Consider the following 50,774-nt stretch of genomic DNA (forward strand, 5'->3'; position numbering starts at 1 on the left):
TTAGCGGCCTTAAAACACAGAGGTTCACCACTTTTAAAATTTGCAATTAATAGCTAAATTTTACTAGTCGTCCACCTCAGGGCGTGTTGTTATGTACGACCTACTGACACTTTAGGAGGATTGTAACTTAAAGCATTAATACAGCCATTAGTTGTTACTATTAACCACTCTTGTAAATCCAACTGCTTGCTGATAGTTAAGACTCCTGTTTCGATTGCCTCTCCAGTAAGCCAACCACCTTCGATAATTTTAAATACGTTATAATACCTAAAACTAGCGTTATCCCAATAATACATGAGGTCACCTTCATCTAGATATCTAAAGCCATTGAGTTCATCAAACTCAATAATTAGATCAACTCTTTCACCATTTTCATTTGTTGTGTCTAAGGTAAAAAAATAACCACTGCCATCACAGTTAACTTTGTAAATATCACTTTCGTGATACTTGGAATCAGTTTTAGGCCCAAACGGTTCAATTATCATAAGTATCGAGGAGTACATAACAGCTTTATCAGAGGACACTTTCCTCTTTTTATGAGCAACGCATGTCCTTTTAATTACTTTTAATATTAATAGCAAATCCTGTAACACATTGCGAGTATTAAACTTTAAGTCGGGCTGTTCTTTTAATAATATGCAAAAAAGAGGAAAACGTCCTCATTTTCTGACTTATGAGGAAAAACGCCAGCGCTGTATGTAAATGCAGCAATTACAGATTTAAAATGAAGGCCAAAAGCCTTTTTAAATCATTTAACAGCCACTAAAAAACGACAGCGATAACGTAAGTAACCGCTTTAAGCACACTTGTTTGTGTAAGCATATTATAAAAGGTGGTTTACGGATGGTGGGAGCTGTAAAGCGAGGTCATGAATTACTAAACGCATCTACCTACTTTTAAAGCAGAGCTGACACGTTTAATACGAACTTACTTGGCTTTTTTAGCCTCTAGAATTTCTATTTCACTCCAGATTTTTTCGGCTTCTGCACTTAACATTGCAAAGCTTTTAATGTCGCCTTTTCTTTGTGCCTGCATTCCTTGCTCTAATTTTACGTCGTATTCTTTACGCAGTTTTTTTATTGGGTCAGGCTTTAAAAATGAAAACATTAGTATTCTCTTAATTTATTAAATTATATGTAGTTAGTGTACGCATTAATGGGCTTAATAGTTCTTTGTTTGGTAAAAATGTTTACTTTGTGCCTTTAAGGCGCAAAGTAAACACGGTGTAATTATTAACGTACTGTGTGCTAGTTTTAGTGCTAGTGCTAATGTTTAGGTTCTGGCTCTAGGCGTTTAATACCTTGTCCATCAATACCTAAATAAATAAAACCATCGCTGCCTTGGGCAAGGCTACGTACTCTGCCAATGCCATCGAGTATTTTATATTGCTTAACAACTTTGCCTTTTGAGAGTTCCAGTGCGCTAATAAAAGCAAACTTCATGGAGGCTAGTAATAGTTTACCTTTTAACTGTGGGTATTTATCACTCGTTACATACAACATATCGGAAGGAGCAATAGAAGGGGTCCAGTGTAATACGGGCGATTGCATGCCGTCTTTTTCTTTAAGGTCTGTAAACGTGGTACCGCTGTAGTTAATACCATAACTTACTAAAGGCCATCCGTAGTTAGCGCCTTTATTTATTATATTAAGTTCATCACCGCCGCGTGGACCATGCTCATGGGACCATAAAATATTATTTTGATTGTTAAACCACATACCTTGTGGATTACGGTGCCCATAAGACCATACCGCATGTTTTGCATCTTTTTGTTTAACAAACGGATTGTCGCTTGGGATATTACCATTTTCATGTAAGCGATAAATTTTACCGCCGTCCCGCGTGAGATCTTGCGGGTTTATGTCGCGCGAGCCGCGATCGCCAATTGAAAAATAAACATAACCTTTATCATCAAACACAATACGGCTGCCGTAGTGCTGGCCTTTGGTACTATTATGCTCGCCTTTGTATAGCAATTGCTGATCAGATAACTGCGTATGATCGTCACTTAGCTTGGCGCGCATTAGGGCGGTGTTACTTCCGCTTCCTTTGCCTTCACTACTTGAGTAACTAAAGTACAGCCATTGGTTTTGCTTACTATCGGTGTGTAGTGCTAAATCAAGCAATCCACCTTGGCCATTAGCATCAATGTTGGGTAGCCCTGAAACCTTAGCTAACGTAGTTGTATTTTTAGGTAATAAAAATAACGTTCCACTGCGCTCAGATATTAACAAATCACCATTAGCTAAAGGCTCAATAGCCCAAGGTATAACCACACCTTCTGCTGCTGTTACTGCGTTAACGTTAAGCGGTAAAGTATCGAGTTCTTTATAGTTTTTTATGTAATCGCTTTGTGCATTTGCGGGTGCATTAATAGCAAACATAGCAACGGTTAAGCCCGTAAGTATTAGTTTAGGGAGTGTGTTATGTGACATTAAATTTATCATTATGGCTTCCAAAATTAATCCAATCTTACATAACCTTAACATGGCATAAATAAATAAATTTGTTAAGTGTTGAGTTGAATGAAAAACACACACTTATATTTTTATAAGATGAACTTTTAACAGAAAATTGTTTTAGCAATTAGCACTAATAAAAAATTGAATAATTACTCTACTGGGGTTGAAAACTAAAAATTTCAGCGTACACTTGTGCGCTGAAGTTTGAGCGTACACGTGTAAGTTCAAAAATTAAGTATTTTACGACCCAAGAGATTAATAGTGATGATAATTAAAGTATTAAACCAATTTTCAAAATGGTTTTTACACCATCAAAGTTTTGCAGGCTATATAGAGCCAATAATGCAGGTGTTTAAACCTGCGTGGCGTGCAGGGCAGTTTAGAGCGCAAGTTGTTAATACGACGGTGCTTAATGGTGGCTTTTTAAGTGTGCAACTTAAGCCAAGTAAACAATGGCCAGCACATACGCCAGGGCAGCACATTAGCTTAACGCTTGAAATTAATGGGCGATTATTAACACGCGTGTTTACCGTGGCTTCAAGCGCTCAGCAATTTAAAAATACAGGTTTAGTGCGCTTACTAATTAAAACGAATACGCAAGGGCGCTTTACTGGCTTGCTCAGCAGTGCATTAAAAGCGGGTTTGTGGTGCAATATTTCTGCGCCAAATGGCGATTTTGTATTTAAAAACACACACACGCCAGCCACTTTTATTGCAGGCGGCTCGGGTATAACACCTATGCTAGCTATGCTTGATGATTACTTAAACCAAACAACGCAAAAAGTGTCGTTGGTGTATTACGCAAAAGCCACTGAGCATCAATGTGTTGATGAACTGAGTGAGTTAGCAGCGCGTTTTGAGCATTTTTCGTTTTTATTATTAACGCGTGAGCAATCAAGCGATATAACCAGCAATATTAAGCCGTGGGAAAATCCAGACATTTACTGCTGTGGTCCGGCAGCATTTATGCAAATGGTGAGTGATTTTGCTAAAACGCATAAGCTAAATTATTACCAAGAAGCATTTGGTTTGGCGCTACCAAGCTTAAACGACGATAGCCAATTTAACGTAAAAATTAACGCCAGTGCCCATGTTGTATCGGGCAACGATGTTTTATTGACTCAGTTTGAAGAAAAAAAGCTACCCGTTAAACGCGGTTGCGGTATTGGTATTTGTCATCAATGCCAATGTATTAAAAAGTCTGGCGTGGTACGTAATTTAAAAACAGGTGAATTGAGTGACAACGGCGAGCAGTTAATACAACTTTGCGTAAGCCAACCTGTTAGTGATTTGGAGTTACAATTATGAAAAACATTAACTATGACATGCTCGCAAGCGAGTTAGATGCCATTAAAATGGACACCCTTGGCAAAGTAGGTCAACAAGATGCTGACTACATTCGCTCTGTTGTGCGCAAACAGCGAATGTGTGAATGGAGCGGGCGAATTTTGCTTATGCTTGGTTTTATTCAGCCACTATTGTGGGTTGCAGGTGTGCTGTTATTAGCGCTTGCTAAAATTTTAGACAATATGGAAATTGGCCACAATGTAATGCACGGTCAATACGACTGGATGAACGACAAGCAACTTAATTCACAGCATTATGAATGGGATATAGCGTGCGATGGACAAAGTTGGCACCGTATTCATAATTTTGAGCACCATACTTATACTAATATTATTGGTAAAGACCGTGATTTTGGCTATGGATTATTACGCCTGAGCGACGATTTTAATTGGCGTTTAAAAAATGTATGGCAGTTTATTACATACATTAATTTAAGTGTGCTATTTCAGTGGGGCGTGTCGTATCACGAATTGGCTGCAGAGCGTGTTTTTATTGGTAAAAAGAAAGAAAACCGCGAAGGGCTTGTATCGCACTCAACACTAAAACATCGTTTTTTTAGTAAAGGCGCTCGCCAGTTAATTAAAGATTATGCGATATTTCCGTTACTTGCAGGCCCATTATTTTTATGGGTATTAGCGGGTAATTTAGTGGCAAACTTAATCCGTAATTTATGGACATCTACCATAATATTTTGTGGTCACTTTACCGAAGAAACGCAAACATTTAAACAAGAAGACTGCGTAAACGAAACCCAAGGGCAGTGGTATTACCGCCAAGTATTAGGCTCGTCTAATATTAAAGGACCGCATTGGTTTCATGTTTTGACAGGGCATTTGAGCTGCCAAATAGAGCATCATTTATTTCCTGATATGCCGTCTTCGCGCTATCAAGAAGTAGCGCCTCAAGTACAAGCTGTTTTGAAAAAACACGGTGTTGATTATCATACGGGTGGTTTTTTTAGACAGTATACGTCGGTGTTAAAACGTATTATTAAATATTCGTTTAAATAAATATGTTTTAATTAACGAATGAAAAAATCGGTCTGTGTAGCTGCACAGACCGATTTTTTTGTTTATAGCACCCAATGCGGTTGATTTGTAAACAGCACTTGCAAAAAATTCTCTTAGTTAATTAAAAAAGCCTTACTTTAGCTATGGTTAAATGGCGGGTGATTGTCATACAATGGAAGAAAATAGACCACACAAGAGAGATTAAAATGGCCGCATTTGGTACCGTGTTTATGCCGCAGATGATTCAAGCTCGTTTTTCTGATAATAAATGGAGCGAAAGCTCGATTGTCCCTTCCGATAAACTTGAACTTCATGCTGGTGCACACGTTCTTCATTATTCAAGTACATGTTTTGAAGGCTTAAAAGCCTTTCGCCATGAAGATGGTTCTGTTTATCTTTTTAGAATGGATGCAAACATTGCACGCATGCAACAAAGCTCAGCGCTATTAAGCTTACCGAGTTTTGATGGCGATATGCTAAAAACGATGATTATCGATATTATGCGTGAATACGCAGATGAAACGCCACTACCACCGGGCTCTATGTATATTCGCCCAACTCATATTGGTACTGAGGCGGCAATAGGTAAAGCAGCTGCGCCATCAATGAGCTCGCTTTTATATACGTTACTATCGCCAGTGGGTGATTACTTTGCAGGTGGTGCAACTGCACTACGCGTACTACTTGAAGAAGATGGTATGCGCTGCGCTCCGCACATGGGTATGGTAAAAAGTGGTGGTAACTACGCCAGTGCTTTAGCGCCTATTAGTGCTGCACGTATAAAGTACCAAGCAGATCAAATTTTGTTTTGCCCAGGTGGCGACGTACAAGAAACCGGTGCTGCTAACTTTATACTCATTGACGGCAACGAAATTATTACTAAAGCACTCGATAGCACCTTTTTACACGGTGTTACACGCAGTAGTGTTTTAACCATAGCCAAAGATTTAGGTATGACGGTAAGCGAGCGTAACTTTAGCGTTACTGAGCTACTAGAACGTGCAGCAAAACCAGGTACTGAAGCGGCGCTTTCGGGTACTGCTGCGGTACTTACTGCGGTAGGTACGTTTATTCATAACGATAAAGAATATAAAGTAGGTACTGGTGAACCTGGTCCTACTACAGCACGTTTACGCCAAGCATTGAACGATATTCAATGGGGTAAAAGTGAAGACAAACACGGTTGGTTAACTAAAATTTAATCGACTTAATAATCCGATATTGGTTTTCTAATATCGGATTTTTTATAGCGCATTAGAGTTTAGAACGTCTGTTTAGTTTTTAAATTAAGGCAGAGGTATGTTATTGGTTTTCGTCATGCTGATCATTTGCTCTGTATTCAACACCTAATAAATATGAATCCACGTGCGAAATCTCAGTTTTACTTTTGGTTCGGAAAATAGGGAAGCTGCAGGTTTATTTACTCCAATATGTATTTTAAATAGGCGTTTATTTTATTGTTACTACCTACTTTATTGTTATCGATAATAAATATAAAAGGCCGCTACAAAAGCAAAAGTGAATTAACTTTTAGCGATAGCGGGTGGTGGTATTGGCAATGAAATTTGTTTAGGTATTGGCGGTGACTATTTTGGGAAAGTTTTTTTAGAATAAAGACGGTGAAGCATGCTTTGAAGGTGAGGTGGATTTGAATAACGTTGAGTTATTTACAAGCTCATTTGATCTGTTTTTATTATCTTTGGCCCAGCCTGTAATATGTAAACCAAATAGTCTATAAATTCTCATTAATTAATCGGTTTCAAAACTAAATAGTTGCTTATGATTACTTTGCTCTGGTTTTAGTTATAGAGCTTATCAAAGCCGGTTTTTCTAACTTTGAATATATTTACACTGTTTTGGAATATCTGCATGGTTGTTAGTCATGCAGATATTTTAATCAATGATTAAAACTTCATTTCTATTTTGCCGTACACGTAGCGTCCGTTAAATCCGTATGGCGAGAAGCTAGAATAAGCAAATAAGCGTGAGAACGTTGTTACATCGTCTACATTTTCACGGGTTGCATCTGGATAAACATCAAAAATGTTATTAGCACCTAAGCTCAGCGATACGTTTTCACTAAGCGAGTAGGCGACATCTAAGTCAGTGATCCATTTAGGCTTGAGTACTTCGTTAAGCTCTGGTGTTTCTGAAGGGTCTTGTGTTTCACCGTAGCGCGTTGTTCTGAGTGTTGTGCGCCACTGGTCCATATTCCATGTTGCACTTAGGTTGTACTTGTTGCGTGGGGTGCTTACTTCAAAACGACGAAGTTCGTTACCAGAGAATAAGTTGTCTTGATCAAACCCAGCACCTTGCAACTCTGCAGGGGCATCAATTATATCGGTAACTTCATTTTTACCGTAGTTGTAACCTAAATTAAAGGCAACATCGCCATAACCGTCGGTTGCTAGGTTGTACGATGCTACAACATCAACACCGCGCGTTTTACTGTCAATTGCGTTTAAGAAAAAACGCCCTTGATTAGCACCTGTACCTTCAAGTAATTGCTCAATTGCAGCACCTGATAAGTTGTTTGAAAGCACGATTCGGTCATCAATTAATATTTGGTAATAATCAACGGATAAGCTGAAGTTAAAGTCGGTAGACCATGTAAACCCAACGCCGTAGTTTGTTGCTTCCTCAGCATCAAGGCCCGGTGAGCCAAGCGCTTTTGCTACATCACTACCTGGCGCAAAAGTACCAGTTTCGGTTGGTTCGCCATCAACAAATACAGTGGCTACTGAGGTGAAAAATTGCTGTTGTAACGACGGCGCTCTAAAGCCCGTTGAGGCCGATGCACGAATTGCTAGGTCTTCAGTTAACGCGTAACGAGTGGCAATTTTACCATTAAGCGTATCGCCAAAGTCTGAGTAATCCTCATAACGAGCGGCAACGGTTAGGTTCCAATCATCGGTTAGGTAAGTTTCAAGATCGATGTAAAAGCTTACGTTGTGGCGGCTGTTATCACCTTCGGATTCTGGCGTAAACCCAGGGAATACTTGTGATCCGGCTGCACCAAATGGACCATCAACAGGGTCGGTTACTGCACCACCTGGACCAAACGTACCTTGTGCGTATGAGGCTTCTTCGCCTGCATCTATTTGGTAACCTTCGCGGCGGTACTCAGCACCTACCGCTACGTTTACAGAGCTTTCTAAAAAGCTTACGTCTACTTCACGGCTCAAATCAACGTTTAAAGTAAGTTGGTCGTACGTCAGTGTGCCTGCATCAAATGTAGTTTGGCTAGTAGGTCCGAATGAAGTATTTAAGCTATTAGTAACACCAAACTCAAATGCATCTTGTCCGTACACTGCCGATACATCGTAATTCCATTCGCTTACAAAGCCTTTAACACCAAGGGCGAGTGAAAAATCGTTTATGTCTGAAGTAATAACAGGTAAAAATCCGTCTGGGTAAATTTCTTCTATATTACGGCTATCACTTGCACGGCGATAAAACCCGCCGCCTTCGCCTTCACGTTTGCTGTAAGAACCAAATGAATATAAGTCAGCATTGTTTGTTAACTGGTATCCGGCGTTATAAAAAACAGAAAGGTCTTCAACATCGCCATTACCAAAATTATGGTTATAACGATTTACGGTAAGTTCGCGTGGGTCTAGGGAGCCGTCATCTAAGCGCGCGTAGTTTTCGCGTTGGTCGTAGTCTGAGCGATTAGTTGAATGGCGGTCGCGGTATTCTGTTGAGATATTTAAAAAGCCATTTTCGCCAAGTTCAAACCCCATATTACCTTGTAGCGTTAATGTTTGACCGTCGGTTAGTGAGCGATCGCTGCCCTCGGTAAATGCCAAATTGCCATCGCTGCCTTCAGATACAGATTTTAGCTCAGGTACTCCATCCATTTCAGTAACGTTAGCGCCGTAGTTTGCTGAAAAAGAGCCACCACTACTGGCACTTTTAAGCACAATATTAATAACGCCAGCTATAGCATCAGAGCCATATTGCGCTGCTGCGCCATCGCGTAATACTTCAATACGAGCAATTGCATTTGCCGGAATCGCGTTTAAATCAACTGATGAAGAACCACGACCCGTTGAGCCATTTAAATTAAGTAATGCATTACTGTGACGGCGTTTACCATTAACAAGTACTAATGTGTGATCGGGGGCTAAACCACGAAGTTGAGCAGGGCGTACGTGGTCACTACCATCTGTAAGGGATGCCTGCGGGAAATTAAAGCTTGGTAATAAGCTACTCAGTAGCGCGTTTGTTTCTGTTTGGCCTGAATTATTAAGTGCGTCTGCACCTATAATATCTATTGGTACTGCGCTGTCTTCTACTGTGCGACCTAATCGGCGAGAGCCTATTACGCTTATTTGTTCTATGTTTTCTTCTGCTTTAGTGTCTTGTGTTGCAGCGCTTACAGAAAGCGAACCTAGTAGCGCGGCAGATGCGCTCATTGCGAGTAATATTTGTGGCACCGATTGTTGTAATTGAAATAATGGCTTTTTATTCATGTTTTATTTCCCCATACCCGTTGAATTATTTTAGTTTTTGTACAAAAAGGTTAATAATACCAACCCGCAATAATACCTAATCATTTTTAGGGGCTAAACGTGTCGCTACCTGCGTTAAAAAATTCTCATTTACGACTGCATGGATGCAGAAGGTAGAGCAATGCAGGAGCAATTGCCGAGAACAACTAAATAGCGAATTTTTTGCCTAGCTATCAACACGTTTTTCCATCCTCAAAATAGATCATTTAATTAAGCGAATTGGTATAAACTTTTTTGTTACCTTGAACATATACTTAATTAACAAAGTCAGTCAATTGAATAACATTCAATTAATCTAGCTGCTTTTATAATTACATTTGGTCATTTTTTATAATGATCATCGTTTTAGTTATATGAGAGTGATGAATGCTAAGTAATTGATGAATAATGAATTATAGAAGTACTTTAAAATTAACGTTTAATTAACGACTATTAGTGTGATGGAGGGTTGAGTTAATTATCAATGGTGTTCTGTTTTTAGTGGGCTAACAATAAGTAGCTGTTAAGTTATAAATAAAATTAGCGAGAAGGAAATATAAAACCAACCACCAAATGTTAATTTAATTAACATTTGGTGGTTGTTCTACAAATATAATACTGTTTATGAGAATCTATACTTTAAACAACGAAGCAACTTTGTTTTTATAAGTAATTGGTATAAAAAAATATCGTTAAAATTTAATTTTTCCTATGAGCATATCTTTAAACATAACCCAATCTCCCCACAAACTATAAAAAGGATACTTAAAAGTAGCTGGGCGATTTTTTTCAAAAAAGAAGTGCCCGACCCACGCAAATCCGTATCCAATAACAGGTAAAAGCCATAATAAACTGTATTGTTGTGCTAATAACGTAATTGCAATTACTACAATGACTAACGTGCTGCCTATAAAATGCAAACGACGGCAAGTAACGTTACGGTGCTCTTTTAAATAATAAGGGTAAAAGGCTTTAAAGCTTTTAAATGTAGAGTGTGTGCTTTGCATTGTTTGCTCTTTTATCTTTTTAATGAAAATCATGAACTATTAAAGCGTAAGTTTACATTTGTTTACAGCGATAAATGCCGATGAGCTCATCTTAATAGACAAAAGGACTAAAAGTTAATAACTTAGGTGCACTATTAATAACAATTAAGAACGGAACTCATAATGTTTAAGCAAACTTTAGCATGTGCTGTACTACTAGCACTTAGCGGCTGTTCAGAGCCAACTAATATGGCAATTAAAGAAGAAGTAAAAGCACCTATGAAGCAAGTAAATTCAGTTGTATATCCAGAAACTAAAAAAGGTGATGTGGTTGACACTTACTTTGAAGAGGCAGTTAGCGATCCGTATCGTTGGTTAGAAGATGATATGAGTGAAGAAACTGCACAGTGGGTTAAAACTCAAAACGATTTAACGTTTTCTTATTTAGAGCAAATACCTTATCGCGATAAGTTAAAGCAGCGCCTTGAAAAATTAATGAATTACGAAAAAATAGGTCCTCCTTTTACTGAAGGCGATTACACCTATTTTTACAAAAATGATGGTTTGCAAAATCAATATGTTTTATACCGTAGTAAAGATGGCGGCGACGTTGAAGTATTTTTAGATCCAAACAAGTTTAGTGAAGATGGTACGACGTCTATGTCGGGTTTATCGTTTTCAAAAGATGGCTCTTTATTGGCGTATCAAATATCGGAAGGCGGCAGTGATTGGCGTAAAATTATAGTTATTGATACAAAAACTAAAGAGCAAGTTGAAGAAGCACTTGTTGATGTTAAATTTAGTGGCATAGATTGGTTAGGTAACGAAGGTTTTTATTATTCAAGCTACGAAAAACCTAAAGGTAGTGAGCTTTCGGCTAAAACAGATCAACATAAAGTGTATTACCATAAGTTAAGCACTGCTCAATCTGCTGACCAAGTTGTATTTGGTGAAACTGATGCGCAAAAACATCGCTATGTTGGCGCTGACGTAACTGATGACGGACATTACTTACTTATTTCAGCAAGTACGTCTACTTCAGGCAATAAGCTGTTTATAAAAGATTTAACAAAAGAAAATAGTGAATTTGTAACGGTTGTTGGAAATACTGATTCAGATACATCGGTTATTGATAACGAAGGCAGTAAACTGTTTTTAGTAACTAATTTAAATGCGCCAAACAAAAAAGTAGTCACGGTTGATGCAAACAACCCAACCCCGGAAAATTGGGTAGATTTAATTGCTGAAACCAAAAACGTACTAAACCTGACTAAAGGTGGCGATACCTTTTTTGCCAACTACATGGTTGATGCGATTTCGCAGGTAAAACAATACAACAAAAAAGGCGAGCTAATTCGCGAAATTAGCTTACCAGGTGTAGGTACTGCAAGCGGTTTTGGTGGTAAAAAAGAGCAAACTACGCTTTATTACTCATTCACTAATTATAAAACACCAGGCACTACGTATACGTTTGATGTAACTACTGGTGAGTCGGGTGTTTTTCGTAAGTCGGCTATTGATTTTAATAGTGATGATTACACGTCTGAGCAAGTGTTTTACACATCAAAAGACGGTACAAAAATACCAATGGTAATTACCTATAAAACAGGTATTAAGCTTGATGGTTCAAACCCTACTATTTTATACGGTTACGGTGGTTTTAATATTAGTTTAACGCCAAGCTTTAGTCCGGTTAATGCAGTATGGCTTGAGCAGGGCGGGGTATATGCCGTTGCTAATATTCGTGGTGGTGGTGAGTACGGTAAAGACTGGCACAATGCAGGCACTAAATTGCAAAAGCAAAATGTGTTTGATGATTTTATTGCAGCTGCTGAGTATTTAAAAGATAAAAAGTATACATCTAAAAAGCGTTTAGCACTGCGTGGTGGATCTAATGGTGGTTTATTAGTTGGCGCGGTAATGACTCAGCGTCCTGACTTATTTCAGGTGGCTCTTCCTGCTGTAGGCGTACTTGATATGCTACGTTACCATACATTTACTGCGGGCGCTGGCTGGGCATACGACTACGGTACGAGCGAGCAAAGCAAAGAAATGTTTGAATACATTAAAGGCTATTCACCTCTTCATAATGTAAAAGCCGGTGTTGAATATCCAGCCACTATGATCACGACAGGCGATCATGATGACCGTGTTGTCCCTTCGCATTCGTTTAAGTTTGCGGCTGAGCTTCAATCAAAACAAGCGGGTAGTAACCCAACACTTATTCGTATAGAAACAAATGCGGGTCATGGTGCAGGTACACCAACCAGTAAAATTATTGATCAGTACGCTGATATGTTTGGTTTTACACTATATAACATGGGCGTAAAATCTTTATAAAACGTTCCAACTAAATATAAAAGCTAAAAAGGCCGAGTAGATTAAATTTACTCGGCCTTTTTAGTAATGCTCAGTTTTATATTACTTACGTCTATTGGTATTACTACTGCATAGGTGAAAACAATCGTTGATACGTTTTATAAGCGTATTCGTCGGTCATTCCGCTTAAGTAATCGCAAATTATACGCATGCCTTGGTTTTGCTTTTCGGCTTCTATGTATTGTGCTTGTGTAGTTTCGGGCAATAAACGCAGCGGATCGCTAGCAAACGCGGTAAATAACTCTATTAGTAAGTTTTGACCTTTAAATTCTATTTGCTGCATTTCGGGGTCGCGTATTAAACGCTGAAACACAAAATGCTTAAGTATTTGCAATACACTGTCGTATTGGGCATCTAATTTAGCGGTGTACTTTAAAATAGGGCATTCAAAGGCATCGTTTTGAATATCTAAATGTATGTGAATAATAAAGGTATTAACCAGCTCACCTATGGCGTCTTTTCGCTCGTAGTCATTTTTTGAAAACAAACGCTGGGTGAGCGACTCAAGCATGGTGTTTAACCAGTCAAAATTAAGTGCTTTTAAATGAGGCAGAGCATGCGTTTGCCAATCGTCTAACGTAAGTACATGGGTAGCAATCGCATCTTCTAAGTCATGTACGGCATATGCTATGTCATCGGCATGTTCCATAATGGCGCTATCGAGGGATTTATATGTTGTTTTAGCACGGTATTTATCAATAGTGGCATGGTTACCAAGCAACGTTTTATCGTTTTGACTCAGTGGTTCTACTATCCAATTGAATATGGCTGCATCGTCATTGTATAAGCCTTTGGCTGGTCGCCAATCATCTGCTTTTATAAATGCACGACCTGTTGTTGTATCGGGAATGGTATGCCAAAGCGTGTTTATAAATGCAGGGTATTTTATAAAGCCTAATAAAGTACGACGAGTAAGGTTCATCCCATGACCGTTGCTGTAGGGCTCAAGCTTTGCAACTATACGCAGTGTTTGCGCGTTGCCTTCAAAGCCACCATGATCGCGCATCATGTAATTTAGCGCTATTTCACCACCATGACCAAAGGGCGGATGACCAATATCGTGTGCTAAACACAGTGTTTCTAGCAGTCCGGTTGATGGAAAGTGCGTAAAATCGCTATGTTGTGCTTTTAAATGGCGCAGTATGCCGGTGCCAATTTGCGATACTTCTAAAGAGTGAGTAAGGCGAGTTCGGTAAAAGTCGTTTAAACCAATGCCCATAATTTGGGTTTTGGCTTGTAATCGCCTAAATGCAGCTGCGTGAATAATACGAGAGCGATCAACCTGCCACGGTGAGCGGTTGTCGTTAGGTCTATGTTTGTGCTGTTCTATTATTCGGCTTTGCCATTGCTTATCCATACTGCTCACTCAGAAATAATTAGTTACGCTAGCAGTATACCCATGCACTTATAAATTGCGAATTTAGGTTATTCGCGTTTACAAAGTGGCTTAGGTATAATGGGACTTCGTATGCTTGTGTATTGACCATGCATAACTAGGGCGTGTTGATCTTTGCGGATTAAATTTGTTCAATCTAGAGGCGATTTAATCGCCCCTAAGAAGAGCCCTTTGGCATTTATGCTGCGTTATCGCCTATTTATGGGAATAACCACACTACATAGGCTCTGCCTTACCTAAATGCTAAACATACTACTGCAAACTTAATCACAAAAGGTCAACACGCCCTAATATTTAAAGAGAGAATACATGCTAAAAACCATTTTTAAGTTTTTGTTAACCATATTTTTTATATGGGCACTTGCGTACCCATTTATGCAAAGTGATGACGTAGATACAGATGGACAAACTACCTCTGAATCTAAAAAAATAAAGAAAATAGAAAAACCATTACATAACGTTAAGCTACCTAAGTTTTCAGAATTTACTGATGTAAAAGAAAAAAAACATGCCTTTTTTAATTTTATTCGTCCGCATGTTGAAGCCGAAAATAAAAAAATATTACAGCAACGCGCAAAACTAGAAATTGCACGTATGATGCTACAAAACGATTTGTCGCTTGAGAATAAACAAAGCAAAGACATTGTTAAAATTTTAAAATCGTACGACTTACCAACCACGCTTGATACGCTAACACTTACGCAAGCACTGCGTCGTGTTGATATTATTCCTAAAGAATTAGCACTTATGCAAGCTGCGAACGAATCGGCTTGGGGTACATCGCGTTTCGCACGCATTGGTCTTAACTTTTTTGGTCAGTGGTGTTATTCAAAAGGCTGTGGCATGGTTCCAAAGCGCCGTAATACTGGTGCTGCGCACGAAGTTGCTGCGTTTAAATCGGTAAGAGCTGCTATAAACGCTTATTTTAAAAATATAAACACGCACCCAGCATATAAAGATCTACGTGCTATTCGTGAAAACTTACGCTTAGAACAAAAACCAATTGTAGCCACTGAGCTTACGCATGGGTTATTGTCATACTCTGAGCGCGGCGAAGCGTATATAGAAGAGCTAAATACAATGATTAACCAAAATAGAGCTTACTTTGATGAATAAACGCATTTTAAATTACACCAACGTTACGGCATTGGTATTACTAAGCATTACAGCATTTAACGTAAATGCGAGAGAGTTTGTAATGTCGTATGATGGTTTTTACGACCGCTTAAAAATTGTTAATAAGGGCGATTTTCAATACGCGCGTGTTAATTTTTATATAAGCGATATTGGTACAAATGAATCGTGTGCGATTAAAAGTGGCACTATTCTAACTGAGAATAACGAGTATCCGCTTAACTTTACCGATAAAGCGCAGCTGTTATTACCGTTTGATAAGCAACTTGATACCGATAAAGCGGTTATTGTGGTGCAGCCACAAAATCCAGATCACGATTGCCAATTAAAACTTCAAATAGAAGCAAACGAACTTGAAGGGCTCACACTTTCAAAGCAATCTTTGTATACTATTAACGACGAGTTAGATGAATTATTAACTGATTTATCGGGCTTTTTTGTTAGCAAGTTAATGTGGTTTTTATTACCAGAGCAAAAGGGCGTTGCAGTTACATTTAAAAGCCCAATGCAGTTTGATGATAAAAGTATAACGTGCGAAAAGTCAGTATGTTACTTTGCAGTTGAAGATAACTGGGAAGATGATAACGCGGCACTTGGCGATATATCGCAAGTTATTAAAGTAACGCCTTGGATTGTTAAGTAGCGAGAGTTACGGTTAAATAAGAATGTGTAATTGCCACATAAAAAGCGACATTTAGCTAGGTTGTTAGGAAACTGAGAGATTGATATTCTCTCAGTTTTTTATATATATTATTTTTATCATCTGCTATGTGATCAGATTCAAGCTAGGTACAAAAGCAATTTTATAAGTTTAAATGCTTTTAACTACAATTATTGTCCCAAAACTTAGTATGCTTAATTTCAACTTGGTCAAAAAGGTTTATTTGATTATCGTTATCATCAAAAGATCTAATAAATGCAGAAAACCCATCTGTTTCAGCAGATTTTGTTTCAGGAGTTATCCAAGCTCTATATTTGATTGAACCACTGCCATCTTTAAGTTCACTCAATGGTAAACCCCTTAAGCCTTTCCCACCTTCTGAGTTAATCCAAAAAGAATAATCAACAGTACCATCTTCTTTTTTTGCATAACCACTATTCACATCTTTATGACTAATCCCAAGTTCGCTTATTTCTTTGGGGCTATTTTTTACATTTTCATAAAAAACGTCATAAATAATCTCATTACAAGATTCATCATAAATAGCAATTTTACTGATATATGCTGCTTCTTTAGCTTTATCTGCTGTTTGTTCCCAAATTGTTACTGACTTTTCACCAGAATCAAAATATTGAAAACTAAAAATAGATATACCAATTATTAACAAGACAATAATTGTTACTAGATTTTTATTATTTTTATTATTTATTTTTGACTTCATAATATTATTTATCACATTTGTTATATTTAAAATTTAACGAAAAAGCTTTCAAACAAATATAGTGCGTTTTACAAGAAAATCATACTTTTATAGATAACATAACGTGTTGAAAAAATAGATTGAAATTATCCTTTGATATTATACTCGTTTAAAATTTGGCTGGTTTTTTATTCTATACTTTAACATTCAATTGGATGTAACAAGTGGTGCTGATGAATCACGCTGCATTAAAGTGGGTTCAAAAAACCGATTTATAACGAGGTTTTTATTTTGATACACGTCTTTAAGAACCAATTTAGCAGCCATCTCACCCATTTTAGCGACAGGGTTATCTATTGTTGTAAGGGTAGGATAGAGGTAGTTTGCAAAAATAACGTTATCAAACCCAACAATCGATAAATCGTTTGGTAAGTTATACCCATGCTCTCTGGCATACTTCATAGCACCAGAGGCCATTTCGTCGTTGGCGCAAACAAGTGCAGTAAAGTTAATTTTGCTATCTATAAAATGTTTTAAGCCTTTGCTGCCACCGGTTTCGTTAAAGTCGCCTATATAATAAAGCGCAGGCTCAAATTTAACATCAGCCTCAGCAAGTGCTTGTTTATGACCTTCTAGCCGGTTAAATGCATCGGCTTTAAATTGCGGACCTGCAATATAGGCTATTTGATTATGCCCTTGGTCTAATATCGATTTAGTTGCAAGGTAGCCACCTAGTTGGTTATCTAGGCTTATGCAATTTTCTTTAAGTGGTTCTACGTAACGGCTCATTAGATAAACAGGTGTAGAGCCTTCGCTAAGCTTTATTAAATATTCGTCTGAGACGGCTTCTACGTGCAAAATAATAGCGTCGCAACGTCGGCTAATTAAAAACTCAATACCTTCTTTTTCTTTGTCTTCTTCACTGTGACCGGTGGTAATAATAACGTGTTTTCCAGCAGCGCGAAGCTCAGACTCAATACCAGCCATCATTTGAGCAAAGAACGGGCCGTGTAACTCAGACACTAATATACCAACACTATTGGTGCAGTTAGATGCTAAAGATTGGGCTATCGAATTAGGTTTGTAACCAAGCTGCTCCATTGCATCAAGTACTTTTTGTTTAGTTTTGTCGCTCACACGGGTATTTTTGTTCATCACACGTGAAACGGTGGCTAATGATACGCCAGCAAGTTCTGATACTTGATAAATAGTTGCCATGTTATTTGTTCACTCGCTTATCCTTACTTCTTCAGCTAAATCATACCTTAGAGTGAATACCCAAACCACCTCAAGATGTAAGTTTCAGTTGTATTTAAAAGTGATTTAGGCAAGGCATTGATCGCAAATAATAGTGGTTCTATTGTTAAAATCAATAACGCAGTATAAATCGCTTTTAAACCAACCCTGAGTTCTGCATTTTGAGCTGGTTTGGGTATATACCTTAACTAGTTGTTGTTAGTTTAGATTGAATATTTTCAACAACCTGATTTGTCAGTGTATATTTTTTCATTATGTAAGCTACAAATAATGATCCAAAAGCAGGTAACACAGTAAATGAAAGCAAAATACCGTGTTGGGTATCGAGTGTTTGTACAGTATCGGCTTGGTAGCTATAAAATGACAACAACCAACCCGCAATTGCGCCACCTACAGCCACACCCATTTTAATAAAGAATATGACGCCAGAATAAACCAAACCAGTAATACGCACGCCTGTTTGTTGGTGACCATAATCTATTGTGTCGGCCATTTTAGCCCACAGCAGAGGTGTTGCCATGTCTAAAAAGAATTTCCACAAAATAAATGCAGTGAACGCGAGTACTAATTGATCACTGTTAATAAAGTAACTAAAACCGCAAATAACAGCGGCAATAAGTTGTAAACTTATATAGGCTTTTATTTTACAAAAGCGCTTGGCAAGTGGTTGAGCTAAGGCGCAACCAACCATGCTTGCTGCCACACCTAGAGTCATAAATAAGGTTACTAGATCGTCTCGACCTAAATAATATTTTACGTAATAAACAGCAAGAGTCAGCCTTAATACTTGCCCAGTAAGCAAAAAGAATGCGGCTAAGCAAAGGGTTCGCCATTGATCGTTTTTTATTAATGTTTTTACACTTTTAGCAAAAGGGATGTTTTGCTCTTTTGGCTGTTGAATTCGCTCTTTTGTGCCTAAAAAACAAAGTAAAAATAATACAAAGCCTAAAATACTCATTGCGGTCATTGTGTATTGGTAGCCTTTGGCAGCATCGCCTTGACCAAAATATTCAACCATTGGCATTGTACAACCAGCAACAATTACGCCGCCTAACATTCCAAATACAAAACGATATGATTGAATTGTAACGCGCTCTTTTATATCTGCAGTTAGTACTCCGCCTAATGCGCAATAAGGAATGTTTATAGCGGTGTAGACAACCATGAGCAAAGTGTAGGTAGTAAAGGCATAAATTATTTTATCAGTGCCTTCTAAATCAGGTGTAGTAAACGCTAAAATACTGATAATGGCAAAAGGGAGGGCAAGCCAGAGTAAATAGGGGCGAAAATGACCCCAGCGCGTATGCGTTTTATCAGCAAGGTTTCCCATTAGTGGGTCAGTCACGGCATCAAAAACACGCACAGCTAAAAACATTGTACCTACCACTGCAGGCGATAAGCCCACTACATCGGTGTAGTACAGCATTAAAAACATCATTACTGTTTGAAAAATAATATTACTGGCGGTGTCGCCTAAGCCATACGCTATTTTTTCTTTTACACTGACCATGATTGTTTTATCCCGCTTTATGTTTATTTTAGTTGCGTTGTGAGATGTTTATATCTTTGTTAAAACTGATAACGCTGTATAAATTACTTTTAAACCAAACCTATGGGCGTTTCACAGGGAATTACTTCCCTCGTTGTTCTTTTTAAAGGTTGCTACTTTGTAAAGTAACGCCTTATGCTAAGCCCTGTGAAACCTTTAATTATCTGTTAGAGATAAGTGCTTTGTAAGCAAGTCCACTTTTTTTAATAGTACGTTGCTGTGTTTTATAATCTACATACACAATACCAAAGCGCTTTAAGTAACCTTCTGCCCATTCAAAGTTGTCCATTAAGCTCCAAGCAAAGTAGCCATGTATTGTAACACCTTGTTCAACCGCATTATGAACCGCATTTAAGTGATCATTATAATAATTTAAACGGTCTAAGTCGTTAACTTCGCCATTATTATATGTGTCGGGCATTGCCGCGCCATTCTCTGTTATATAAATAGGCGGTAGGGTGTAGGTTTTATTTAGCGATACAAGTAAGTCGGTGAATGATTGCGGATAAATTTCCCACCCCATATCTGTTAATGGACCTGTAGGTGCAATTGGTTCATAAATATCAGTAGGGTGCGCTTTATAAACTTGGCGGGTGTAAAAGTTTATACCTAGATAATCAATAGATTGAGAAATTAATTCCATGTCGCCTTTGTGAATATCGGGCTGGTGGCTTAATGGTAATTGATTAATTATATTTGGGTATTGACCGTCAATTATTGGTTTGATGTACCATTGGTTAAGGTAGTCGTCTGCAAATGCAGTGGCTTTTAAGTCTTCATCACTTTGGGTAAGGCTGTAACACGGTGTAAAATTAAGCACTATGCCATTTAAGGTATTAGGAGAGTTTTGTTTTAGCACTGTCATGGCAAGTCCGTGCGCTAATAATAAGTGGTGCGCGGCTTTACGACCGTATTCTTTTCCTATTTTACCTGGCGCATGAATACCAATTTCGTAACCTAAAAAGGCACTGCAAAATGGTTCATTTAACGTGGCATACGAATGCACGCGTTCTCCAAATGCTTTTGTGATTAAATTTACGTAATGCTCAAAAGCATAAGCAGTTTGTCTGTTAAGCCAACCACCTTCATCTTCCAAGTACTGCGGTAAATCCCAGTGGTACAAAGTAACAAAAGCTTTAATATTGCGACGTTTTAGCTCATCTAAAATATCGGTATAAAATTTAACGCCTACAGGATTTAATTGACCGTCTTGGGTCATAACACGTGGCCAAGAAATAGAAAGCCTATAAGCATCTACGCCTAGCGACTCTATAATATTAATATCATCACGCCAGAGGTTATAGTGATCACACGCTGTGTGCCCATCTGAGCTATCAACTATTTTATTAGGGGTATCGCAAAACGTATCCCAAATACATGGAAGGCGATCGTTTGATCCCCCTTCAATTTGAAAAGAAGCCGTAGCCACACCATACACAAAGTTTTTAGATAATAGCGGTGAATGTGGTGGTAGTGATAATTTTGTCATTAATAACAAACCTTTTGAGAGTTATTTACAGAGAATTTACCTCTGTATTTATACTTAATTACTGATATATGTGCTGAGTAAAAATAAAAAGTGTTGAAATATTCAGCTTGTTCGTATTTAATTGCATATGAAAGCGCTTACATTTAAGGTTAGTGTTTATTAATTCTTAGGTCAACTCTTTAATGCGCCTTTAAAGGTGTATAGAAGTTAAATAATTAAAAGAGTGATTTAAGAAGAGATTTATAATAATAAATTACGGAGAGCACATGGCAAGTTCAGCACCACTGACAACACACACACAACCGCAAAACTTTCAGGATAAGAGTTATGGTTTTGCATTAACGTCTTTAACCACATTATTTTTTATGTGGGGATTTATAACCTGCCTAAATGATATTTTAATTCCGCATTTAAAAGGCGTATTTAATTTAACCTACGTACAAGCGATGCTGGTTCAATTTTGCTTTTTTGGCGCTTACTTTTTAATGTCGTTACCGAGTGGTTACATAGTAAAAAAGGTAGGTTATAAAAAAGGGATTGTAACAGGACTATTAGTTGCGGCTGGTGGCTGTGTTTTATTTTATCCTGCTGCTGCACTGCATAGTTACCCTGTGTTTTTATTCGCATTATTTGTGCTTGCAAGTGGTATTACATTATTACAAGTATCTGCTAATCCGTATGTGAGTTTACTAGGTCCTTCAAAAACGGCGTCATCTCGCCTTACTCTTACGCAAGCATTTAATGCGCTAGGTACAACGGTTGCACCAATATTTGGTGCCTTATTAATTTTAGACTCGGCATCTGAGGCATTTTTAACGCCTTCGCAAAATGCTGAATCAGTTCAACTCCCTTATTTACTATTAGCCGCCATGCTTATTTTGTTAGCGGGTATTTTTGCTTGGCTAAAACTACCTAATATTATGCAAGAGCAAGAAGCCGAAGCGGAAAAGTCGGATGCTGTACAGGGCAGTGCATGGCAGTACCGTCATCTAACATTAGGTGCCGTAGGTATTTTTATGTATGTAGGTGCTGAAGTTGCTATTGGTAGTTTTTTAGTAAGCTTTTTAGCACAAGAAAACATAGCTGGGCTAAAAGAACATGTTGCAGCGCATTACATAACGTATTACTGGGGCGGTGCAATGGTTGGACGCTTTATTGGCGCAGCCGTTATGCAAAAGGTGCCCGCAGGTAAAGTACTTGGTTTTAACTCTTGTATGGCAATTATTTTAGTGATTGTTGCAATGAGTACAACCGGCGCTGTTGCTATGTGGTCAATTTTATTAGTTGGTTTATTCAATTCAATTATGTTTCCAACAATTTTTAGCCTTGCACTTAACGGGCTTGGTAAGCATACCGCTCAGGGTTCAGGTATTTTATGTTTAGCAATTGTAGGTGGTGCAATAGTGCCATTAATACAAGGCGCATTTGCTGATGCTATAGGCGTACAGATGTCATTTTTCTTACCTATTTTATGTTACATCTTTATTGTTTATTACGGCTTAAGTGGCAGCAAACCTGTGTTAGTGAAGGAGTCATTGTAATGAAAACGACGTTTAAACTTAATGCATTAGCGATTGCAACATTAGTGGGGAGTGTTACTGCACTAAGTGGATGCAGTAATGATGGCAATGTTGAAAATATAAATGCTGAAGCGCAATCAAAAACAGCTAAAATTTGGCCAAAGCTTTCAATTGCAGTAAAAAAAGACCCTGTAATTGAAGCTAAAATTGTTGATTATTTACAAAAGATGACGCTTGAGCAAAAAGTAGCGCAAATGATTCAGCCAGAAATACGTGATATTACGGTTGAAGACATGCGTAAATATGGTTTTGGTTCATACCTTAATGGCGGCGGTGCTTTTCCAAATGGCGATAAACATGCAACACCGAACGATTGGGTTGCACTTGCTGAAAAAATGTATCAAGCATCTATTGATGACTCTGTTGATGGAATTGCAATTCCTACAATGTGGGGCACGGATGCAGTACACGGTCATAATAATGTAATTGGCGCTACGCTTTTTCCTCATAACATTGGTTTAGGTGCTGCTAACAATCCTGAGTTAATTGAAAAAATAGCGGCAATTACCGCTGTTGAAGTAATGGCGACAGGTATTGATTGGGTTTTTGCACCCACCGTTGCTGTAGTACGTGACGATAGGTGGGGTAGAACATACGAGGGCTATTCTGAGGATCCACAAATTGTACGTGACTACTCAGCAGCCATTGTAAATGGTTTGCAAGGTAGAGCCGATAGCGACTTTTTAAGTGATAAAAGAGTAATAAGCACCGTTAAGCACTTTATTGGTGATGGCGGCACAGTTGATGGTGACGACCAAGGTGACAATGTTACTACCGAACAAGAATTGTTTGATATTCATGCACAAGGGTATGTAGGTGGTTTGTCGGCTGGTAGTCAGTCGGTAATGGCTTCATTTAACAGCTGGCATGGCAAAAAAAACCACGGCAATAAATACTTGCTTACCGATGTGCTTAAAACTCGTATGGGGTTTGATGGATTTGTAGTTGGCGATTGGAATGGTCACGGGCAAATTAAAGGCTGTACAAACGAAAGCTGCCCACAAGCAATTAACGCCGGTTTAGATATTTTTATGGTACCAACCGGTGCTTGGAAACCGCTTTACGAGAATACAATTTCACAAGTTAAAACTGGTGAAATAAGCATGGATCGCATTGATGATGCTGTGGCACGTGTTTTACGCGTTAAGCTACGCGCAGGGTTATTTGATAAGCCAAGCCCAGCTAAACGTCAGTTCTCTGGTAAAACAGAGCTAATTGGCGCTAAAGAGCATCGTGAAGTTGCCAAAGAAGCCGTACGAGAATCATTAGTATTGTTGAAAAACAAAAACAATATTTTACCATTATCGCCAAAGCAAAATGTACTTATTGCTGGCGATGCTGCCGACAATATTGGTAAGCAGTCGGGTGGCTGGAGTATAACTTGGCAAGGAACGAACAATAAAAATGTTGATTTTCCTGGTGCTACATCAATTTACTCAGGGCTAAAAAATCAAATTAGTGCTGCTGGTGGTAAAGCAATATTGAGCGCAGATGGCACATTTGAACAACGCCCTGATGTTGCTATTGTTGTATTTGGTGAAGAACCATATGCAGAAGGGCACGGCGATAGAGATAACCTTGAATTTGAGCGTGGCAATAAAAAATCATTAGTGCTTTTGAACTCGTTAAAAGAGCAGGGTATTCCTGTTGTAGCTGTGTTTATATCGGGCAGACCTATGTGGGTTAACAGTGAATTAAATGCGTCTGACGCATTTGTTGCAGCTTGGTTGCCAGGTACAGAGGGCGCAGGTATTGCCGATGTATTACTTAAATCAGCTGATGATAAAGTTCAGTATAACTTTACAGGTAAGTTGTCGTTTTCATGGCCTAAAACAGCAATTCAAACAGCAGTAAATAAAGGTGACGAAAACTACGACCCATTATTACCTTATGGTTTTGGATTAGCATATGGCGATAAAAACGTTTTGGCTGATGACCTTGATGAAGATTCAAAACTTGATAACTCAGCACTTACCAATATGAATGTATTAGTAGGCGCGCCCGTTGCACCTTGGCGTTTGTTGTTAAAGTCTGGTGATAAAATATTAGATGTATCAAGTAGCACCCACGAATTTGGCGCGATTAAATACCGAACTGAAGACAAAACAGTGCAAGAAGACGCACGCCAATTTGACTTCAGCGGTGCAGAAAAAGCCAGTGCTGAAATAGTAACAAGCTTTGCTGAGGACACGATTGCATACCTTGAAGCAAACGGTGTTATTAGTTTCGACATAAAACTAAATGATGAACTGACTAACGACGTAGTACTTGCAATGACTTGCTCTGGTAGTTGTGGCGCTAGCATTGATTTAGCCGACATTGTTGATAAAAGCATAGAAAATGAGTGGCAGTCGGTTTCAATCGATTTAGGTTGTTTTGCCAAGCAGGGTGTTAATTTTGCGAGCTTAACAAGCCCATTTAGTTTACGCAGTAATGGTAAAGCATCAATATCTGTGGCTAATATTCAATTAGTACCAAATAAAGCCGATGAGGCAACGCTCTCTTGTAAGTAGTGTGATTAATTTTATTGTGTGTATGTCAAAGCCCTTCGTATGAAGGGCTTTTTTTATGATGCTAGTTTATTTGTGTTTGTTCGTGTTTATCTTTGAAGGTTAAATTTGAAGTTGTGTGTTGGTTTGTAGGTAAAGCACTATGTAGTGTGCCTAATTTATAAACAGGCGATAACGCCGTTTAAACACCAAGCATACGCTGCTCATGAGGTGTTTTTAGAGACGATTAACTCTTTGTTGCTACATGGAAGTGGGTAAGGGGTGAAAGCTTTGCTCGGTTTTTACTTATTCTTATAAGGATATAAGTCATTATAACAACGCAGAAAGATTACTGAGTCCATTAGGTTACAAACCACGTGTCGTGATTATTACCCGACATTAAACAAATATTAATCCTGAAAAATCAACATGCTCTAGTTACAATTGTGTTGTGTTTGATTTAGAACGAGTAAAAACGTTGTTGTAATTTACAATAAAATATAGCGATAAATTATTGAATTTAAATAAAAACCTAATTAATCTATAAAAATGTAAAGCGGGTAATTCAGGTTCGCTATAAAACCAAGGATAGCTTAATCATGGAAATACTGAGAGCGTTGATTGCTACTTTCTTATTTTTTGCCGGAATGTATTTTATTTACTTAGGATTTAATTTATTCAGCATGTTATGTGGTATTGCTTGCTTTGTAATAGCCTCTTTTTGTTGGCCGAGTAAAGTAAGATCAACGAAAGCTCGCGAAAATAAATTCCTCGATGCTCTTGAGTGTATGATAGAGCTACCAATAGAATTGTTTTTATGGATATTAAGAGTTATCGGTCGAATATTTAAAGGTATAGCGGATTAGCTTAGATAATTACCATTACCTGAAACAACTATAAAACCTAGCAATTTTATAGATAAGTTATTTGTAACTCAAAGTTAAACCTGCCAAGTGTTTATAAGCGATTGGTTTGCAATTAACGATTAGTTCTGCATTAATAAGTTTTTTTCATCATAGGTTACAACTTTATCGCGACCGGTTTCTTTTGCTAAATAAAGGCGCTTGTCGGCAAGAGACAGTAAATCTTTAATACTGACTTCACCGTTAATTGCATTACTAACTCCGGCACTAACCGATAAGTTAATATGGTTACCCTTAAAATAAAAAGGATTGCTACTAATATTTTCTCGTAGTTGCTCAGCGTATTGTCTTGCTACACTTAATGTGCAATTAGGCAATAAAATAGCAAACTCTTCGCCGCCTATACGAGCACTAATGCCAATATCATTAAATTGCTCTTTTATATTTTGAGCAATCCATTTAATGGCATTGTCGCCTGTTTCGTGACCATAACGGTCGTTAACACGCTTAAAAAAATCGATATCTAGTATAATTATAGAAACACTTTTGTTGGCATTGTTAGGGTTATTTAATTGCTCTTTCCCTTTATTAAAAAAACCGCGACGATTGAATAACTGACTTAACAAGTCAGTATTAGCAATACTTGATAGTGTGTATTCAGTATTTGAAAATAATAAAAAAGGCAATATTAATGCGCTGCATGTAGCCAATATTAAATGGCTCGCCAGCACTATTTGTAAAGATGCGTGGTTACTTTGGGTAGGCATAGCGAGTAGAGTAACTTGAAACAACATCACTCCACCATGTGCTAAAAAACAAAAAATCAGTGCATTTTTTTGTAATTTGGCAACAAAGTTCATAATTTTTATAATATATGCAGCGTAAAAAAATAGCCCTGCAACAATCATACTTATGAGCATTTGACCTGCTTCGTACTGATAGATTCCCAATAGTAGTAAAGCTGAAAAAGCTAATATGCAGTATATAGGGAGCAAATTTAGCTGTTGTGTATGTTTGTATTTGTGTAAGCCTATAATAATTAAAAGAGGGCTTAAAACAATAAAAATACTGGCAATATAATGTGTTACAAATGGCGCGTTAATAAATAAGCGTAAGCAAGCAAGTAATTCCGCAATAGCAAATGTAATACACGCACAGCCAAGCAATAAAAAAGATGTTTGTTTTTTAAAGTTATGCACAGAGAAAAAAAACAAACCTATTATTATATTCAATATAAAAGAGAAACAGATCACTGTAGGAAGATGTAGCATTAGTTTTTCTCTTTTATAAAATGTGTAGTGTTAGACAGTTATATTTGTTTATTTTGAATCTACTAATTTCAATTAAATGTGTTGTACCTAAAGCCAAATTTTAATTTTTTATTACTAAAAAATTGCTAGTTTCGACATTAATAATAGTACATTGACCAAATTAAGCTAAGCATTATGCACTAATTAATTAATATCCATATGGGTAAAAAGTACTGATTTTTGTTTTGTTTTTTGTCCCTATTGATAACTATAACTTTATTATTATTAACGTAAGCTAAACCAAGCTATTTAGTGCTGATTTTAATTCAGAATGATGAAATTTGTAGCCGTGATTTAGTGCTTTACTTGGAATTATAAACTGACCCGTAGTCAAAAGGTCTGACATTTCTCCCATTAATAATTTAAGTACAGGCACCGGCATTGTCATAAATGCGGGGCGTGATAATGCCTCTCCTAAACTTTTACTAAATATTGCGTTACTCACTGGGTTGGGTGCTGTTGCGTTAATAGGACCTGATAATTCGCTGTGTTCAATAACAAATAGAATCAGCTGTGTCATATCGTCTATATGTATCCACGACATACCTTGTTTGCCATTACCTATAGGACCGCCTAAGCATAATTTAAACGCAGGTAGCATTTTGCTTAAAGCTCCCTCTTTTTTAGCCAATACAATACCTGTACGCAATAAACACACTCGGGTTTGAGTTGACTGTGCTGCTATTGCTGCGTCTTCCCAATCTTTACAGAGTTGATGGCTAAATTCATCGTGTGGATTATCAAAACTTTCATCAATAAAATCACTATTCTGACGACCGTAAAATCCAATTGCACTGCCTGAAATAAATGTATGAGGAGGGTTAAAACAGGCTTTTATGGCAGAGGTTATCTGTTGTGTGATATCGATACGACTGTCTCGTATTATTTTTTTCTGCTTTGCGCTCCAACGTTTATTAACAATCGGTTCTCCAACTAAGTTAATAACAACATCAACACTATTAAAATCAACTAAATTTATATCGCTAATAGCATGCACTTTGTGACTCAAGAGTGCATTTGCTTTTGCAGGGTTGCGACTAAGAACGGTTACTTGATTATGATGAAGTAAAAATGGGCATAAATGTGAGCCAATCAAACCTGTCGCGCCGGTAATAAATATATGCATTATTAATCCTTACGGTAAAATAGTAGCAAGTGATTAAAATGTATACTCGCTAATTAATTGCTTTGCTACATATATACGTGGGGTAGGTTTTTATGATCACTTGGTAAATATTTCATTTAATTAGCTTTTGCCTTACACTTAAGGCATATAAATAATAAAAGGATTAATGAATTGGCAAGTTTAACTGGAGTAAATAAAAGCTTAATAGTTTTTGCTTCCTTAGTGGTAGTGCTCGCAGGCATAAAAGCAGCAAGTGTAATTATTATTCCGTTTATTTTGGCGGCGTTTATTGCCATTATTTGTAATCCACTTATTAAGTTTTTCGCACGCTACCGAATTCCTAAAGGCGTTGCTGTTATGTTAGTGGTGCTTATTATTGTAGGTTTAGGTGTGAGCCTTGGTGGGCTGGTTGGGCAGTCTATAAATGATTTTTCGCAGCAACTTCCTGAGTACAAAGTACAGCTTAAAGAAGAGTTTGTATGGCTTGTTGATTTAGCCTCTCAGTACAATATATTAATTAATAAAGAACAGTTAATTAATATGTTCGACCCAGGCAAAATGGTTGATGTAGCCACCAATATGCTCACTGGTTTAGGTGGCGTAATGGCAAACATGTTTTTGATTATTTTAACGGTTATTTTTATGTTGTTTGAAGGACCTATGTTGAGCAATAAAATACATATGGCACTTGAAGATCCAGACAGTAAAATGAAACAAATAGATCGTTTTTTAGAATCAATAAACTCATACCTTGCAATTAAAACGCTAGTAAGTTTGGGTACAGGTATAATAGCTGCATTTTACCTTTGGATTTTAGATGTAGATTACTTTGTATTGTGGGGTGTGCTTGCCTTCATGTTTAATTACATTCCTAATATTGGGTCTATTATCGCTGCCGTACCGGCAGTATTACTTGCATTGATCACCCAAGGACCTTTAGTCGCAGGGCTTGTTGGCGCAGGGTACTTAACTATAAATACCGTAATGGGAAACATTGTAGAGCCTAAATTTTTAGGGAAAGGGCTTGGTCTTTCTACATTAGTTGTATTTTTGTCATTAATATTTTGGGGCTGGTTATTAGGTACCGTCGGTATGCTTTTATCTGTACCATTAACAATGATTGTAAAAATAGGTTTAGAAGCCAGTGTTGAAGGTAAATGGATTGCTACCTTACTTGGTAGTGGTGAAGAAGTAACTAAGAGTTAATTAACGGCTCTTTAACTGCTGCATTAAAAATACTTAGAGCTGTAGATTACAGCTCTAAGTAACTAAAATATTTATTTTTAAAACTATACATTTAACAGCTCAATAACTTCATCAACTGCGTTTATTGCACCCTCTAAATATCCCGCTTCTTGCTTTGCAAATTCACTTGCTACAAAGTGTATATTTAAACTATTTAACTGCTCATTCAAACCCGTAAAGTTAAAGTCGGGATGTTGCGATGGCTGAGTTTGATCGTTTTTATCAGCTACAAATTCATCGTTAGCCCAATCTTTAATAAAATATGATGTAGCGTTGTATGCATCATCCCCATAAAAATATGCAAGCTGTTTAATGCAGGCTTGTTTTAGTTGTTTTGTTGATATTTGACTACGAGTTGAGTAGGGCACACCTATAAACCCAAATAATGCAGGTGAGCTATTGTCTGCGGCGCTGGCGTCGTGTATTTCAACCATGGGTCCTACTCGGCTAAAACATTGTCCTGACAAATTTGTATTTCGCCAAAAAGCATCTTTAAAAGTAGCAATAAACTTAGCTTGCCCTGCCATCCACGTTGGCACTGAATTTAAACGGTTTATTAGTGTGTTATCAGCCCACAATTGTGGTGTTAAATGACGGGTAATCATACGAGGTGGCATAGCAGCCATTATATGCTCACTGCTAAAGTGTTTTAACTGCCCATTGTTATTAACAACTAAGTGCCAACGACCATTACTCTTTTTTAGCTCGGTAACACGGTGATTTAATAGAACTGAATTAGGGTCTAGTTGTTTATATAGCGCATTAATTAGTGTGTACATGCCATGGCGAAGTCTAAATAACTGCATTTCACCAGCGCCCGCTATTTGCTGAGGCTTGCCGGTACTATCAGCTTGATATAAAACATCGCCCTTTGTGTATTGCTCAAACATGGGTAAGTTAAGTGATTTAACGAGTTCTTGAATTTTTGGCTGGTGAGGAAAAATCCAAGTTGGTCCCAAATCAAAACTAACATCGCTATTTGTAGTTGATTGCGCCGCAAGTATTCGGCCACCTAGTTGCGATTTAGCCTCTAATAATAAATAAGGAATATTGAGCAGCTGCAATTGATATGCACTGTATAATCCGGCGATCCCGCCACCTATAATAATTACTGGTTGATGCATATGTATATTATCTCTTTATTTTGATTAACCTACCAGTAGGTAGTTTGTTTTGAGCGCTGTTAGTTGTCAAGTGTTCGCTCGGCAGATTTTTTGCGAACCGAACCTGGAGGGACTTTGTAATAGCGTTTAAAAGCTTTACTAAAAGCGGCTTCGCTACTGTATCCGGCATTTTCCGCAATTTGAATTATAGGGCTGTTATTATTAAGTAAGCTATTTTTAGCATTTTGTAAGCGAAAATTAGTTAAATATGTTTTTGGTGACTCGCCGACTAATTTTGTAAAGCGTTGATTAAAGCTAGTACGCGACATTCCTACTAATTCGCCTAGCTGCCCTACATTTATGTTGCCTTGCAAATCTTGATGAACGGCGGTTAAAGCAGCGTTAATTTTGGAATCGTTTAGTGCACTTAAAAAACCGCTATCAGCATTTTTTCAAGCATGTGGGCACGAAGTAGTTGAATAAATAATACCTCTGTTAATCTATCAACTAATACTGAATAGCCTGGTTTAGCTGTACGGGTCTCGTTAGAAAGCACGCTAACTAAGCCTTGTAACCACGGCAACTCGCTCGATTTAATATGAATATATTCAGGTAAGTCGTTAAACAGTGGGTGATTAAGTGAAGTGTCATAATTAAATGCGCCGCATAAAACAGTATTTAATGAATTACTAAGTCCTTTGGGTTCAAAAGGATTGTTTCCGCTTAGTATGGCTTCTACAACGCTTTCACCGTTTAGCAATGAATCAGCTGCTTTATCTGTATTGTTATCACTTAATTGATGTGCGGCACCTAAAGGAAACGCAATAATGTCACCTTCTTTTAAATGAATATGTTTATGATTGTGTTTTATATAGACGTAAAACTCGCCTGTAACAGCAATATGAAAGCCACCATGCTGGCTACTAGGAATATCCATACCCCAAGGTGTTTCAAAGTCGGCACAAAAATATGTGCGAGAACTGAGTCTAATTTCTTTTAGTACATTGGCTAATATATCGATACTGCACCTACCAAAATTGAACAAAATGACATTAATTATATGCATAATATCATTTTTTGTTTTTTATTTAAGTCCATAATACATGCATCAACGCTAAGGAGAATATAATGAGTAATTTAGAATCATCGTTACGTGTAGAGCTATTTTATAAAGAATATTGCCCATTTTGTAAAATGGTCGTCAAATATATTAACCATCAAGAGCTAAATGTTGAGCTGCGCGAAACATCGCTTGTGAGTGAATATAATGAAGAGCTTGTTAAAGAGGGCGGTAAAAAGCAGGTACCATGTTTAAAAATCATTCAAGCTGGTAATAAAACAAAATGGCTATATGAGTCGATGGATATTATTACTTATTTAAAAAAGCATGCTGCTAAGTTAAAAGTAGTTGAATAATAATGAGCAAAATTGAAGGCACATTAATAGTAGATGAAATTAATACCTCAAATAGTAAACTAAGCAGAATGCTATTTATGGCAGCAAAGGTGGCGCTTGTTGTGGGGTCTGTTTTACTTGTTATTAATCAGTATGATGCATTGTTTGCAGACGCTAATTTAAAAGTATTACCTGCTATATTAACTTACTGTGTACCATTTTGTGTGTTTTTAGCAGGGCAAAAAATTAAAGTTTAATCTTTTGCCCTCATTATTTTAATCGTACTATATTAAAGTGGTATTTTTAATACGTCTGTAAATTGCTTCATTAGCTCAATTTCACAGAGTTTATAGCTAATCGCAGCAGCAGTTCCATTGGGTGATTTTAATATATAGCGCCATTGGCAACTACTTTTTATATACTTTTCGTGGTTACTTATACTGCGCATAAATAAAGGCAATACTTGTGTATTACCTGTTTCTTCTTCTATTTTTGTTAACTCAAATTTACGTTTTAATATCCAAGTAGCTTGTACTTGCTCTACCTTATTTATTTCGCTATCAAGGCATTGAATATATCGCTTTGCTACATTTGGTGTTGCGTTTTCTGGCAAACTACATACTTGAGCCGAAAAACTAAACGAGCTAAACCCTAATAAAAATAAAGCTACTATATGATGTAATAAATAATTATTTTTTATCATTATAATTAAACTCTAAAATAAATTGAGCGCCGCCCAAGTTATCTGATTTTGTTATAGTTAGTACACCGTTATATGATTTTACTAAGTCAGAGACTATTGCCATACCTACACCATGACCGCTTTCGTATGTATCAAGGCGGGTACCGCGTGTAAGTAAAGACTCTCGCTTGTCTTCAGGCACACCAGGACCATCGTCACTTATGCCAATACAAAGTGTTTTACTTTGTACTATTTGTATTTCTACTTGTGAGCGACATGCTTTACAGGCGTTATCTATCAGGTTACCAAGTAGCTCTAATAAATCAGTTTGATCACCTAAAAAGTAGTCTTTATCAGAAACAGTGCAATTAAAAATAATGTCTTTATCGCGGTAAACTTTTGCCATTGCACTTAAAATAGAATCGAGCACTGGTTTAATAGGCGTTTGTTTTTTCCATGTGTCTGATGCGCCCGTTGCCGCACGTTTTAATTGATGTTCGATCATCACATTAATTCGATCAAGTTGCTCTTGTGCGTCGGCATCATTAGCTAATGGGCTTGATTTTAATACCGCAAGCGGTGTTTTAAGAGCATGCGCTAAGTCACTTAATGACGCTCTATAACGCTCTTTTTGACGTTGCTGCGACTCAAGTAATAAATTTAGATCTGCTTTTATTGTTTGCAACTCAATTGGGTAGAGCCCTTTAATTTCTTGAATATCACCTGATTCAATTGCTTTAATTTCTTTATCTAGGCGTTGTAAGGGGCGTGCGCTCCAAATAAAACCAATCGCCATGAGTCCCGCAATAGCAACACCCATTATAAACATCCAATCAACCAATGTTTGTTTAAACCCATCCATTAATCTTACGAGAGCGTCGTTACGCTTAACTAAAATAAACCGCGCTTGTTCTGATTGATCAATATTGTTTAAAATAACGGTTAAGCTTAATTGCCAATACGCTGATTTTTTAAATTCAACACGACGAAAATCAGCCGCGCCAGCTTTGGTTTGAATTTGTTGCGGAATAAAATCTAGGTTTACAGCCGATTCAGAGTGCCAAATAGGTTCATCATCGCGGTAAATCATTGCATAAGTGTCTGAATTTAACCTATTCAACTCTGGTGCCAAAATAGTACTAGGCATAACAATACCGTTCTCAGTAAAGTCGACTTCAGAGATTAATGAGTATAATTGAGCTTCGAGGGTTTTTTCTGTCGCATCAACCAGTGAGGCATAATATGCTTTGCCAATGGAATAAAATAATATAGGAAGGGCGACTAATAAAACAAAGACAAGGATAAATCCTTGCCTTATTTTTAACGATATTTGCGGTATTACCACTGGCTTTTGAGCCTGTAACCACGACCACGTAGTGTTTCAACTGGGTTTAGTACACCATCAGGGTCTAACTTTTTACGCAAACGTAAAACAAATACTTCAATTACGTTTGAATCAAGGTCGAAATCTTGATCGTAAATATGTTCAGTCAATTCTGATTTAGAAATAACTTTTTGTGGGTTAACCATTAAGTATTCAAGTACTTTGTATTCATATGCGGTAAGGCTTAGCTCTTTATCGTCAACCCATACTTGTTGTGAACGCGTATGAATTTTAATAGGACCCGCAGTCATTTCAGGGTTTGCTTTACCTGCACTACGACGAATTAATGCATTACAACGTGCGATTAATTCTTCAACATGAAATGGTTTTGTTAAGTAGTCATCTGCACCAGCATCTAGACCTTCTACTTTATCCTGCCAGCGGTCGCGCGCTGTTAAGATTAAAATAGGAATGGTTATGCCTTGTGCACGTGCTTTATTAATTAGCTCAATACCGTCTATTTTAGGTAAACCTAAATCAACTACGGCCATATCAAGCGGGTATTCTGTAATGTGGAAAAGACCTGCTTCACCATCGTGGCATAAATCCACGCTGTAACGCTCTTTTTCTAGGGCATTACGTAGGTTGTCTGCTAAATGTAAATCGTCTTCTATAACTAAAATTCGCATTTTTAATCCTTCTTCACTTCGCCGGTTTTTTTATTTATATGTAAATCAACGACGTGGCCGTCAGATTTGAGTATTCGTACAGTATAAAAATCTGTTTTCTCGGTAATTTTTAAGGTCTTACCACCTATAGTTTCCTTTGCAAGTATTACGGCTTTCTTTTTGTTTACCTCAGCTTGTACTGTTTGAGTCGTTGTTGTATTTGCTTGAGCAAAATTTGCAAAGCTAATACAAGCAATAAAGCTAAGGCTTAATAATACGCGCATAATGGAAACTCCTAGACCAGACCTACTTAGTTTAATTAACTAAGTTGCTAAAATTCAAGTAAAAACGTTAATTAGCTTCTACATTAGCAATTTTAATTAAAATGTAGTGAACAAACCCTGAATTGTAGCGCAAAGCACTGCCTCAGAGTTTACTCACATTTCTAAGCAGGGAATACTTTTTTAAATGGTTTAACAACGGTATTTTCATAAACGCCGGCAGCAACATAAGGGTCCGCTGCAGCCCATTCTCGTGCTGCTTCTAATGATTCAAATTCAGCAACAACTAATGAACCAGTAAAGCCCGCTTCTTGAGGATCTTCGCTATCAATTGCCGGAAAAGGACCCGCAGTAAGTAAGCGGTTTTGCGAATCAAGTTCACTAAGGCGTGCTAAATGTGCTGGGCGTGCTGCTTTTCTAAACTCTAAGCTGTTTTCAACGTCTGTTGAGTGAATCATGTACAACATAAGGAATCTCATAAAAATTGTTAAATTTGATTAAATTAATACTACCACAGCGTTGAAAATTGGTGAATTAAAAGCGTTATTTTGAAAGTTTACACTACGATTTTATTTTTACACTGTAATTGCTTGAAAAACGCTGTAAAACACTGGTAGAGTCGCTGAAATACTACAAAATAATAACAAGGTTAATGCATGAGCGAAAATAGAGAGCACTTCAGCTCCCGCCTCGGATTTATACTTGCTGCTGCAGGGTCGGCAGTCGGTATTGGTAATTTAGTTGGTTTTCCTGTTTCTGCTACCAAAAATGGTGGTGGCGCATTTTTATTAATTTACGCATTATTTGTCGCATTTATTTGTTTACCAGTGATGATGGCCGAAATGGCGATGGGTCGAAATGCCCAAAAAGATCCACTTGGCGCGTACAAGCTTTTAGCTAACAACGATAAAAAGTGGAAGCTTGCAGGCTTTATGGCAGTATTAACGCCATTTATGATTGCTGTTTTTTATATGGTAATCACTGTGTGGATTTTTGGTTACTTAACACAAACAGCATTGGGTAACTTAGACTCACTCGCTGAGCCGGAACATTTTGATATCTTTATTAATAGTTACACTGTATTTGGTTACATGGCTGTTGTGGTAATTATTGTTAATTTAATATTATTAGGTGGTGTTAAGCAAGGTATTGAAAAAGCAGCAAAATTTATAATGCCAGCACTGCTTGTAATGCTGCTTGCCTTGGTAACTTATGTATTAACATTAGATAACGCTATGGCAGGAGTTGAGTATTACGTTATTCCTGACTTCTCTAAAATGAGTGCAAGTGTACTTAATGGCGCATTAAGCCAAGCATTTTTCTCATTATCGCTCGGTATGGGTATTTTAATGACTTACGCGTCTTATATATCTAAAAAAGACGATATTGTAGGAAGCGCTAAAATGGTTGCAATTACCGACTCTTTAGTCGCATTTGTTGCAGGTTTAATGGTGCTGCCAGCTATATTTAGTTTTGATCCTAACACCGACCCAGCTTCACTTTCTGATTCATCAGTTTCTATGATATTTGTTTATTTACCTAAAATATTATTAGCGTTACAAAATGATATTGGATATACCGGTGCATCTATTGTGGCATTCTCATTCTTTCTACTTGTATTTTTTGCCGCTATCACTTCACTTGTTTCTATAGTAGAAGTACCAACGGCAACGCTAAGCGACCGTAAAGGTATTAGCCGTAAAAAAGCATTGGGTATTTTAACGCTTTCTACGGGGTTACTTACTATTTTATGTACCATGTCGTTTGGTATGGTAGATAGCCTTACATCAATAACTAGTTATGGTGGTGAAGGTAAAAGCTTTTTTGATATTATTGTTGATGTGTTTTACGACACTATATTACCGCTTAACGGCTTAATGGTGTGCTTGTTTGTTATGTACCGCTGGAAAAAAGCACGTTTAACGCAGGAATTAAGCTTAGGCTCGCCTAATTATGCGGGCAGCTTTATGGAAAAATACGTTAATTTTTCACTTTCAACGTTTATTCCAGTTATATTAGCTGTGATATTTATTAACACCGTAGCGACTAAGTTTTTTGGTTTAAAAATATTTGGTTTTTAAGTATAAAATTAAATATAAAGGCCGCGCTTGTCGCGGCTTTTTTGTGTAACTTTAAATAAAGGTCACTTTAATTAAATGCACCAGAGTCAAGGTAGCTGCCAATTCCAAGGGTAAACATCCAGAGCCCCCATAAACTATGTTCAATAACACACACAAAGGTTGAGCGACTTTGTGCATAGGTATAAGCAAACAGCAAACCACCTAAAAACGCTAAACCTACTGCAATCCAATTTGCATACACAATATGCGCCAATGCAAATACAGTTGCACTTACTATTATACGCACCGCTTTTTTGGGCATGATTCGTTTATAACGATGAAAAAAGTAGGTTCTGAATATTAATTCTTGAGGGATAACCGACAGTATTGGGTAGAGCAACAGCAGTAAAAGCCAATCATTAAACGAGTTGCGGGGAAGGGTAAACCAGTTGCCCTGATGAATAATCCCGTAAAACATACCTGAGAACAGTGCACCTAAAAAAAAGAAGCTAAACACACGTTTTTTAACAGCAGAAAATTGCCCAAGGCTTGTAAGCCTAAAACGTTTAAAATGGGGATCGCCCAGTAGCAACATACAACACACACTCATTAATATAATAAGTGCAGGGATAAGCCAGTTAGCTAAATGCTCGCGTAATCCAAAGCCCAACAAGGGGAGTAATACAAAAATAAGGGTGAATTCAAACCAGCGATATTGATTGGCGTTCAAGGTCGTCTCAACTTGTTTTTTTAATAAGCTATCAAGCTAAGACGACATTTTTATGACGAGATTAGTAATCTACAAAGTGATCTATAAAATTATTTTGCAGGTTCTTCTTCACTAGGGAGGTATTTGTACAAGGCAATAATAGTGGCAAAAATACTTACAAAGGTAATACCCATTAAGCCAAATACTTTAAAGTTGACCCAAAAGTCGAGCGAAAAGTTATACGCAATATAAATATTCAACCCAGCTATACCCGCAGTAATAGCAACCCACATTAAGTTAAGTTTATCCCATAACGGCTCTGGAACAACAATAGCTTGCTTTGTATCGTTAGCGTTTTCGAGAATTGAACTAAGCGCTTTTTTAACTAGATTTTTTTTAAGTGCATAACGGCTAACAAGTAACGTTAAGCTTAAACCTGCGTATATGAGTGTTGCTTTCCATTTAATGTATTGCTCATCATGAAGTACCAGCGTTAGCGTACCAAACACGGCAGCAATGCCAAAAAATATCCAGTGGCGAGTAGGCACAGAGCCATGTTTAAAGTAGCTATAAGCAACTTGAATGAACGTTGTAGCCATTAATAAACCAGTAGCCCAATAAATATCGACGAGTTTAAACACTGCAAAAAACAGTATGAGTGGAATGTATTCAATTAATGCGTGCATATACTACCTAAATTATACAAGAAAGAGTCAAAGACTTTTTACCACATAAAGCTTAGCAACTACAAGGTTGACTTGTTGCCCTGTAACCCTTAGCCTGCGTGGCTTTATTACCAATTTGGTTTGGTATTTTTTTTATAATCGTATTCCCACGCTTAACCAACACTGATTTGGCGTGTATTTAGGAGCCTAAAATGAATAAAGCAGAGCTCGTTGCTGCCATTGCACACAAAAGTGAATTAACAAAAAAAGATGCTCAAGCTGCACTTTCAAGCTTGCAAAAAGTGATTACTAAATCGCTTTCTGAAGGCGATCAAGTTCAAATTAATGGCTTTGGTACGTTTGCACTAAGTTATTACCCAGCGCGTACTGGGCGTAACCCGCAAACAGGCGCAGCAATTGAAATAGAAGGCGCAAACAAAGCTATTTTTAAGCCTGCTAAAGCGTTAAAAGATCTGCTTTAAATTTATTTAAGGTTTTAAACCCCGTATTGATAGATAAGTTACATGAGCGCGAAGTAAATTCGCACCTACAGGTATATGTTGTAGGTGAGGTTTTATACCTCGCTTTTGGTGGCGTTAAATTACATGAGTTGGAAATAGATTCGCACTTATGTACATTATTCATAATCTGTAAATAATTTACAGAGCCTATAAACTTCAATTAATTTACTCCTTTATTTTCAACCGCTTGTAATCGGCATGCATTATGCTGTTTAACTGTGTGTTTCGAACATATTTTAAAACAATACCAATTTGCTTATATATGGGGTCTATTTAACGACGTTAAATTGCTCAAAAATTTATGCAGGTTAGTATCAAATAAGGAGATCTCAATGAGTACATTACAAACAAGCACACGTTTACAGGGCAAAAAAATCGCAATTTTAGCCACTGATGGGTTTGAGCAAAGTGAGCTTTTATCTCCACGCAGCGCATTACTTGATGCCGGTGCAAACATCGAAATAGTATCAATTAAAGAAGGTCAAATTACGGGCTGGGATGAAGACAAGTGGGGCGATAAAGTAACAGTAGATAAACTAGTCACAAACGCAGACCCCGCTGATTACGACGCGCTTATGCTCCCTGGTGGTTTATTTAACCCAGACAGTTTACGTCAAGATAAAGATGCTAAAGCCTTTATTGATGGCTTTTTTGGAGCAGAAAAAAACAAACCCGTTGCTGCAATTTGCCATGCTCCGTGGTTGTTAGCTGAAATTAATAAATTGCGCGACCGTACTATTACCTCTTTTCCAAGTATTAAAAGCGATTTAATTAATGCAGGCGCTAATTGGGTTGACCAAGAAGTATGTGTAGATAAAGGCTTAGTAACAAGCCGAAGCCCCGCTGATTTAGAAGCATTTAATGCTAAATTTATTGAAGAGATTTTAGAGGGTAAACACCAAGCTCACTAATTTTTTTAAAACGTTTGGATATTGCTATAGCGTTTGATTTTTAAAAAACAAAAAAGGGCATTTTAAATGCCCTTTTTTTAATGCGTATAAAACACGCCCTAGTTAACTTAAAGCGATGTAGCTGCTTTCATATCGGCTACAAAAGCTTTTAGCTGCGCGGTCATTACAGGTAAGTCATTAAGGTTAGCTTCAATAATTTTAACCACGGCAGAGCCTGAAATAGCACCGGCTGCTCCTGCATTAAGAGCCGCTTTTACATCATCTGGCGTTGAAATACCAAACCCTAAAAGAGCAGGGGCTGCATGGTATTCTTTTAATTTAGTAACAATATTACCAGCAGGCATTTGTGCTTTAGTATCGGTACCGGTAACACCTGCGCGCGATAGTAAATACGTGTAACCACGACCGTAAGAGGCGCACTGGCGAAGTGTGTCGTCATCTGCATTTGGTGTTGCAATAAAAATTGGGTCTACACCATTATCCATTGCTGACTTTCTAAACATTTTAGATTCATGTAAAGGCACATCAGCCACTAAAATTGAGTCTACGCCTACTGCTTTTGCATCTTTATAAAATGCTTCTATACCGCGTTTAAACACAAGGTTTGAATACAATAATAAGCCAATTGGAATATCGGCATTATACTCACGTATTTCTTTAATAATATCAAAGCAATCTTGTGTATTAATGTGCACATCGAGGGCGCGAATATTAGCTTTTTGAATTACTGGACCATCTGCAATTGGATCTGAAAACGGAATACCAAGTTCAAGCGCATCAGCGCCGCCGTCAATTAGGCTTTTAATAATCGCAATGCTTTGCGCTTTACCTGGGTCGCCAATCGTTACAAATGGTACAAACGCACCTTGTTTTTGCTCGTTAAGCGCTGCAAACATTTTGCCGTAACGATCCGTTTTTACTAGGCTCATAGCTGACCTCTTTCAGTTAGTACATTGTGAACGTGTGCTAAATCTTTATCGCCACGACCACTTAAATTAATCACTATAACACTTTCCTCGGTTAGCTCCTCTGCGTACTTAAGCGCATAAGCTAACGCATGGCTTGATTCAAGTGCCGGAATAATCCCTTCATTTTTAGCAAGCGATTGAAACGCATCAAGCGCTTCTGTATCGGTAATACCAACGTATTGAGCGCGACCAGTTTCGTGTAAAAATGCATGCTGAGGACCAACAGCTGGGTAATCAAGACCCGCTGATACAGAGTAAGACTCTTCAATTTGGCCATCATCATTTTGCATAATGTACGTATAAGTACCGTGTAATATGCCTTTTGTACCTTTACAAATTGTTGCACCGTGCTCATTTGTATCAAGCCCTTTACCAGCTGGCTCAACACCAATTAATTTAACGCCTGGCTCGTCAATAAAGTCGGTAAACATACCAATCGCGTTTGAACCACCACCAACACAGGCAATAACAGCGTCAGGTAAACGACCTTCTGCTTTAAGTACTTGTTGTTTTGCTTCTTCACCAATAATTTTTTGATACTCGCGTACAATTGTTGGGAATGGGTGAGGACCCGCAGCTGTACCTAGTAGGTAATGTGCGTCTTGGTAGTTTGCTGACCAGTCACGCAGCGCTTCATTTACTGCATCTTTTAATGTGCCAGAACCCGCTGTTACCGGAATAACCTCTGCGCCCATTAACTTCATTCTAAATACGTTAGGTTGCTGACGATCAACGTCTTTTGCACCCATGTAAATACGACACTTTAAACCTAGTAATGCACATGCAAGTGCAGTTGCAACACCATGTTGACCGGCACCTGTTTCAGCAATAACTTGTTTTTTACCCATACGCTTAGTAAGTAACGCCTGACCAAGTACTTGGTTCGTTTTATGTGCGCCGCCGTGTAGTAAGTCTTCACGCTTTAGGTACAGTTTTACTTTTGGATTTTTAACTAAATTGCGCGTTAAAGTAAGTGGGGTAGGACGACCCGCATACTCGTTTAATAATTTACTTAGCTCTGCCTGAAACTCAGGATCTTTTTGTGCTTTGTTAAATTCGTTTTCTAACTGCTTAAGCGCAGGGACAAGTAACTCAGGTACAAACATACCGCCAAACTCGCCAAAATAAGCTGGATTTTGCATTTTAACCTCAATAATTTCTGGTGCTTGTAAAAGCATTATGTAATTTGTTAGGGCACTTTTTACCCGCAGATTCTTCAACGCCTGAGTTTAAATCAAGGCCTAAGGCACCTTTAAAAAGCGCATCTTTAATATTATCTGGATTTAAGCCACCAGCTAGCATAAATGGTGTGGTTGCGCCGCTAAGCACCGACCAATCAAATGCTTTACCAGTACCGCCAGCTTGAGTGTCGCTGTGTGTATCGTAAAGATGACGATCAACCCCATTTACTGGAGTAGGTAATGTATTTTTAACTGCCTGTGCTTTCCATATTTCGCAGCCGGTTGGTAACTGTGTACGCAAAGCGGCGATGTAATCGTCACTTTCTTGACCATGTAATTGAACTGCCGCCAATTTTAGCACACTTGCGTATTGAGCAACTTGCTCAATTGGAGCGTCGACAAACACACCAACAAAATTAAGTGGTGCACTTTTACTAAGCTCTATTGCACAATCTAAATCGACATAGCGTGGCGATTTAGGGTGAAAAATCAAACCACCGTAAATAGCACCGTTTTGATACGCAGCTTGTGCATCTTGGCTACGTGTTAAACCACATACTTTATTGTCACCTAAAATAACACGGCGACATGCTTGCTCTAAATCACGTTCACTCATAAGTGAGCTGCCAATTAAAAAGCCATCGCATAGAGGAGCTAAACGTTTTACGTCTTGATGGGTGTAAATCCCCGACTCCGAAATAACCACTTTATCAGCCGGAATAAGCTTTCGTAGTTTTTCGGTAGTGGCTAAATCGGTGCTTAAATCGCGTAAATCACGGTTATTAATACCAATAATTTGTGCATCAAGCGCAAGTGCGCGGTGTACTTCTTCTTCATTACTGACTTCGGTTAATACCGACATATTAAGTGAATCGGCAACGGCATGCAGTGCTTTATAGTTTTCGTCATCAAGTACCGAAAGCATTAATAATATAGCGTCACCACCATAAATACGTGCCATGTACACTTGGTACTCATCTATAAAAAAGTCTTTACAGATAAGCGGTTGTTCTACTTGGCTACGCACAAATTCGAGGTAGTCAAAGCTGCCTTGAAAATATTTAGCATCAGTTAACACACTCATGCAGGTTGCATATTTTTTATAAACCGAGGTGATTTCGGTTAAATCAAATGGGTCTCTAATTAACCCTTTTGAAGGCGATGCTTTTTTACACTCTAAAATAAACTGAGTGCCAGGTGCTGCAAGTGCTTTATAAAAGCTACGGCTTGTAGGCACTGCTTGCTGTTTAAAGCTTTCAAGCGGGCGTGCGGCTTTACGCTCAATTAGTTCTAATTTTTTATCAGCAACGATTTTATCTAATACATTAGCCATTACTTACCTCAATAATTTTATTTAATGTGTTCATGGCTTGCCCTGAACTTAATAATGTTTGTACTTGTTGCGCGCCCTCTTTTAACGTTTTTGCTTTACCAGTTAGGTATAACAGTGCGGCTACGTTTACAATAATGGCTGCATTGTGGGCTTTTGTGCCTTTACCTTCTAAAATAGCGAGGCTTGCTTTTGCATTGTATTGTGGACCTTCACCAGCGAGCTGTTCAAGTGAATAGTTTGCAAGGTCAAAGTCACTTGGGTTAAGCGTATATTGGGTAATATTACCGTTATTTAGCTCAACAACCGTAGTTGGACCATGTAGGGCTATTTCGTCAGTGCCCGAGCCGTGAACAATCATAGCGCGCTTTGTGCCAAGGGTTTTAAGTGTTTGTGCCATTGGCATACACAACGCTTCGTTATACACGCCGAGTAATTGCACTTCAGGTGCCGCTGGGTTAGCAAGCGGGCCTAAAATATTAAAAATAGTACGTGTTTTAAGCGCTGTACGCACACCCATCGCATGGCGTACACCACTGTGATAGTGCGGTGCAAACAAAAAGGTAAAGTTAGTTTGCTCAAGGCATTTTGCTGCTTGCTCAGGGCTCATATCTATATTAATGCCCAAGGCTTTTAGTAAATCTGCAGAGCCTGAATTACTCGATACACTGCGATTACCATGCTTTACCATGTTAATACCGGCAGCAGCGGCAACAATGGCAGCTGTTGTACTTATATTAATGGTATTTGATCCATCGCCGCCAGTGCCACAGCTATCAGCAAGTTGCGTACTGTTGGTAGTAAAAGCAACGGCGTTTTCGCGCATTGAGGCTGCAGCCCCTGCAATTTCGTCGCTTACTTCGCCTTTAATTTTAAGGCTTATAAGTAGGGCGGTTAGCTCAATTTCACTCATATTACCTTGCATTATTTCATCAAAAAGCGCTTTGGCGTCTGCGTAGCTTAATGATTGCCCAGTAATTAGTTGCTCAATAGCGTGTTGAACATTTATGGGTTGTTCTGGTTGTGTACTCATAATGTCCTCTTTTATTTGGCACGTGTTAAGTAGGCTACACTTTGCTGAAGTAGCATTGCGCCGTTCGGCGTTAGTATTGATTCTGGATGAAACTGGTAACCCAATGCGTTGTCATCATGATGATAAATAGCCATAGGTATATCTTCATATTGGGCAATTACCTCAATATTGTCAGGCACTTTTGTTGCCATTAATGAATGATAACGTGCAACAGGCATTGTATCGCCCATACCATCAAATACAGGGTGCTCGCCTAAACTAATAATTGAAGACTTACCATGTACGGTTTCACCGGCATGACCGATTACTCCGCCGTAGCTTTGGGTTAACGCTTGTTGACCCAAACAAATACCCAGCATAGGGAAATGACCTTTAGAGAGCTCAATAAGCTCCATCAAACAGCCTGCATCGCTTGGTGTGCCAGGACCTGGCGAAAGTACCAATAGTACTTGACCTTGTTCTTGGCGCATTTTGTTAAAAATAACCTCGGCGCTAATGTTGTTTCTGTAAACAACAAGTTCCCCGCCAAGCATTGTTAGCTCATCAACAAGGTTGTAAGTAAATGAGTCAAAGTTATCTAAAAAATAGATTTTTATAGGATTAGCTTCACTCATTCTATACCGCCTTGTAAGTAGATTTAATGGCGGTAATAACCGCTTGTGCTTTAGCTCGGGTTTCGTTTGCTTCAGAAATAGGATCTGAGTCAAACACCACACCGGCACCAGCCTGTACATAAGCTATATTATTTTTAACAAAAGCAGAGCGAATAACAATACAGCTATCCATTGCACCGTCACCGGTTAAGTAACCTACAGCGCCGCCATAACTGCCACGGCGTTTACCTTCAGTTTGACGTACAAGCTCAGCAGCCCGAACCTTTGGTGCGCCAACAAGTGTGCCCATGTTCATACAAGCTTGGTAAGCATGCAGTGCATCAAGCTCTGGTTTTAATGTGCCTACAACGCGCGATACTAAATGCATTACCTGTGAATAGCGGTCTACTTTTAATAACTCTTTGGCAAAGCGAGTACCTGCAACACTAATACGTGCTACGTCGTTACGGGCTAAATCTACAAGCATTAAATGTTCAGCACGTTCTTTTTGATCGTTTCTAAGTTCAAGTTCAATGCGGCTATCTAGGTCTGGGTTTATTTGCCCATTAGCAAATTTGCCACGTGGGCGAGTGCCAGCAATGGGATACACTTCGACTTGTTTAGATTGCACTGTGTACTTAAGTGCTGATTCAGGCGATGCACCAAATAATGCAAAGTCTTCATCGCGCATATAAAACATGTATGGGCTTGGATTTTGCTTTTTAAGTTTGCTATACGCATGCAAAGAATTAGGGCAAGGTAGTGAAAATGTGCGCGACGGTACTACCTGAAAAATATCACCATCTACAATGTTCTTTTTAAGCTTAACCACTTGCTCACAATATGTCTCGTCGCTTATATCAACGCTTACATCACATTGTCCACTTTGCATATCCGCACTAAATTCTGAGGCGTTGTCGCACAGTGTATTTAAACGTTCTAACTCTTTGCCTACTTCAAAGCAATTTGCATGTACGTCAGGGCCATTAAATACATTACCAATGAGTTCGGTTGTTTGTTTTTGATGATCAATAACAACTAACGTTTCGGCTAAATAAAACACATAATCTGGGCACGTATTTTCACCGTCTGGTACATCACTTAATTGCTCAAAGTTCGCCACCATATCGTAGGCAAATACACCGCCTAAAAATACTGAAAATGGATTGCTGGTTGTGCTTTTTATACTGTTAATACAAGTGCGCAGAGCGCTAAATGCATTATCTGCAACGAGTTTACTTGCCTCGTCAGTATCGCCGCTTGTGTCTAAATAACTAAGCGTAAGTGTTGTGTCGTCTAAGGTTGCGTCACAGCTTTTAACATTACTTTGTAAGTAGCTTAGAAGTTGTTGACCATTATTAGATTGCGCAGTCACTGTTACCGTTTTGCCTTGGCATACAATGCGCAAGGCACAGTCAACTAAAATTAAGCTCTTAACACTGTCTTTAGAATCAATTTCAGCCGATTCAAGTAGCAGCGAATTAGGCTTATCAAGTGCAGCATATAATGCAAGAGGGCTACTTATATAGTCGCGTACTTGCGTTATGCTTGTTACTTCGCCTGGTGTGGTAGTTATATGACTAAAAATCAAACCTCATTCCCTCAAAAAATTAAACCCCGCAATGCTGTGCAATGCGGGGCTTGAATAACGATATCTAAATTACAAACAGATCATTACCGTCCCGCTATATCAAGCGCCACCACCAACGATGTGTAAGAGTAAGACCGTTATTCATGTTTTTCTGCCTCAATATTTATTAAATATTTATAATATAAAACGTTACGTAAAATTTAGTTATAAAAAAACCCGCATAGTTGCGGGTTTTGAATTTTTGTTAGACACGACAATTCATCACCCGATAATTACGAGTGCCACCACCAAATAGTGTTTAAGTTTGAATTGATCATCATTGTTAATTCTTAATGTGTCTGAAAGTGGCTATAGTAAAACGTATCTTATGCTTTTGTGTCAAGTGTTTATTTAAAACAATTTAGTCAAAAAACTTGTTATACTTACATAAACACCATTAACCCTTAATTTTAAGCAGTTTTCTTTTGATAAAATACGATTTACATAGCCACACCACACACTCAGACGGGCGTTTAACGGTCGAAGAATTATTGCATCGCGCTGTTGATAAAAATATTGATGTGTTTGCTATTACCGATCACGACACTGTGGCAGCCATTAAACCTGCCCAGCAATTTATTGAAGCTGAAAAATTACCGCTTTCATTAATAACGGGTACAGAAGTGTCGACTAAATGGGAAAGCTTCGAAATTCATATTGTTGGTTTAAATATTGATATTGAGAATATTGACCTTACCTCTTTATTATCTGCTCAGCAGCAAAAGCGAGAAGAGCGCGCGCTAGAAATTGGCGCACGTCTTACAAAAAACGGTTTTGATGGCATTTATGAGCAGGCTAAAGAGCTTGCAAAAAACGCGCAAATCACACGCGCACATTTTGCACGTGCATTAATAGAGCGCGGCGTAGCAAAAAACTTTCCTGGTGTATTTAAAAAGTATTTAGGTCGTGGCAAAACAGGTTATGTACCAAGTTGTTGGTGCACCATGCAAACGGCTATTGAGGCTATTCATGCCGCTGGTGGAGTTGCTGTACTTGCGCACCCAAGTAGTTATCAAATGTCGAACAAATGGTTACGCAAGCTATTAGTAGAATTTAAAAGTGTAGGAGGAGACGCAATGGAAGTTGCACAACCTCAGCAGGCGCCAAGCGAACGTCAATTTTTAGGTGAACTCAGCCGTGAGTACGATTTACTTTGCTCGCAAGGGTCTGATTTTCATTTTCCGACAAGTTATTTAGAGCTTGGCAAAAATTTATACTTACCGAAAGACTGCCAAGGTGTTTGGCAAGCCTGGGAAGGACAAGAAGGGGCATTATTATGAGTCAATTATTTCACATTCATCCTGAAAATCCGCAACCGAGATTGATTAGTCAAGCCGTTGATATTATTAAACAAGGCGGCGTTGTTGTTTACCCAACAGATTCTGGCTATGCAATTGGCTGTAACATTGGTAACAAGCAAGCCAAAGAGCGCATAGAGCGAATTCGTGGCATTGAAAAAAACGATAATTTTACGCTAGTTTGTCGTGATTTATCGGAGTTATCTACTTATGCACGCGTAGATAACCAGCTATTTAGATTAATTAAAAATAATACGCCTGGACCTTACACCTTTATTTTTAAAGGCACTAAAGAAGTCCCTAAGCGTTTATTAAACGACAAGAAAAAAACCATTGGCATGCGTGTAATTGAGCACCCAATTGCTTGTGCATTACTTGCCGAACTTGGCGAGCCGTTAATGTCGTGTTCTTTAATTTTACCAGGACAGCAGTTTACAGAATCAGATCCCGATGAAATTTTAGAGCGATTAGACAAACACGTTGATTTAATTATTCATGGTGGTTACTTAGCAGAGCAAGCAACTACTGTAATTGATTTGTCTGAAGATGAAATTAAGATTTTGCGTGTTGGTTGTGGTGATACAAGCCCATTTGAGTAATAGCGAGTGAGCGAAAGCACTGCAGATACACAAAACATTGAAAAGCCAGTGCAGCAAAAGCTGCCACTGGCTTTTTTGCATGGAAAAGCGGTTGTAGATAAACCTGAAGATTTATACATCCCACCCGATGCGCTCGAAATAATATTAGAAACCTTCGAGGGACCACTCGATTTACTGCTCTATTTAATTAAAAAGCATAAGCTTGATGTGCTCGAACTTTCTATTTTTAGTATTACAGAGCAATATGTTCGTTATGTAGAAATGATGACAGAATTTCAGCTCGAACTTGCTGGCGAATATTTAGTTATGGCTGCGTTACTTGCGCAAATAAAGTCGCGATTACTACTACCTGTACACGAAGAGCTTGAGGAGGAAGAAGATCCTCGTGCTGAGCTTATTAAACGTTTACAAGAGTATGAGTTATTTAAAAAAGCCGCCGAAAACCTGGATGATATTCCCCGAGTTGGTCGTGATATTTTCATAGCGCATGTCGTTATGCCAATAAGTGAAGACACAAGTCAAAATCTCCCCGATGTTGAACTTAAAGACTTAATGCTGGCGCTGAGTGATGTAATGGCGCGTGCAAAAACCTTTGAGCATCATCAAATTACTGCTGAAGTGCTCTCAACCCGAGAGAGAATGAGTCAAATATTGCAGCAATTATCGCAAGCAAAGGCAGCGGTTGTATTTAATGCACTTTTTACCCCTGATGAAGGGCGAAGTGGTGTAGTAGTTAGTTTTATTGCCATGCTTGAGCTTATTAAAGAAGGGCTTGTTACCTGTTTGCAAGTAAACCCTGAAAGCTTAATTTATGTTAGCTTAAGCGAACAATCCACCCTATAAAACTATCTGTTTAATCCTCCATTTTTGCACAACTGACTTTAAATAACCTGAACTCTGGTTAAGAGACTTTCTACGTATTGAATCATGGTGATATTTAAGTTAATTTTCAGCGCAGTTAGCGCTGAAAATAGCTGCTCAAGATAGATTTATTATTCAAATTTCAGGCTAAATAACAAAGTTCTGTGCGTATACGCACGTAAAGTGTTTGTAAATGTTATTTTCATTTACTCCTATGCACTATATTGTAAGCACATAGCAATATAGGAAATTATACATGTTTAAAAACACGGCATCATCGTATGGACTTGTTGCCATTATTTTACATTGGCTCATGGCGCTAACTATTTTTGGTTTATTTGGTTTAGGCTTATATATGGTTGAGCTTACTTATTACGATAGTTGGTATAAAGGCTCACTCGATTTGCACAAAAGTATTGGCATAACATTGGTTGCTGTATTTTTGTTTAGAGTTTTATGGCGAGTTTTTTCAAATAAACCTAAGCCGTTAGGTGAAAACCAACAGATGAACCAATTAGCACACACCGCGCATATTGTTATGTATATTATTTTGGCTGTGATTGTTGTTGCTGGTTATTTAATTTCGACAGCAGATGGACGGGCAATAGAAGTATTTACACTATTTGATGTATCGGCAATTGATTTTTCATTTGAACATCAAGCCGATTTAGCCGGAAAAGTACATTACTACGGTGCATGTATTTTAATTGGGTTTGCAGTATTGCATGCACTTGGGGCATTAAAACATCACTTTATCGATAAAGATAAAACCTTAATTAGAATGATCAAACCATTAAAGGATGATTAAAATGAAAAAAATATTACTAAGTACAGCAGTATCTGCTGCAATGATGTTATCGGCAACGGCTGCTAATGCAGCCGACTATGTAATTGACACAAAAGGTGCTCATGCGTTTGTAAACTTTAAAATTAAACATTTAGGCTATAGCTGGTTACATGGTCGCTTTAATACTTTTGATGGTAAATTTAGTTACGACGCTAAAAACCCAGATGCTTCAAAAATTATGGTAAACATTGATACTACAAGCTTAGATTCTAACCATGCAGAGCGCGATAAGCATTTACGTGGTAAAGAGTTTTTAAATGTTGATAAGTTTCCTACTGCTAGCTTTAAAAGTACAAGCGTTAAATTTAACGACGAGGATTCGGGTAAAGTAACGGGTGATTTTACGCTTCATGGTGTAACCAAAACCATTACATTTGATATAGATAAAGTAGGCGAAGGTAAAGATCCTTGGGGTGGTTACCGTGTAGGTTTTGAGGGCGAAACCAGCCTTAAACTTGCTGATTATGGTATTGATTACAACTTAGGACCAGCATCTACTCACGTAGATATTGGCTTATTTATTGAAGGTATTCGCCAGTAATACACTAGGGCGTGTTGATCTTTGCGGTATAAAAAACAAACAGCATGAGGATAAGGTATAATTGAATTCGCTAAAAAACGTTACACCGAACCCTCATG

General features: G+C 38.1%; 48 protein-coding genes. 20 read left to right on the forward strand and 28 right to left on the reverse strand.

Going from position 1 to position 50,774, the window contains the following annotated elements:
- Window positions 1–89: 89 nt before the first annotated feature.
- The 3 genes from GQR56_RS16515 to GQR56_RS16525 all read right to left on the reverse strand — a co-directional run bounded on the left by GQR56_RS16515 (window position 90) and on the right by GQR56_RS16525 (window position 2,447).
- Complete coding sequence (locus tag GQR56_RS16515) at window positions 90–485, reverse strand: hypothetical protein (RefSeq protein ID WP_166113431.1); 396 nt, start codon at window positions 483–485, stop codon at window positions 90–92.
- A 442-nt stretch (window positions 486–927) separates the two neighbouring features.
- On the reverse strand, window positions 928–1,107 hold the full coding sequence (locus GQR56_RS16520; RefSeq protein ID WP_007583346.1) for a DUF6435 family protein: 180 nt from the start codon (window positions 1,105–1,107) through the stop codon (window positions 928–930).
- A gap of 158 nt (window positions 1,108–1,265) precedes the next feature.
- Window positions 1,266–2,447, reverse strand: a complete 1,182-nt coding sequence (locus tag GQR56_RS16525; protein ID WP_166113434.1) for a PQQ-dependent sugar dehydrogenase — start codon at window positions 2,445–2,447, stop codon at window positions 1,266–1,268.
- Window positions 2,448–2,726: 279 nt separating this feature from the next.
- On the opposite strand from GQR56_RS16525, the gene GQR56_RS16530 reads away from it, so the two are divergent.
- The 3 genes from GQR56_RS16530 to GQR56_RS16540 all read left to right on the forward strand — a co-directional run bounded on the left by GQR56_RS16530 (window position 2,727) and on the right by GQR56_RS16540 (window position 6,021).
- A complete protein-coding gene (locus tag GQR56_RS16530) occupies window positions 2,727–3,770 on the forward strand; it encodes an iron-sulfur cluster-binding domain-containing protein (RefSeq protein WP_166113513.1) in 1,044 nt (347 codons plus the stop codon).
- Complete coding sequence (locus tag GQR56_RS16535) at window positions 3,767–4,819, forward strand: acyl-CoA desaturase (protein WP_166113437.1); 1,053 nt, start codon at window positions 3,767–3,769, stop codon at window positions 4,817–4,819. Before GQR56_RS16530 ends, GQR56_RS16535 begins: the two co-directional genes overlap by 4 nt.
- 143 nt (window positions 4,820–4,962) lie before the next feature.
- On the forward strand, window positions 4,963–6,021 hold the full coding sequence (locus GQR56_RS16540; protein ID WP_269435953.1) for a branched-chain amino acid aminotransferase: 1,059 nt from the start codon (window positions 4,963–4,965) through the stop codon (window positions 6,019–6,021).
- Window positions 6,022–6,723: 702 nt separating this feature from the next.
- Here the strand turns inward: GQR56_RS16540 and GQR56_RS16545 are convergent.
- Window positions 6,724–9,294 (reverse strand): TonB-dependent receptor, encoded by a 2,571-nt coding sequence (locus GQR56_RS16545; protein ID WP_166113440.1) that lies wholly within the window; start codon window positions 9,292–9,294, stop codon window positions 6,724–6,726.
- Window positions 9,295–10,004: 710 nt separating this feature from the next.
- Complete coding sequence (locus GQR56_RS16550) at window positions 10,005–10,319, reverse strand: DUF962 domain-containing protein (RefSeq protein ID WP_166113443.1); 315 nt, start codon at window positions 10,317–10,319, stop codon at window positions 10,005–10,007.
- A 162-nt stretch (window positions 10,320–10,481) separates the two neighbouring features.
- Between GQR56_RS16550 and GQR56_RS16555 the strand changes: the two genes are divergently transcribed.
- Window positions 10,482–12,638, forward strand: coding sequence for a prolyl oligopeptidase family serine peptidase (locus tag GQR56_RS16555; protein WP_166113446.1), 2,157 nt, complete (start codon window positions 10,482–10,484; stop codon window positions 12,636–12,638).
- A 103-nt stretch (window positions 12,639–12,741) separates the two neighbouring features.
- On the opposite strand, the gene GQR56_RS16560 is transcribed toward GQR56_RS16555, so the two are convergent.
- A complete protein-coding gene (locus tag GQR56_RS16560) occupies window positions 12,742–14,034 on the reverse strand; it encodes an anti-phage deoxyguanosine triphosphatase (RefSeq protein WP_166113449.1) in 1,293 nt (430 codons plus the stop codon).
- 348 nt (window positions 14,035–14,382) lie between these two features.
- Here GQR56_RS16560 and GQR56_RS16565 point away from each other — a divergent pair, with 348 nt between their 5' ends.
- Window positions 14,383–15,189, forward strand: a complete 807-nt coding sequence (locus tag GQR56_RS16565; protein ID WP_024610073.1) for a glucosaminidase domain-containing protein — start codon at window positions 14,383–14,385, stop codon at window positions 15,187–15,189.
- Window positions 15,182–15,850 carry a DUF2987 domain-containing protein gene (locus tag GQR56_RS16570; RefSeq protein WP_024610074.1) on the forward strand — a complete coding sequence of 223 codons (669 nt, stop codon included), beginning with the start codon at window positions 15,182–15,184 and terminating at the stop codon, window positions 15,848–15,850. The genes GQR56_RS16565 and GQR56_RS16570 overlap by 8 nt, the downstream gene beginning before the upstream one ends.
- A gap of 178 nt (window positions 15,851–16,028) precedes the next feature.
- Here GQR56_RS16570 and GQR56_RS16575 read toward each other — a convergent pair whose 3' ends face one another.
- From GQR56_RS16575 to GQR56_RS16590, 4 genes are all read right to left on the reverse strand, one after another.
- On the reverse strand, window positions 16,029–16,589 hold the full coding sequence (locus GQR56_RS16575; protein WP_166113452.1) for a hypothetical protein: 561 nt from the start codon (window positions 16,587–16,589) through the stop codon (window positions 16,029–16,031).
- 186 nt (window positions 16,590–16,775) lie between these two features.
- Window positions 16,776–17,786 carry a LacI family DNA-binding transcriptional regulator gene (locus tag GQR56_RS16580; protein WP_024610076.1) on the reverse strand — a complete coding sequence of 337 codons (1,011 nt, stop codon included), beginning with the start codon at window positions 17,784–17,786 and terminating at the stop codon, window positions 16,776–16,778.
- A gap of 223 nt (window positions 17,787–18,009) precedes the next feature.
- Window positions 18,010–19,335 carry an MFS transporter gene (locus GQR56_RS16585; RefSeq protein WP_166113455.1) on the reverse strand — a complete coding sequence of 442 codons (1,326 nt, stop codon included), beginning with the start codon at window positions 19,333–19,335 and terminating at the stop codon, window positions 18,010–18,012.
- 199 nt (window positions 19,336–19,534) lie between these two features.
- Window positions 19,535–20,863: a GH1 family beta-glucosidase gene (locus GQR56_RS16590; RefSeq protein ID WP_166113458.1), complete on the reverse strand. Its 1,329-nt coding sequence runs from the start codon at window positions 20,861–20,863 to the stop codon at window positions 19,535–19,537.
- Between the two features lie 266 nt (window positions 20,864–21,129).
- Between GQR56_RS16590 and GQR56_RS16595 the strand changes: the two genes are divergently transcribed.
- The 3 genes from GQR56_RS16595 (at window position 21,130) to GQR56_RS16605 (ending at window position 25,798) form a co-directional block, all read left to right on the forward strand.
- Window positions 21,130–22,404: a sugar MFS transporter gene (locus GQR56_RS16595; protein ID WP_166113461.1), complete on the forward strand. Its 1,275-nt coding sequence runs from the start codon at window positions 21,130–21,132 to the stop codon at window positions 22,402–22,404.
- Window positions 22,404–24,956, forward strand: coding sequence for a glycoside hydrolase family 3 N-terminal domain-containing protein (locus GQR56_RS16600; RefSeq protein WP_166113464.1), 2,553 nt, complete (start codon window positions 22,404–22,406; stop codon window positions 24,954–24,956). The genes GQR56_RS16595 and GQR56_RS16600 overlap by 1 nt, the downstream gene beginning before the upstream one ends.
- A 575-nt stretch (window positions 24,957–25,531) precedes the next feature.
- Complete coding sequence (locus GQR56_RS16605; protein WP_166113468.1) at window positions 25,532–25,798, forward strand: hypothetical protein; 267 nt, start codon at window positions 25,532–25,534, stop codon at window positions 25,796–25,798.
- A 119-nt stretch (window positions 25,799–25,917) separates the two neighbouring features.
- Here the strand turns inward: GQR56_RS16605 and GQR56_RS16610 are convergent, their stop codons facing one another.
- Window positions 25,918–27,066, reverse strand: coding sequence for a GGDEF domain-containing protein (locus GQR56_RS16610; RefSeq protein WP_166113471.1), 1,149 nt, complete (start codon window positions 27,064–27,066; stop codon window positions 25,918–25,920).
- 274 nt (window positions 27,067–27,340) lie between these two features.
- Complete coding sequence (locus GQR56_RS16615) at window positions 27,341–28,231, reverse strand: TIGR01777 family oxidoreductase (RefSeq protein WP_024610083.1); 891 nt, start codon at window positions 28,229–28,231, stop codon at window positions 27,341–27,343.
- 171 nt (window positions 28,232–28,402) lie between these two features.
- Between GQR56_RS16615 and GQR56_RS16620 the strand changes: the two genes are divergently transcribed.
- The gene (locus GQR56_RS16620; protein WP_166113474.1) at window positions 28,403–29,437 is read left to right on the forward strand and encodes an AI-2E family transporter; all 1,035 of its coding nucleotides are present in this window, start codon (window positions 28,403–28,405) and stop codon (window positions 29,435–29,437) included.
- Window positions 29,438–29,520: 83 nt separating this feature from the next.
- Here GQR56_RS16620 and GQR56_RS16625 read toward each other — a convergent pair whose 3' ends face one another.
- From GQR56_RS16625 to GQR56_RS16635, 3 genes are read right to left on the reverse strand one after another with little or no spacing between them, the layout of a single operon-like run.
- Entirely contained in the window at window positions 29,521–30,600 is a 1,080-nt protein-coding gene (locus GQR56_RS16625; protein WP_166113477.1) for an FAD-dependent oxidoreductase, read from the reverse strand.
- A gap of 59 nt (window positions 30,601–30,659) precedes the next feature.
- On the reverse strand, window positions 30,660–30,953 hold the full coding sequence (locus GQR56_RS16630) for a helix-turn-helix transcriptional regulator (protein WP_277344328.1): 294 nt from the start codon (window positions 30,951–30,953) through the stop codon (window positions 30,660–30,662).
- Between the two features lie 53 nt (window positions 30,954–31,006).
- Window positions 31,007–31,645 (reverse strand): cupin domain-containing protein, encoded by a 639-nt coding sequence (locus tag GQR56_RS16635; protein ID WP_166113483.1) that lies wholly within the window; start codon window positions 31,643–31,645, stop codon window positions 31,007–31,009.
- Window positions 31,646–31,707: 62 nt separating this feature from the next.
- Here GQR56_RS16635 and GQR56_RS16640 point away from each other — a divergent pair, with 62 nt between their 5' ends.
- Window positions 31,708–31,995: a glutaredoxin domain-containing protein gene (locus GQR56_RS16640; protein ID WP_166113486.1), complete on the forward strand. Its 288-nt coding sequence runs from the start codon at window positions 31,708–31,710 to the stop codon at window positions 31,993–31,995.
- A 2-nt stretch (window positions 31,996–31,997) separates the two neighbouring features.
- Window positions 31,998–32,231 carry a nitrate/nitrite transporter NrtS gene (gene nrtS, locus GQR56_RS16645; RefSeq protein ID WP_166113489.1) on the forward strand — a complete coding sequence of 78 codons (234 nt, stop codon included), beginning with the start codon at window positions 31,998–32,000 and terminating at the stop codon, window positions 32,229–32,231.
- Between the two features lie 32 nt (window positions 32,232–32,263).
- Here the strand turns inward: nrtS and GQR56_RS16650 are convergent, their stop codons facing one another.
- From GQR56_RS16650 to GQR56_RS16670, 5 genes are all read right to left on the reverse strand, one after another.
- The gene (locus tag GQR56_RS16650; protein ID WP_166113492.1) at window positions 32,264–32,677 is read right to left on the reverse strand and encodes a hypothetical protein; all 414 of its coding nucleotides are present in this window, start codon (window positions 32,675–32,677) and stop codon (window positions 32,264–32,266) included.
- Window positions 32,664–34,001 (reverse strand): ATP-binding protein, encoded by a 1,338-nt coding sequence (locus GQR56_RS16655; RefSeq protein WP_024610088.1) that lies wholly within the window; start codon window positions 33,999–34,001, stop codon window positions 32,664–32,666. The genes GQR56_RS16650 and GQR56_RS16655 overlap by 14 nt, the downstream gene beginning before the upstream one ends.
- Entirely contained in the window at window positions 33,995–34,669 is a 675-nt protein-coding gene (locus GQR56_RS16660) for a response regulator transcription factor (RefSeq protein ID WP_002959806.1), read from the reverse strand. The genes GQR56_RS16655 and GQR56_RS16660 overlap by 7 nt, the downstream gene beginning before the upstream one ends.
- 2 nt (window positions 34,670–34,671) lie before the next feature.
- Window positions 34,672–34,932 (reverse strand): PepSY domain-containing protein, encoded by a 261-nt coding sequence (locus tag GQR56_RS16665; protein ID WP_024610089.1) that lies wholly within the window; start codon window positions 34,930–34,932, stop codon window positions 34,672–34,674.
- Between the two features lie 161 nt (window positions 34,933–35,093).
- On the reverse strand, window positions 35,094–35,396 hold the full coding sequence (locus tag GQR56_RS16670) for a YciI family protein (protein ID WP_024610090.1): 303 nt from the start codon (window positions 35,394–35,396) through the stop codon (window positions 35,094–35,096).
- Window positions 35,397–35,585: 189 nt separating this feature from the next.
- Here GQR56_RS16670 and GQR56_RS16675 point away from each other — a divergent pair, with 189 nt between their 5' ends.
- Window positions 35,586–37,010, forward strand: coding sequence for a sodium-dependent transporter (locus GQR56_RS16675; protein ID WP_024610091.1), 1,425 nt, complete (start codon window positions 35,586–35,588; stop codon window positions 37,008–37,010).
- 67 nt (window positions 37,011–37,077) lie between these two features.
- Here GQR56_RS16675 and GQR56_RS16680 read toward each other — a convergent pair whose 3' ends face one another.
- Window positions 37,078–37,719 (reverse strand): CPBP family intramembrane glutamic endopeptidase, encoded by a 642-nt coding sequence (locus GQR56_RS16680; RefSeq protein ID WP_024610092.1) that lies wholly within the window; start codon window positions 37,717–37,719, stop codon window positions 37,078–37,080.
- Window positions 37,720–37,808: 89 nt separating this feature from the next.
- The gene (locus tag GQR56_RS16685; RefSeq protein WP_166113495.1) at window positions 37,809–38,384 is read right to left on the reverse strand and encodes an inner membrane-spanning protein YciB; all 576 of its coding nucleotides are present in this window, start codon (window positions 38,382–38,384) and stop codon (window positions 37,809–37,811) included.
- Window positions 38,385–38,575: 191 nt separating this feature from the next.
- Here GQR56_RS16685 and GQR56_RS16690 point away from each other — a divergent pair, with 191 nt between their 5' ends.
- Complete coding sequence (locus GQR56_RS16690) at window positions 38,576–38,845, forward strand: HU family DNA-binding protein (RefSeq protein ID WP_024610094.1); 270 nt, start codon at window positions 38,576–38,578, stop codon at window positions 38,843–38,845.
- A gap of 371 nt (window positions 38,846–39,216) precedes the next feature.
- Window positions 39,217–39,795: a type 1 glutamine amidotransferase domain-containing protein gene (locus GQR56_RS16695; protein WP_007582489.1), complete on the forward strand. Its 579-nt coding sequence runs from the start codon at window positions 39,217–39,219 to the stop codon at window positions 39,793–39,795.
- A 107-nt stretch (window positions 39,796–39,902) separates the two neighbouring features.
- On the opposite strand, the gene trpA is transcribed toward GQR56_RS16695, so the two are convergent.
- Genes trpA through GQR56_RS16725 form a run of 6 tightly spaced genes read right to left on the reverse strand, consistent with a single transcriptional unit; the run spans window position 39,903 to window position 46,491 of the window.
- Window positions 39,903–40,724: a tryptophan synthase subunit alpha gene (gene trpA / locus GQR56_RS16700; RefSeq protein ID WP_166113498.1), complete on the reverse strand. Its 822-nt coding sequence runs from the start codon at window positions 40,722–40,724 to the stop codon at window positions 39,903–39,905.
- A complete protein-coding gene (gene trpB / locus GQR56_RS16705; protein WP_024590412.1) occupies window positions 40,721–41,905 on the reverse strand; it encodes a tryptophan synthase subunit beta in 1,185 nt (394 codons plus the stop codon). Before trpB ends, trpA begins: the two co-directional genes overlap by 4 nt.
- 7 nt (window positions 41,906–41,912) lie before the next feature.
- A complete protein-coding gene (gene trpCF / locus GQR56_RS16710; RefSeq protein ID WP_166113501.1) occupies window positions 41,913–43,277 on the reverse strand; it encodes a bifunctional indole-3-glycerol-phosphate synthase TrpC/phosphoribosylanthranilate isomerase TrpF in 1,365 nt (454 codons plus the stop codon).
- Window positions 43,270–44,307 carry an anthranilate phosphoribosyltransferase gene (gene trpD / locus GQR56_RS16715; protein WP_166113504.1) on the reverse strand — a complete coding sequence of 346 codons (1,038 nt, stop codon included), beginning with the start codon at window positions 44,305–44,307 and terminating at the stop codon, window positions 43,270–43,272. The genes trpCF and trpD overlap by 8 nt, the downstream gene beginning before the upstream one ends.
- An 11-nt stretch (window positions 44,308–44,318) precedes the next feature.
- Window positions 44,319–44,921: an aminodeoxychorismate/anthranilate synthase component II gene (locus GQR56_RS16720; RefSeq protein WP_024612566.1), complete on the reverse strand. Its 603-nt coding sequence runs from the start codon at window positions 44,919–44,921 to the stop codon at window positions 44,319–44,321.
- Between the two features lies 1 nt (window position 44,922).
- The gene (locus tag GQR56_RS16725) at window positions 44,923–46,491 is read right to left on the reverse strand and encodes an anthranilate synthase component 1 (RefSeq protein WP_024612567.1); all 1,569 of its coding nucleotides are present in this window, start codon (window positions 46,489–46,491) and stop codon (window positions 44,923–44,925) included.
- A 464-nt stretch (window positions 46,492–46,955) separates the two neighbouring features.
- On the opposite strand from GQR56_RS16725, the gene GQR56_RS16730 reads away from it, so the two are divergent.
- From GQR56_RS16730 to GQR56_RS16750, 5 genes are all read left to right on the forward strand, one after another.
- Window positions 46,956–47,810, forward strand: coding sequence for a PHP domain-containing protein (locus tag GQR56_RS16730; protein WP_166113508.1), 855 nt, complete (start codon window positions 46,956–46,958; stop codon window positions 47,808–47,810).
- A complete protein-coding gene (locus GQR56_RS16735; RefSeq protein WP_024612568.1) occupies window positions 47,807–48,427 on the forward strand; it encodes an L-threonylcarbamoyladenylate synthase in 621 nt (206 codons plus the stop codon). The genes GQR56_RS16730 and GQR56_RS16735 overlap by 4 nt, the downstream gene beginning before the upstream one ends.
- 6 nt (window positions 48,428–48,433) lie before the next feature.
- The gene (locus tag GQR56_RS16740; RefSeq protein ID WP_024612569.1) at window positions 48,434–49,270 is read left to right on the forward strand and encodes a ScpA family protein; all 837 of its coding nucleotides are present in this window, start codon (window positions 48,434–48,436) and stop codon (window positions 49,268–49,270) included.
- Window positions 49,271–49,544: 274 nt separating this feature from the next.
- A complete protein-coding gene (locus GQR56_RS16745; RefSeq protein WP_024612570.1) occupies window positions 49,545–50,096 on the forward strand; it encodes a cytochrome b in 552 nt (183 codons plus the stop codon).
- A 1-nt stretch (window position 50,097) separates the two neighbouring features.
- Window positions 50,098–50,676: a YceI family protein gene (locus GQR56_RS16750; protein WP_166113510.1), complete on the forward strand. Its 579-nt coding sequence runs from the start codon at window positions 50,098–50,100 to the stop codon at window positions 50,674–50,676.
- The last annotated feature ends 98 nt before the right edge of the window (window positions 50,677–50,774 follow it).

The organism is Pseudoalteromonas sp. Z9A5 (genome assembly GCF_011378875.1).
Lineage (GTDB): Bacteria > Pseudomonadota > Gammaproteobacteria > Enterobacterales > Alteromonadaceae > Pseudoalteromonas.

Excerpts from the sequence above, each read along its gene's own strand:
- GQR56_RS16515 (WP_166113431.1), bottom strand. The coding sequence starts at position 485 with ATGATAATTGAACCGTTTGGGCCTAAAACTGATTCCAAGTATCACGAA.
- GQR56_RS16520 (WP_007583346.1), bottom strand. The coding sequence starts at position 1,107 with ATGTTTTCATTTTTAAAGCCTGACCCAATAAAAAAACTGCGTAAAGAA.
- GQR56_RS16525 (WP_166113434.1), bottom strand. The coding sequence starts at position 2,447 with ATGATAAATTTAATGTCACATAACACACTCCCTAAACTAATACTTACG.
- GQR56_RS16530 (WP_166113513.1), top strand. The coding sequence starts at position 2,727 with ATGATAATTAAAGTATTAAACCAATTTTCAAAATGGTTTTTACACCAT.
- GQR56_RS16535 (WP_166113437.1), top strand. The coding sequence starts at position 3,767 with ATGAAAAACATTAACTATGACATGCTCGCAAGCGAGTTAGATGCCATT.
- GQR56_RS16540 (WP_269435953.1), top strand. The coding sequence starts at position 4,963 with ATGGTTAAATGGCGGGTGATTGTCATACAATGGAAGAAAATAGACCAC.
- GQR56_RS16545 (WP_166113440.1), bottom strand. The coding sequence starts at position 9,294 with ATGAATAAAAAGCCATTATTTCAATTACAACAATCGGTGCCACAAATA.
- GQR56_RS16550 (WP_166113443.1), bottom strand. The coding sequence starts at position 10,319 with ATGCAAAGCACACACTCTACATTTAAAAGCTTTAAAGCCTTTTACCCT.
- GQR56_RS16555 (WP_166113446.1), top strand. The coding sequence starts at position 10,482 with ATGTTTAAGCAAACTTTAGCATGTGCTGTACTACTAGCACTTAGCGGC.
- GQR56_RS16560 (WP_166113449.1), bottom strand. The coding sequence starts at position 14,034 with ATGGATAAGCAATGGCAAAGCCGAATAATAGAACAGCACAAACATAGA.
- GQR56_RS16565 (WP_024610073.1), top strand. The coding sequence starts at position 14,383 with ATGCTAAAAACCATTTTTAAGTTTTTGTTAACCATATTTTTTATATGG.
- GQR56_RS16570 (WP_024610074.1), top strand. The coding sequence starts at position 15,182 with ATGAATAAACGCATTTTAAATTACACCAACGTTACGGCATTGGTATTA.
- GQR56_RS16575 (WP_166113452.1), bottom strand. The coding sequence starts at position 16,589 with ATGAAGTCAAAAATAAATAATAAAAATAATAAAAATCTAGTAACAATT.
- GQR56_RS16580 (WP_024610076.1), bottom strand. The coding sequence starts at position 17,786 with ATGGCAACTATTTATCAAGTATCAGAACTTGCTGGCGTATCATTAGCC.
- GQR56_RS16585 (WP_166113455.1), bottom strand. The coding sequence starts at position 19,335 with ATGGTCAGTGTAAAAGAAAAAATAGCGTATGGCTTAGGCGACACCGCC.
- GQR56_RS16590 (WP_166113458.1), bottom strand. The coding sequence starts at position 20,863 with ATGACAAAATTATCACTACCACCACATTCACCGCTATTATCTAAAAAC.
- GQR56_RS16595 (WP_166113461.1), top strand. The coding sequence starts at position 21,130 with ATGGCAAGTTCAGCACCACTGACAACACACACACAACCGCAAAACTTT.
- GQR56_RS16600 (WP_166113464.1), top strand. The coding sequence starts at position 22,404 with ATGAAAACGACGTTTAAACTTAATGCATTAGCGATTGCAACATTAGTG.
- GQR56_RS16605 (WP_166113468.1), top strand. The coding sequence starts at position 25,532 with ATGGAAATACTGAGAGCGTTGATTGCTACTTTCTTATTTTTTGCCGGA.
- GQR56_RS16610 (WP_166113471.1), bottom strand. The coding sequence starts at position 27,066 with ATGCTACATCTTCCTACAGTGATCTGTTTCTCTTTTATATTGAATATA.
- GQR56_RS16615 (WP_024610083.1), bottom strand. The coding sequence starts at position 28,231 with ATGCATATATTTATTACCGGCGCGACAGGTTTGATTGGCTCACATTTA.
- GQR56_RS16625 (WP_166113477.1), bottom strand. The coding sequence starts at position 30,600 with ATGCATCAACCAGTAATTATTATAGGTGGCGGGATCGCCGGATTATAC.
- GQR56_RS16635 (WP_166113483.1), bottom strand. The coding sequence starts at position 31,645 with ATGCATATAATTAATGTCATTTTGTTCAATTTTGGTAGGTGCAGTATC.
- GQR56_RS16640 (WP_166113486.1), top strand. The coding sequence starts at position 31,708 with ATGAGTAATTTAGAATCATCGTTACGTGTAGAGCTATTTTATAAAGAA.
- nrtS (WP_166113489.1), top strand. The coding sequence starts at position 31,998 with ATGAGCAAAATTGAAGGCACATTAATAGTAGATGAAATTAATACCTCA.
- GQR56_RS16650 (WP_166113492.1), bottom strand. The coding sequence starts at position 32,677 with ATGATAAAAAATAATTATTTATTACATCATATAGTAGCTTTATTTTTA.
- GQR56_RS16660 (WP_002959806.1), bottom strand. The coding sequence starts at position 34,669 with ATGCGAATTTTAGTTATAGAAGACGATTTACATTTAGCAGACAACCTA.
- GQR56_RS16665 (WP_024610089.1), bottom strand. The coding sequence starts at position 34,932 with ATGCGCGTATTATTAAGCCTTAGCTTTATTGCTTGTATTAGCTTTGCA.
- GQR56_RS16670 (WP_024610090.1), bottom strand. The coding sequence starts at position 35,396 with ATGTTGTACATGATTCACTCAACAGACGTTGAAAACAGCTTAGAGTTT.
- GQR56_RS16675 (WP_024610091.1), top strand. The coding sequence starts at position 35,586 with ATGAGCGAAAATAGAGAGCACTTCAGCTCCCGCCTCGGATTTATACTT.
- GQR56_RS16685 (WP_166113495.1), bottom strand. The coding sequence starts at position 38,384 with ATGCACGCATTAATTGAATACATTCCACTCATACTGTTTTTTGCAGTG.
- GQR56_RS16690 (WP_024610094.1), top strand. The coding sequence starts at position 38,576 with ATGAATAAAGCAGAGCTCGTTGCTGCCATTGCACACAAAAGTGAATTA.
- GQR56_RS16695 (WP_007582489.1), top strand. The coding sequence starts at position 39,217 with ATGAGTACATTACAAACAAGCACACGTTTACAGGGCAAAAAAATCGCA.
- trpA (WP_166113498.1), bottom strand. The coding sequence starts at position 40,724 with ATGAGCCTAGTAAAAACGGATCGTTACGGCAAAATGTTTGCAGCGCTT.
- trpB (WP_024590412.1), bottom strand. The coding sequence starts at position 41,905 with ATGCAAAATCCAGCTTATTTTGGCGAGTTTGGCGGTATGTTTGTACCT.
- trpCF (WP_166113501.1), bottom strand. The coding sequence starts at position 43,277 with ATGGCTAATGTATTAGATAAAATCGTTGCTGATAAAAAATTAGAACTA.
- trpD (WP_166113504.1), bottom strand. The coding sequence starts at position 44,307 with ATGAGTACACAACCAGAACAACCCATAAATGTTCAACACGCTATTGAG.
- GQR56_RS16720 (WP_024612566.1), bottom strand. The coding sequence starts at position 44,921 with ATGAGTGAAGCTAATCCTATAAAAATCTATTTTTTAGATAACTTTGAC.
- GQR56_RS16735 (WP_024612568.1), top strand. The coding sequence starts at position 47,807 with ATGAGTCAATTATTTCACATTCATCCTGAAAATCCGCAACCGAGATTG.
- GQR56_RS16745 (WP_024612570.1), top strand. The coding sequence starts at position 49,545 with ATGTTTAAAAACACGGCATCATCGTATGGACTTGTTGCCATTATTTTA.
- GQR56_RS16750 (WP_166113510.1), top strand. The coding sequence starts at position 50,098 with ATGAAAAAAATATTACTAAGTACAGCAGTATCTGCTGCAATGATGTTA.